We start from the raw sequence: 57,671 nt of genomic DNA on the forward strand, positions 1-57,671 counted from the left end.
CAGGCCGTTCGCCTCATGCGTCTTGTAGGCCTTGGCGTGGACTTTTTCCTTGAAGTCCATGCGGGCGGGCACCGAGGGCATGTCCACGCACTTGCCGTCCACGTCGAACTTCCAGCCGTGATAGACGCAGCGGATGCCGTTCTGCTCGTTGCGGCCGACGAACAGCGAGGCGCAGCGGTGCGGGCAGCGGTGGTCCATGATGCCCACCCGGCCGGAGCTGTCGCGGAAGGCGATCAGCTTTTCGCACAGGATCATCAGGCGCACCGGATCGCCGTCGGCCTTCACCTCGGAGGAGAGGCAGGCAGGCATCCAGTACTGCCGCATGAAGGAACCCATGACGGTTCCGGGGCCAACGCGGGTGAGGTCGGTGCTGTCTTGTGGCTGCATGGTTCAGGCTCTTCCTTGGTCGTCTTCGATCGCCTCGACCGTCCTCCTGAAGCTTGTCCTTCAGGTGAGGAGGCGGCGGTTCTCGTTTGCCCATTCGAGCTAGCCGCAGATTTCCGTCAACCCCAATCGGAATATGGTCTTACCATTCGAAAACCGGGATGAAACTATTGCAAGGCTTGGCGTTTGCCGCTTCTCAGCGTCTCAAGGCGGCAGGGAAGCCGCGATAAAGCCCTTGGGGAGATGCCATCCATGACATTCAAGTATATGACTTCCGCGGCCGTTTGCGCCCTGTCTACTATAACGATTGCACCGGCTTTCGCGCAATCGGAGGCCCCCGCGGGCGCCGCGCCGGCCGAACCCATGGCCGACAATGCCGGTGCCGCTCAGCGCCCTAGCGTCGATTCGCAGGATATCATTGTCACCGCCCAGCGCCGCGCCTCCACCGTGCGCGAGGTTCCCTTCTCCATTGCTGCGTTCGGCGGCGAGCAGCTCCGCACCGATCAGGTGTTCAGCCCCACCGCTCTCACGCAGCAGATGCCGGGCATCACCATCAACACCTCGGACAAGTCGCTTTCGATCGTGGCGATTCGCGGCAACGTCTCCACGTTCCGCACGGCGACGCTGGACACCCCGGTCGCCTATTTCATGGATGACATCTACTATGTGTTCAACAACGACCTGAACGCCAACTTCTACGATATCGAGCGTGTCGAAGTGCTGCGCGGGCCGCAGGGCACTCTGTTCGGCCGCAACGTGGTCGGCGGTGCCATCGCGGTCATCAGCAAGAACCCGGAATTCAAGGACGACTACTTCCTCCAGGGCACCGGCGGCAACGCCGGCTACTTCCGCAGCGAAGGCATGGTGAACACCACGCTCGTAGAGGACAAGATTGCCGCGCGCTTCTCGTTCAGCACCGAGACTTCGGACGGCCAGATCGATACGCCCAACCAGTCGGGCAGCTACGGAAAGACCGACGGCTATGCCATGCGCGGCAAGCTGCTGTTCCAGCCCACCGATACGCTGAAAGTCGTGCTTTCGGGCGATTACAGCTACACCAAGGGCAATGGCGGCGCCATCGGCCTGGGGATCGGCGGCAACCAGGTCGTGCCGGCGACCTTCGGTAACTTCACCAATGACGAGTGGGTGAACAACGACTATGCGGCCTCGCCCTATCGCCAGCGCCTGCGCGGCGGCTATCTGCGCGGCGATCTCGACCTGCTGGGCGGCACGCTGACTTCGATCACGGGCTACCGCATGAACGACAGCCGGGCGACCAACGACGACGTGCCGGTCGGCACCGAAGTGCCCGTTTTCGACCGCCGCCAGGTGGTGCGCAACCGCAGCTTCACGCAGGAAGTGCGCTTCGCTTCGGCGCCGGGCGTGCTGTCCTACGTGGTGGGGGCCTATTACCTCTCGGCCGACGTCTCGACCGAGAATATCTTCAATTACAGCCCGCTGCCCGGCTCGGCCGTGCCCGCCAGCATCCGCCGCAATCCCGGTGTGACCAACATCACCCGCGTACAGGACGGCGACGTGCGCAGCCTGGCGGTGTTCGGGGAGGCGACGCTGAAGGTCACCGACCAGATCTCGGTCGTGGCGGGCGGGCGTTACACTTCAGACCGCAAGAAGATCGACTACCATGCCTTCTCGACCACTGATGCGGGCGCCATCCCGGGCTTCGGATTCCCGGGCGAAGTGATCGCCTCGGGCGGGAAGACCTGGAACGCCTTCACCCCGCGCTTCACGGTCAAGTACGAGCCTTTCGACAAGGTCAATCTCTACGCGACTTACGCCAAGGGCTTCAAATCGGGCGGCTTCGTGGACAACGCCTATCGCGATCCCACCATCCCGCTCGCACCCGAACATGCCGAAAACTACGAAGTCGGCGCCAAGACCCGCCTGTTTGGCGACATGCTGGACTTCAACGTCGCCCTGTTCCACCAGAAGACCAAGGATCTCCAGAACTTCTCCGGCGCAGGCGGCATCGCCCATACCTACAACGGCACGCTCAAGATGAAGGGCTGGGAAATCGAATCCGTGCTGCGGCCGATGGACGGACTGCGCCTGACGGGGAACTATACCCACCTCATCGGCAAATATACTTCGCTGGAAGACCCGCTGGTCGGCCTCGACTACTCCGGCAATCCCGCGAAGTTCGCGCCGCGTGACGCCTTCACCATCGGTGCGAGCTATCAGGCACTTCTCGGCAATGGCGCCAGCCTGACACCGCAGGTGGACTTCAACTATTCCGCGCGCATCTCGACCGACGATGCGAACACGCTGCGCCTGTACCAGAACCTCTACGACGATACCCGCGGCCGCACGCTTAACGCGCGCCTGAACTACGAGTCTTCCGATGGCCGTCTGACCCTGGGCATCTGGGGCAAGAACCTCACCAACAACTACCAGATCGTCAATGCCGACGACATCACCGCCTTCCTCGCGGTGCCGGGCAACGGCACGACCTACTGGAAGATCTTCACCAACACGCCGCGCACTTACGGCATCACTCTCAGCATTCGGCGCTGACGGCCTGGCGGGGAGCGGTGCGCCGTTCCCCGCCTTTTTCAATGAAATTCAGGTATCAAGGAAATCGTGATGACCGTGCCGACCCAGCTTCCTTCCAACGGCAGCTTCTCCTTCTCGGGGCGTACCGCGCTCGTCACCGGCGGGGGGCGCGGGGTGGGCGAGGCCGTTGCGCGCGAGATCCATGCGGGCGGGGGCAGGGTGGCCGTAAGCGACCTCGACCTGGACGCTGCCAAAGCGGTGGCGCGCTCGCTCGATCCTTCGGGCGAGACGGCCATGGCTTTCGCCCTCGACGTTCGCAGCAAGGACGATTTCCTCTCCGCGCGTGACCGGATCGCGGACGCGTGGGCGCGGGTCGATATCGTCGTCAACAACGCCGGTCTCGCGCGCCGCACGCCGACGCAGGATATCAGCCCGGAGGAATTCGACGAGATCGTCGCCATCAACATGCGCAGCGTGTTCCTCAGCTGCCAGATCTTTTCCGAGCACATGAAGGCGAACGGTTATGGCCGCATCGTCAACGTCACTTCGCTGGCGGGCCAGAACGGCGGCACCGTCGCCTCGCCGCATTATGCGGCCTCGAAGGCGGGCGCGATCATGCTCTCGAAGTACTTCGCGCGTTACCTGGCGGGAACCGGCGTGACCGTGAACGCCATCGCGCCCGGCCCGATCGACACCGCCAAGGGGCGCCTTTCGGAAGAACAGATCGCCCGCGTGGAGGCGGAAGTGCCGGTCGGCCGCTTCATGGAAGTGGGCGAGATCGCCGCTGCCGTCGCGCTGGTCGCCTCGGATCGCGGCGGGTTCTTCGTGGGGGCCACGCTCGACATGAACGGCGGCCTCTACCTCCGGTAAGCGCATGGCATGCCGGCGCTCGTCCCGCTTTTCCAATGGCTTTATTCAATTGCGATTGGAGGCGGGATTTCCGCCGGGATAGCTTCTATCCGTAAAGCAATCCGGACGGCGGCAAGACCGATCCGGACAAGGAGAGTCTCATGTTCATTCGCAACACCTGGTACGTCGCCGCCTTTGCTGCCGAGATCGAGCCCGGCAAGACCCTGGCGCGGCGGTTTCTGAATGAACCGGTCGTGCTCTTCCGCACCTCGGACGGCCAGATCGCCGCGCTGGAGGACCGGTGCAGTCACCGCGCCATGCCGCTGAGCGCGGGCCATGTCGAAGGCGATGTCATCCGCTGCTGCTACCACGGCGTCGAATTCAACCGCCTCGGTGCCTGCACGCGCATCCCCAACCAGACCCGCATTCCGCCCTCGGCCAATGTCCGCCACTATCCGGTGCTGGAAAAGGATCACCTGATCTGGATCTGGATGGGAGACGAGGCGCTGGCCGATCCCTCCACCGTGATCGACAGCCCCGAGCACAACGATCCGGCCTGGACCTGGCGCCCCTACAACTTCCATGTGAAGGCCGACTGGCAGCTCATCATCGACAACATCATGGACCTGACGCACGTCCCCTACATCCACGTGCGTACCATCGGCGGCAACCCGGAACAGCATTACGGTGCCGACACCAAGGTGGAGTTCGACGGCAACAAGGTCACGCTGCTGCGCAAGATGCCCAACTCGGTTCCGCCGCGCTCCTACATCGATGCAGGCGGCTTCAAGGGCCGGGTCGATCGCTGGCAGGAAGTGCGCTTCGAACCGCGCGTGGGCATGACCTGCCGCGTCAATGCGGGCGGCTGCGATGTCGGGACCGGAGCCTACGAAGGCAAGCGCGATAACGGCTTCATGCTTGCCAACAATCATTTCATCACGCCTGAGACCGACCGGTCCAGCCACTACCTCTGGACCATCTGCACCACCGCCTCGAAGGAAAGCGGCGTGCCCGAGGTGCTGTTCGACCAGTTCTTCGACACCATTACCGAGGACGAGGAAACGCTGCAGGCCCAGCAGCTGCGCATCGATGATGCACCGCATCGCGGCTTCGTGGGTATCGCCAGCGATGGTGCGGTCAATCAGGCCCGCCGCGTCCTGAGCAATCTGTTCGAGGCGGAGCAGGGCGAACTCGTCGCCGCCGAGTAATGCCTGCCGGTCTGGGTGAGGCCAGTTTGAGCGAGGCCGGAATCGGTGCCCGCGCGAGGGTGCCGATCTGGCTGCTTGGATCGATGACACTGAGCGGAACGCTCGGCATCCATATTTTCGCCCCTGCGCTGGTAGTCGCCGCGCAGGCCTTCGGTGCTCGCAACGCCGAACTGCAACTCGGTATCAGCCTCTACATCTGGGGTCTCGCCTTCGGGCAGCTCGTGCATGGCCCGCTGTCCGACCGCTTCGGCCGGCGGCCTGTCCTGATCGGCGGCAGCGCCGTCTTCACATTGGCAAGCCTCATCGCGGCAACGGCGTTTTCGGCGAGCTTCTTCAACGTGTGTCGGTTCGCGCAGGCGCTGGGCGGCAGCGCGGGAATGGTGATCGCCCGGACCATCGTGCGTGACGTAAGCACGCAGGAAGGCTCGACCGGCAACCTCGCCAAGCTCAACCTGATGATTCTGGTCGGGCCGGGGCTGGGCCCGGTGATCGGTGGGTTCCTGGTCACTCACGCGGGCTGGCAATCCATCCTGATCCTGCTGGGACTGTCGGGCGCGCTCAACACTGCTGCAATTGTCTCGCTCCTGCCGGAGACCGGTACGCCGCGTTCGGCAACGACACGGGGCGTGCTGGGAAACTATGCGCGGCTGGTCACCTCGGGTCATTTCGCGGCCTACGCGATCGGCGGCGGCTGCGTCACTACCGGCTGGTATGCCTTCCTCAGCGCTGCGCCGCTCATCTACCAGCAGCGCTTCGGACTGACGCCCGATGCGAGCGGCATGCACCTTGGGGTGGTGGTGGCCGGGGCCTGGATCGGCAGTTTTACCGCCTCGCGGCAGAGCCAGCGCTGGTCGGCGCCCCGGATGCTGGCACTGGGATGCCGGCTGTCGCTGGGCGCGGCCTTTGGGCTGCTGGCGGCATTCCTTTCCGGCCTTGCCAGTCCGGTCCTCGTGACGGGGCTGATGTTCCTCTTCACCTGCGGCGTCGGTCTTGCCGGACCGGCGGCACTGGCGCTGGCCACGTCCGTCGATCCCGCCGCCTTCGGATCGGCTTCGGGGCTTTATGGAGCGATCCAGATGGCCGTTGGCGCGCTGGCGGCGGCAGGGGCAAGTTTCGGGCGAGACGGCGCGATGACGGCCATCGCGATCCTGATCGGCTGCGAGATCGCCGCGCTGTGCCTGTTCGCAGGCCGGGCGCGCCGCATTGCGAAGGCCCCCGTGCCATGCTCTAAACGTGCCCATGAAGATGCGTGAGCTTGAACAACGCACCGGCGTGCATCGGGAGGTGATCCGCCTCTATTTGCGCAGCGGTGTCATCCCGGAGCCGGACCGGCCCAAGCGCACGGTCGCGATCTACCGCGAGGATCATGTCCAGGCGATCGCCACGGTCCGCAAGCTCCAGCATGAAAGTCGCCTCAGCCTGTCGCAGATCAAGGCGCTGATGGAGGGCGGCGGCCAGCAGCCCCGTGTCGATACGACGGCGCTGGACCAGCTGGAACAACTCGTGGCGCACCGCGCGGGCGAGGACCAGGGGCCGGTCACGGTCGCCTCGCTGCTGGAAACCTATCCTTCCGCCGCCGAGGATACCCGCATCCTCGCGGCCATCGGCGTCCTTGCGGTGATTGAGACGCCCGACGGCGATGCACTATCCATTTCCGATGCTCAGATGGTCCGCATCTGGGGGGACATGCGCAAGGCCGGCTTCGACGCGCATCTGGACTACACCCCCGAGGTGCTGGGTTTCTATGTCGAAGCGGCGGACTTCGTCGGCAAGTGGGAAGCCACGACCTTCCTCGAACGCGTGACCGGGCGGGTGGAAGTGGGCGAGGCGGCCGATCTGGTAGAGCAGGCACTGCCGCTGATGCTCGATTTCTTCGGTGTCCTGCGCCAGCGCGCGTTCTTCCGTCACTTCGACGCGATCAGGGGGCAGGCGGAAGCCTGAGACCGGACAGCCTTCGAGGCCGCCCGGTCCATCGGGTCACATCGTCAGCACGGCCTTGACGCAGCGGCCCGCGTGCTGGTCTGCAACGGCCTCGTTGATCCGGTCGAGCGGATAAGTGCGGATCATCCGGTCGAACGGGAAGTGCCCGGCGGCATGGAGTTCGATCAGTCTGGGCAAGAATTCCTGCGGGTCGGCGTTCCCTTCGGTCACCCCGCAGACCTTCAGGCCGAGCGAGAGCATGTGCAGGAGATTGAGCGAGATTGCGGCGTCCGCGCTGCGCGGTACGCCGACCATGGCGAGGCGCCCCAGCACGGCCATAGCGCCCATTCCGTCCTCGATCACCCCCGGCACGCCCGAGGTGTCGAGCATGGCTTTGGCGCCTGACGGCAGGATGGCACGGACCTGCTCGGCCAGCGGTCCCTCAGCGGGATCGAGGGCATGGGTTGCGCCAAGATCGAGCGCCATCTCACGCCGCGATGCAAGCGGGTCGGAGACGATGATCGCGTGCGCTCCGGCATAGGCAGCGGCCATCACCCCGCTCAGGCCCACCGGCCCGGCGCCCGTCACCAGCAGGCTCTCACCCGGCTTGACATCAAGGGCGTTGAGCACGGCACCCGCCCCGGTCATGATCCCGCAGCCGAGCGGCCCGAGCAGCGCCAGCGGCGCTTCCCTGGGCACTTTCACCAGATTGCGCGCGGCGGCGATGGCGTGAGTGGCGAAAGACGATTGCCCGAAGAAATGGCTGCTGACGTCGTGGTCGCCGTCGTGGATGCAGGTGCTGCCGTCCATCCGGCGCCCACCGAAATTCAGCGCGGCGAAGTCCTGGCAATAGGCGGGTTCGCCGGCGTCGCACTGCGGACATGCCCGGCATGCGGCGAAGCCCAGGATGACGCTGTCACCCACTTTCAGCGTCGTCACTTCTGCTCCCACCTCCTCAACGATTCCCGCACCCTCATGACCCAGAACGGCGGGTAGCGGCACCGGCAGGATCTGGTCGCGCACGACGAGGTCGGTATGGCACAGGCCCGTTGCGACGACTTTCACGAGCACTTCGTCGGGTCGCAGCCCTGAAAGCGTGAGCGTCTCGACGGCGAAGTCCTCGCCCGGGCGGTGAACCACTGCTGCACGAATTTCCATGGCGCATCTCTCTCCTATTCGATCTTCGCCTCGCCATTCGATTAGCGGGATGGTCCTATGGCTGATCGGTGCTTTGGGCACCGGGAAACAGCCATTCTTGGCATTTCATCCCTCGAATGGTCGGACCTATATCTACGATTGACCTCGGGCCCTGTCTACAGTTACGTGTATGTAACACGCAATTGACGGCGGAACCAACCGCCCGAGGGAGAGCCCATGACCGTTTCGCTCGATACCGAGAGCTGCCCCGTCATACCGGAGGAGATCGCGCGCATCGTGATCTCGCCCAAATCCTACACCGACGACGTGCTGATCTACGGCACCTTCCGCTGGCTGCGCGAGAACATGCCGCTGGCCAAGGCGCACGTCCCGGGTTTCGATCCGATCTGGATCGTCACCAAGCACGCGGACATTCGCGAGGCCGAGCGCAATTCGAAGCTGTTCCGCAACGCCGATTTCAACCCGGTGCTGAACGACCGGGCCTCGGATGAATTCACCCGCTCGATCAACGGCGGATCGACGAAAATCATTTCCTCGCTGACCTACATGGATGGCAAGGAACACGCTTCCTATCGCAACCTCACGTCGAACTGGTTCCTGCCGGGCCGGGTCAGCCAGCTTGAGGAACAGGTGCGCCGTCTTGCGCGCCAGTCGGTCGAGAACCTGCTCAGCTTCGATGGCGAGTGCGATTTCGTGCGTGACTTCGCGCTGCACTATCCGCTCCGGGTGATCATGACGCTGTTCGGTGTTCCGCCCGAAGACGAGCCGCGCATGCTCAAGCTGACGCAGGAATTCTTCGGCGTCCACGACCCCGAGGAGCAACGGCCCGAGATGGTCGCCGACCCGGTGGCCGGGGCAAAAATGTGGGCTGCTGCGCTGGAAGACTTCTACGCCTATTTCGACGATCTCAGCGCCAAACGCCGTGCGGAACCGACCGACGACCTGCTTTCGCTGATCGCCAATTCCCGCATCAACGGCGAGCCGATCCCGCGCGCGGAGGCCAATGGATACTACGTCGCCATCGCGACGGCCGGACACGATACGACTTCGTCCTCGACCGCCGGCGGCCTGCACGGCATGATCGTGAACCCGGAGAATTTCGCCAAGGTGAAGGAGGACCCCGGCTTGATCCCGAGCCTGGTGGACGAGGCGATCCGCTGGACCAGTCCGGTCAAGCACTTCATGCGCAATGCGGCGGAGGATACAGTCCTGCGCGGGCAGTCGATCAAGGCGATGGACCGCCTGATGATGTGCTACCCCTCCGGCAACCGTGACACCGATGTGTTCGTCGATCCCGACCGTTTCGACATCACCCGCTCACCCAATCAGCACGTCGCCTTCGGGTTCGGACCGCATATGTGCCTCGGCCAGCACCTCGCCAAGCTGGAGATGCGGGTGCTGTTCCAGGAGCTGCTGCCGCACCTGAAATCCGTGGAACTCGCGGGCGATCCGCGCCTGGTCGAGACCAATTTCGTCGGGGGCTACAAGTCTCTGCCGATCCGCTTCGTCAAAAATTGAGGAGTACCGGCCCGGCATGGGACCGGGCCGAGACAAGAACAGTCCGGCGCAAAAGCGCGGACATACGGGAGAGGTAAGAACCATGAATCGCAACGTCTTGTTGATGGCAGGCGCGTCGTCGCTGGCAATCTCGGCACAAGCTCATGCTCAGGAATCGGCCCCCACCGGGGGCATCCAGGAGATCGTCGTCACGGCGCAGAAGCGCTCCGAGGCGATCAACGACGTGCCGCTTTCCATCACCGCGGCTTCCGGCGAAAAGCTGCGCGATCAGGGCATCACCAATGTCGGCGATCTGGTGAAGATCGTGCCGGGCTTCAACTATACCGAGAGCGCCTACGCCACGCCGGTCTACACGCTGCGCGGCGTGGGCTTTTACGATACCAGCCTGGCCGCGAAGCCCACCGTCAGCATATATCAGGATCAGGTGCCGCTGCCGTTCTCGATCATGACGCGCGGCGCGACGCTGGACCTCGAACGCGTGGAGGTGCTGAAAGGCCCGCAGGGCACGCTGTTCGGATCGAACGCGACGGGCGGCGCGATCAACTACATCGCCGCCAAGCCGACCTCCACATTCAAGGCCGGTGTCGATGCCGGCATCCAGAACTTCGGGGAAATCACCGCAGGCGGTTATGTCAGCGGCCCGATCTCCGACACGCTGAGCGCCCGCGTCGCCGTGCGCACCGAGCAGGGCGGGGCATGGCAGCGCAGCTATACGCGCGACGACAAGCTGGGCGACCGCAACTTCACCACCGGGCGCCTGCTGCTCGATTTCCAGCCCGCCGACAGCGTGCGTTTCGAACTCAACCTCAACGGCTTCATCGACAAGAGCGATGGACAGGCCGCGCAGCTTATCGGCGTGGTGCCGCTCGGCAATCCGGCGCGGCTCGGTGATCTTGCGACTTATCCGATCGCGCCTGCCAACAACCGCGATGCCGACTGGACGCCGGAGCAGGCCCCCAAGCGCGACGACTGGTTCTATCAGGCTTCGCTGCGCGGCGACGTGGACCTCAGCGACGATATCACACTGACCTCGATCACCAGTTTTTCGAAGTATCACAACGACGCCGATATCGACCCTGACGGCGTGGCGCTGCGGGACTACTTCTACAACACCACCGGCAAGATCACCGCGCTGTCTGAGGAACTTCGCCTTCAGGGCAAGACGGGCGGCCTCACCTGGATCATCGGTGCCAATTACGCGCGCGAAAAGACCTATCAGCAAGATGACGCCGGACCTTACGATCAGTCCACATCGGCCTATAACTTCGTGGATGCCGGACTGGGCGTGCCATTCTTCGTCTACAGCCAGTATGCGCGGCAGAAGTTCGTCAACAAGGCCGTCTTCGCCAATCTCGACTACGACATCGGGGACATGGTCACGCTACACGGCGGCATTCGCTACACCGATACCAAGATAGACTTTGCCGGATGCACCGCCGACCGTGGCTTCGCGCTGGGCCAGGGCATCCAGAACCTGCTCAACGCGATACGCGGCGGGGCTGGACTGGACCCGATTTCGATCGCGCCCGGTGCCTGCGTCACCATCGACGCTTCCACACTGACGGCAGTCGAAGTGCAGGATAGCCTGGACGAAGACAACGTGTCCTGGCGCGCGGGCGTGGATTTCAAGCCTTCGAAGGACGCGTTGCTCTACGCCTCGGTCAGCAAGGGCTACAAGTCGGGCAGCTTCCCGTTGCTCTCGGCCAGTGACGCCAACCAGTTCGCGCCGGTCAAGCAGGAATCCGTCACCGCCTATGAAATCGGCGCCAAGCTGACGCTGCTGAACAGGACCGCGCAAGTCAACGGCGCGGTATTCTACTACGATTACAGCAACAAGCAGTTCAAGGGCCGGGTCGTAGCCGATCCGAACATCTTCGGTCCGCTGGAAGCGCTGGTGAACGTGCCTAAGTCCCGCGTCCAGGGCGCCGAGATCCAGCTCGACCTTGCCCCCACGGACGGACTGCGCGTCTCGATCGGGGCGACCTACCTCGATACGAAGATCAAGGGCAGCTTCGTCAACTACGATTCCTATGGCAATCAGGTCGACTTCGGCGGATCGTCGTTCCCCTATACACCGAAGTATCAGATCGTGATCGACGGGCAGTACGATTGGGCATTGGGCGATACCATCGGTGCGTTCGTCGGCAGCAACCTCAGCTTCCAGAGCGATACCAAGGCGGTTCTCGGCGATGCGCGTGAGACGCCTTCGGCAGAACTGACCAGCAGGGGTGGGCTGACCATCGCAGACTATACCCTGATCGACCTGCGCGCCGGCCTCAGTTTCGACGACAAGCGCTACAAAGTGACCGCTTTCGTGCGCAACCTGACCGACAAGTATTACTGGTCCAACGCCACCCGCATCACTGACACGACCGTGCGCTTCGCCGGTCGGCCCCGCACGTATGGCCTGACCGTGTCGGCCAGTTTCTAAAGCTCCTCCCCATGAGCCGCGCCGGGGTCGATCTCGGTGCGGCTCCTTTTTGCGCCTTCACTGGAGACACAAGATGAATGCACCCTCGACTTTCGCAGTGACCCGCCATGGCGAGCCCGGTCACGAAGTGGACCTGCCGGTCACGCAGATGCTGATCGGCGGTTTGCGCTGCGAGGCGGAAAGCGGCGCGCGTATCGAGGTAGAGGACCCCGCCACCGGCACGGTCTTCGCCAGTGTGCCGGCGGGCAGCGCGGCAGATGTCGACCGTGCCGTCACGCGTGCGCGCAAGGCGTTCGAGAGCGCGGAATGGTCGCGCATGCGCCCGCTCGACCGGGGCCGGATCATCGAGGCGATCGCTCGAACGATCGAGGAGAACGCCCACGAACTGGCGCTGCTGGAAAGCTACGACAACGGCAAGACCTACCATCATGCGCTTGCGGTGGACGTGCCCTCGGCAGTCGACGTGTTCCGCTACATGGCGGGCTGGGCATCCAAGATCAGCGGGCAGGTCAACCCGTTCTCGGGCGACGGCCGCCAGTATCATTCCTATACCGTTCGGGAGCCGATCGGGGTCGTGGGTCAGATCGTGCCCTGGAATTATCCCCTGGCGATGGCCGCCTGGAAGATTGCGCCCGCCCTCGCTGCCGGTTGCACGATCGTGCTGAAGCCGTCCGAAGTGACCCCGCTCACTGCCCTGCGCCTGGCCGAACTGGCGCTGGAGGCGGGTCTGCCCGAAGGCGTGCTCAACGTCGTCACGGGCTACGGCCATGAAGCGGGACAGGCGCTGGTCGAGCATCCCGGGATCGACAAGATCGCTTTCACGGGATCGACCCGCGTGGGCAAGCAGATCGTCCAGACCGCCGCGCAGGACCTGAAGCGGGTCACTCTGGAACTCGGCGGCAAGTCGCCCTCGCTGGTCTTTGCCGATGCCGACCTGGACGCGGCAGCCATGGGGGCGGCGCTGGCGGTGTTCTTCAATTCCGGGCAGGTCTGCCTGGCGGCGTCGCGCCTTTATGTGGAGCGTTCGGTGTTCGACCGGGTGGTCGAAGGGGTGGCCGAGGCGGCGGCGGGCTTCAAGTTGGGGAATGGGCGAGATCCCGAGGTCATGCTGGGTCCACTCGTGTCCCGTGCCCAGCAGAGCCGGGTGCTGGACTACATCGCGCAGGGCAAGGAGGCCGGTGCGGAACTGGTCTGCGGCGGCGGTACGGGCGATCGCGAGGGCTACTTTGTCGAGCCGACCATCTTCGCCAACCCCGATCCCGATGCCGCCATCGTGCGCGAGGAAATCTTCGGGCCGGTGCTGGTGGCGACGCCGTTCGACGATGCCGACGAGGTGGTGCGCGCAGCGAATGACACGCGCTACGGCCTTGCCGCCAATATCTGGACGCGGGATATCTCGCGCGCACATCTGACGGCGCGGCGTCTTCAGGCCGGCGTGGTCTGGGTGAACACGCATGGCATGAACGATCCTTCTGCACCGTTCGGCGGCGTCAAGGAGTCCGGATGGGGCCGTGAAGTCGGCGAGGAGGGTGTGATCAATTACACTGAAACGAAAACCGTGACGGTGCTCTTGTAAAAATGGTTGGACGCTGAGATCGGCTGCGAAAAAGCTTTATGGTCAGAAGGTTGGCCGCATCTGGCAATGGCTTTATCTTGTAGGGCTGCCCGACTGGCAAAAGGCGACGAACTGGTTGGCCGCTGGTGACGGCGACCGACCTAGAATTGACCGCGCTGAGCAGTCGGTAGGTACAATTCTGCATCCCGGCTGGGCGACTCCAACTACAGGAGCGCTGGTTGAACTTCGGCGCGAACTGCCGAACGCTACAATGAAATGCTCTACTGTTTGGCCTGACGCGATCAGAACCATCTGGGGATCGGGATATATTCTGAACTGCGATGCCGACTGACCCGCCGGGCGGAAGGTTGCCGCGACGCCTGCCGCATCCTCGAACCGTCCAGACGCTCGCGCTGGTCGTGGCGCTGGTATCGTGCCTGATCACCGCAGCCTTGGGGGGACTGACTTATTGGTACGTTCACGAGGAGGTCGAGCGTCAGATCGATGAACGGATTGCCGTCGATGCTCGAACACTCCTCCAATTCGAGCGTACGCACGGGTTCGAGGCGTTGGTGCAGCTGGTGCGTGCCAAGGATGCCTACACGCCGCCCGTGCCGACCGGGCACCTGGCGGTGGTCGACATCGCTCTGGATCGGACGATGGGCTATATCGTCGCAGATGGCCAAGGGGTGCGCCGGGCGGGAGGGCTAGACGCGGACATGCCGCCGTCTGGATGGAGCGAATTCATCCATTTCAGACATCCGGACGGGCGAGATGCGATTGCCCAGGGCCTGAATTCCCGGCTCGGCGGTGGCGGATATCTGCTCGTTGCAGCGGATAGAACGGCGGTCGACCAGATCGATGCGGTCCTCCTGCGGCTGTTCCTTGCCGCCTTCGGAATCCTGTTCCTCGTCAATCTTGCCCTCATTCTCGGGTTCGGCCGCGCGGTGCGCCGGCGCCTGGACGCCATGGCACGTGGGGCAGAGGCGATCATGGCCGGTGACATGTCTCGCCGAATGCCGGTGGAAGGAACTTCGGACGAGTTCGACGAGCTTGCGACAGTTCTCAACGGCATGCTCGACCGGATCGTCGCGCTGGTGACGCGGTTACGCGAATTGTCGAGCGGCCTGGCCCACGACTTGCGCACACCGCTCAGCCGCATGCAGACCAAGCTGGAGCGGTCGGCCGGCATGGCCAGGGACGTGGAGCAGCAGGAACTGCTGGAGGCAGCGATCGAAGACGGCAACCGACTGGCCGACCTTTTCGCCGGCTTGCTCTCCATCGCGGAAATAGATGGTAGACGGGCCCAGCGACGCTTCGTTCGCCTTGACCTTGGCGAGGCAGTTGAACAGATCGCCGAGGCCCACCGGCCGGCCTTTGAGGATAGCGGACATCGGCTCCTGATCGAAACCGAACAAGCCTTCGTGCTGGGGGATCAGGCGCTGCTTCAGCGAATAGCCGCAAACCTGCTCGACAATGCGCTGGTCCATACGCCGCGCGGTACCACCGTGACTCTCCTTGTCCGCAACCTGGCGGAGGAGATCGCGTTGAGCGTGCGCGACGATGGGCCGGGCGTTGCCGTGGAGGATCGTCAACGCATCTTCGAGCGGATGGTTCGGTTGGAACTCGGCAGGTCCGGGCCGGGGTACGGGCTGGGTCTCAGCATGGTCCAGGCCATTGCTGCCGCTCATGGCGGCACGGCCGCCGCGCTTGCCCCCGATTCCTGCGGGAATGACGGGCTTGCAATCGAGGTCTTGCTTCCTTCTTTCAAAGATCAGAACGCCGGTCTGAAGGCAAAGGCCTTCGCCCGTCATTGAGGGAGCACTGGCTTCGAGTAGGCGGCGCGCGCTACTTGACCGGGCCGGTGCAAACGCCCTGTCCGCCGGGTGTCCCGGTGGATTTAGCGCAAAGAAGGATCGGGTCGATGTCGACCAGCCGCAGCGACCTCACCATCTTTTCCGTCGAAATCTTGTATTTCAGGAACTGCGGCGAGCGAATGTGGCTCTCATAGGCAGCTTTGCTGGCGTAGACTTCAAGCAGCCTGATCTTGGCCGGCGCCTCGGCGATGGCGAAGGAATGGAGCATCAGGACGCCCGGCTCCAGGCGGACCGAGGCTTCCTGCTCCTCCGCCAGGATCGCCTTATAGGCATCGAGCTGTGCGGGATCTATTTCGAGTTCGGCCATGCGAACCATGGCCGTGCCAAGATCCGGCTTCCCTTGGTCCCGGGCAGACGCGGGGGCAATGTTGGTAGCGAGGGACAGGGCACAGAGCGTTGTCAGAATGAGCTTCATGGTTGCCTTCCAGCATGCAGTCGTCGGTTTCAATCGCCGATCGGATTCAATTCGCGGATCAGGTCGATCAGCAGCCGCAGCGGGACGGGCAACTGCCTGCGGCCGGGATAGTAGATGTGCAGCCCATCATCGAGCGAAGCCCATTCGGTAAGGACCAGCTGCAGTTCCCCGCGCGCAACCTCTTCCGCCACGCTTTCTTCCGTGGCGTAAATCAGGGCTGCACCATGCCGGGCGAGAGCCACGGCCGTCTCGCTGTCATTCATCGATATGCGGCCGGGAACTGAGATCGAGAGCGTTTCCTCACCCCGGTCGAATTCCCAGCTGTAAGTTCGGTCGTCGCCTAGCTTGATCTGCACGCAGCGGTGGTCCTGCAGGTCCTCGGGGTGCTGCGGAATGCCGAAGCGCTCCAGATAGGCAGGCGACCCGGCCACTACCCACCGCAAGTCGCGCGTCAGTCGCTGGGCGATCATGTCCGCAGGCACGGTTCCGCCGAAACGGATGCCGGCATCGAACCCGGGTTGACGATGTCGACGATGCTGTTGTTGACGCAGAGATCGATCTCGACGTCAGGATAGCGATCGAGGAACGCCGGCATCACTGGCGCGAGCAGGTGGATCGCAGCCTGGTCTGGCACGTTCAGCCGGATACGGCCGGCTGGCGACCCGCGAAACCGGTTCAGTGTGTCGACGGCCGCATCGATGCGCTCGAAAGGATCGGCGATTTCGGCCAGCAGTGCTTCGCCCGCAGCTGTCAGTGTGACGCTGCGATTTGTCCGGTTGAGCAACCGCACGTCCAGACGTTCCTCAAGACCGCGCAGTGAGTGGCTGAGCGCCGAGGCACTTACGCCGAGTTCGACACCGGCGCGCCGGAAGTTTCTGTGCCTTGCGATGGCCAGGAAGTAGCTGAGATTGGCTATGTCTGATCGGCTGAAGCTCATCGAGGGATAAGATACTCCTGTGGCTGTTCTGCTCATAGGAGTGCTTTCGCGCGATCCCAAGCCGGTTTGTGCTTTCTATCGGAAACCTACCGCCGGTACTGGGCGGCCGTCACCGGTTCGAGCCATTCGACGTTCGCGCCGCCCACCGTTTCCTGGATCGCGATATGCGTGACGCCCTCTTGGGGAGATGCGCCATGCCAGTGCTTCACACCGGGCGGACACCAGACGGCATCGCCGGGCCGCATCTCCACAACTGGCCCGCCTTCGATCTGGGTCCAGCCCAGGCCGGCGGTGACGATGAGGTGCTGGCCCATCGGGTGGCGATGCCAGTTAGATCGGGCGCCCGGCTGAAAGGTTACTTCGCCGGCGGATACCGCGCTGGGCGGCGATGCGGGAAAGACCGGACCCACCGTGACGGAGCCAGTGAAGTTCGAGGCCGGTCCTGGTGTGGCAGTGCGTTCTTCTGCGCGGCTGACCCCGGCCTCCGCCGTCTGCGCCGCGACCGGAGACGCCACGCAAACGGCGACCACCGCCAATATATTCGCCGAACGCCGGATCGTGGCGCCGCTCATTTCGCGGCGCGTTGGGCGAACACGTCTTTGGCGACGGCCAGCGCGGACATGGCATTGGGCCAGCCGGTGTAGAAGGCGAGGTGGGTGATCACCTCGGCTGCCTGTTCCTGGGTGAGGCCCGCATCCATCGCGCGGCCGAGATGGTAGCTGACCTGCTCCGTCTGTCCCGCGGCGATCAGCGCGGCTACCGTCACCAGGCTGCGGTCGCGCGGGGCGAGGTCCGGGCGGAGCCAGAGGTCGCGGAACAGATAGTCGGTGGTGTAGCCCACCAGACCGGGGGCAACGCTGTCATAGAGTTCGCCAACTCGCTGCTTGCGCACGGCCTCCGCTGCCTCATCGAGAGGAAGCGGCGGCGGCGTCTCGGCGGGAAGCTGATCGCTGCCGATGCCGCGCCGGGCAAAGACTTCGCCAACGGGGCCTACCGCCGCCATCGCGTTGCCCCAGCCCGAATAGTAGGCGAGGTGCGTGATCGTCTCGGAAATCTCGCGCGGCTTCACGCCGTTCTCGATCGCCTGATCGGCGTAGTAGGTGAGCGCCGGCGCCTGCCCGCGCGCAATCAAGGCGGCCACGGTGATGAGGCTGCGATCGCGCCGGTCAAGGCCGGGGCGTTTCCAGACGTCGCCGTAGAGACGGTCCTGCGTGTATTTTTCGAGGGCCGGGGCCACCTTGCGCACTTGCTCGGGCGAAAGGCGGCGGCCTTCGACATTGGGCTGCTGGGCCTGTGCTGTGCTGGTCATGAGGATCAGTCCTGTCATGGCTGTAAAGAGAAGGCGCATGGGAACGGCGCCGATCAATGGGCGACGAAGCCGCCGTCGACCGGCAGCGCGACGCCGAGGACGAAGCTGGAACCGGGGCTGCACAGCCAGAGCACGGCCTGCGCGACCTCGTCGGCGTGCCCAAGGCGGCCGATCGGTTGCATCTTCAGGATTTCGGTCATGGCGTCCGATTGGCCGTCGAGCATCTCTGCGACCATCGGCGTGTCGATCGTGCCGGGGCACACGGCGTTGATCCGGATACCGCGCGGCGCATATTCGACCGCAGCGCTCTTGGTAAGACCAATCACGCCGTGCTTCGATGCGTGATAGGCTGCGCGACCGGGCAGGCCGACAAGTCCGCCGAGCGAGGAGCAATTGACGATCGCGCCGCAGCCCTGCGCGCGCATGTGGCGCAGCTCATGTTTCATGGAGGCCCATACGCCGCGCAAGTTGACGGCATTGACCCGATCGAAGTTTTCCGCAGGCTCGTCGGCAGCATCGCTGGGCGGCACCTGGATGCCCGCGTTGTTGAATGCCATGTCGAGACGGCCGTACTCCGCCACCGCGCGGTCGACAGCGTCGGATACTTGCGCCTCGTCGGCCACGTCGCAGGCGATGCCGACGGCGCGATGTCCCGCGTCGCGGAGCTTGGCGGCCTCAATTTCGGCAAGATCGCCGTCGATATCCGCCAACACGATAGCAGCGCCCGCACGGGCGAAGGCCTGCGCGGCGGCGAGGCCCATGCCCTTGCCCGCGCCGGTGACGAAGGCGACCTGGCCGGAGAAGTCATAATGTACGGCCATGTCAGCGCCCCACCATCGCAGCTTGCGCGGCCGAGTAACGGTCCCCGGCGATGCGGACCTGACTGGATGCAGCCTCCAATGTCTCGACGTCATCCGTAGAGAGGGCAAGCGTGTCCGCGCCCAAGTTCTCGATGAGCCTGTCCACTTTCGTGGTGCCAGGAATGGGGATGATCGAAGGATGCTTGGCCAGCAGCCAGGCCAGCGCCACTTGTGCGGGGGTTACGCCCCGATCGGCGGCGAAGCGGCGGATGATGTCCACCAGCGCCTGGTTGGCCTTGATGTTCTCTGCCTGGAAGCGCGGGACCGTGCTGCGGAAATCATCGCCGCCGAAGGCCGCATCGGCACCCAGAGCGCCGGTCAGGAAGCCCTTGCCCAGCGGGCTGAACGGGACAAGCGAGATGCCCAGTTCCAGCAGCGCCGGAATGACCTCATCCTCCGGTTCGCGCCACCACAGCGAATATTCGCTTTGCAATGCGGCCACCGGCTGCACGGCGTGCGCGCGGCGTATCGTGCCGACGCCAGCTTCGGACAGGCCGAAATGCTTGACTTTGCCTTCCTCGATCAGCGTCCTCACCGCACCCGCGACATCCTCGATCGGCACATCGGGATCGACGCGGTGCTGATAATAGAGGTCGATCGCCTCGACCCGCAGGCGGGCGAGCGATTCCTCCACCACTCTACGGATGTGCTCAGGCCGACTGTTGAGCTTGCTCCAGCGATCCGTGTCGCCGGGGGCTGCTTCGAAGCCGAACTTGGTGGCGATGAAGACCTGCCCCTTGAAGGGTGCGAGGGCCTCACCGACCAATTCCTCGTTGAGGCGCGGCCCGTAGACTTCGGCAGTGTCGAAGAAGGTCACGCCGCGTTCCACGGCCTCGCGAATGAGGGCGATCATCTCCTGTCGATCCTTGGGCGGGCCGTAGGACCAGCTCATGCCCATGCAGCCCAGACCGATGGCGGACACGTTTGGACCGTTAGCGCCCAGTTCACGCTGTTGCATGTTGAATTCCTCTGCTTACGGGTCAGGCGCCGGGCGGGAGCGGTGCCTCCTTGTCGGTAATAACAACACGATCGGACCCGTGGCGTGTCATGAGATCGCCGCCATGCAACGTTGAGATAATCTCATGTCTCGTTGTGGATTCGGTGGCACTATGCTCGGGAGCGCGTGATGGGAGGGAGTTGACAGGCCAAGCCGCCGCTACAGCCTGATCCCTGAAGTAAATCGGGCCGTTCAAGTCCTCCCGGAGCTTCCGGCAATCATTCGGCAGGGGGACCTGACGATGGACCAGTGCGCATGAACCATCTTCGTTCCAGTATCCGTGCGGACTTCGCAATTACATTTATTCAAAATTGCCTTGACCGCCCGTGTCACCATTATACTTCTTGCAGTATAGATTGGGAGAGGGGCGAATGAAGACGTTGGGGCGTTGTATAGCCACATGCGCCATTTTTATGACGGCCGCGGCTCAGGCGCCTTGGCAGCCACCCTCTACCAGCCTGTCTTCATCAGTTGCCGTGGAGAGCAAAACCGCGACGAGTGCTACGTTTCGGCGTAGCGGAACCTCTTTCACCATTACCTTCTGGAACGACCGAACCGTGCACATCACGAGCGGTACGTCTGCTTCAAAATCAGCAGGGCGCGAACTTGCGATCGTAGGTGTTCCGAAGTTGATCCGCTGGTCCATGTCGGAAAATGATTCCCGGTTTCTGCTGACGACATCGGCGATGCAAATAGCCGTCGACAAGAAGGCAGGCGCAGTCGCGATGCTAGGCGAAGATGGCGCGCCGATCATCGCCGAGAGCGATCCACTGACCCAGAAAATGGGCTCTACGCCAGTTCTCGACGGTGCCGTGCAACAGCGCTTCCGGCTGGAAGGCTCGCAAGGCATTTACGGTCTCGGCCAGCATCAGACCGGGGTTCTGGACCTTATCGGCACGACCACGCGGCTCCAGCAGGCCAATACCGATGTCGGCGTTCCCGTGCTGGTATCGACGCGCGGCTATGGTCTCTTCTGGAACAATCCGGCCGTCACCGATGTCGACGTCGATGTCCCGCAGGCCCGCGAGCAAATCGTGTTCCGCTCCCAAGCGGGGAAAGGGATCGATTACTTCCTCTTCGCCGGTCCTGACGTGGACGATATCATCGGGGCCTATCGCGATCTGACCGGGCAGGCTCCGCTCATGGCGCGCTGGACCTGGGGGCTTTGGCAGTCGAAGGAACGTTACAAGTCGCAGGCCGAATTGCTCGGTGTGGCGGCGGAGTATCGGCGGCTTGGCATACCGCTGGATGCCGTGGTTCAGGACTGGCAATATTGGAAGCCTGGCGCGTGGGGCAGCCAATTGATGGACCCCGCCCGCTATCCTGATCCCAAGAATATGCTGGCTTCGCTACACGACCAGCATGTGCACAGCATCGTCTCGGTATGGCCCCGGTTCGATCTCGACCTCGACACCACGAAAGAACTGGATAGGGCCGGCGCGCTCTATCCGGAGACCTACAACAACGTCTATCCCGCCGGACGGGGACGCTGGTACGACGCCTTCTCGAAGAACGGACGCAGCCTCTACTGGAAGCAGATCTCCGCCCGGTTGGGCGTCAACGGCTTCGATGGCTACTGGCTGGACGGAAGCGAGGCCGAACTGGGCGGCGCCTGGGGGCAGATGCGCGATGTCACCACGGCGGCCGGCCCCGGCGCCGAGGTATACAATGCCTATCCGCTCATGCACACGGCTGCCGTCCATGACGGGATGCGCGCAGACTATCCGGCGAAGAGGCCGATCATCCTCACGCGGTCGGCATGGGCCGGACAGCAACGCAATGCCGCGATCACCTGGTCGGGCGATGTGGCAGGCAGTTGGCCCGTGTTCAGGAAGCAGATCCCCGCCGGCGTGAATTTCTCGATGAGCGGCATTCCTTATTGGTCGGTCGACATCGGTGGCTTCTTCGGCGGCAACCCGGCGGACATCGGTTACCAGGAACTGTTCACGCGTTGGCTTCAGTCGGCGGTGTTCAATCCGATGTTTCGCATCCACGGCACGGGTGCCGGCAAGGAAGTATACAGCTTCCCGGAGGCAGCGCGCGCGCCCCTGCTTTCTGCAATCGCCTTGCGTTACCGACTGCTGCCCTATCTCTACGCACAGTCATGGCAGGTCACCGATCGGGGCGCCTCCTTCCTTTATCCGGTCGGGATGCGTTTCCGGGATGACATGGAGGCGCGCGACCTCCCGGACGAATATATGTTTGGCCGGTCCATCCTGATCAGTCCCGTGGTGCGGAAAGCCGCGACGTCACGCGAAGTCTACCTGCCGACCGGCACCGACTGGTATGATTTCTGGACGGGCGAGCGCATCCGGGGCGGCAAGCGCATTTCCGTCGCGGCGCCGATCGACCGTCTGCCGGTCCATGTTGCTGCCGGGACTATTCTGCCCTTGGGGTCACCGGTCCAATATGCGGATGCTTCGCCGAACCTCCCGGTCGAACTGCGCATCTATCGCGGGGCAGACGGACGGTTCACCCTTTACGATGATGCGGGAGATGGTCAGGGCTGGCGGCGCGGCGAGCGGGCAACGATCGATTTGAGCCTGGACGACAAGGCCGGCACATTGACCATCGGACCGCGACGAGGGCGATACCCAGGGATGGCCCAGAGCCGCATCTTCAGAGTTGTGGTCGTAGCTCTGAAGTCCGGCACTGGGTTGAACGAGGCGGAAGGACAGGAAGTGCGCTATCACGGAAGGTCGCTGCGGGTAGAACTCGATCGGAAACTTTAGCTGACGCCGTTTCCGCCGGCGCCAACTTTCACGCGCGCGAGACGTTTTCGACAAAGGATAGCAGCCGGGCAACTTTCCGGAAAATTGCCCGGTGTCGGCCACGCTCATGTTCGGCCGCCGGGATCAGATGCGCCTGTTGGGTGGGTTTGGCAGACATTCCCGCCCGCCATGCCGATCAGTTTGTGCTGATCGGGTAACGGTCCAGGATTGCGCTTGCCACGCCGTTGGTCCAGCCAAAGCCGTCCTGGAGCGGATACTCACCGCCGCCGCCGGGCAGACGCTCCTCGACATCGTACTTTTCGAGCATTTTGCCGGTTTCATGGTACGTGACTTCGACAGTCTTGATCCAGCGGGTCGCGATGTTCTGCGCCAAGTCTTTGTGGCCGTAGCGCTCCAGACCCTCTATGGCGACCCATTGAAGAGGAGCCCAGCCGTTTGGAGCGTCCCACTGTTGGCCCGTGCGGAGGTTTGTCGTGCGCAGGCCGCCTGGCGCGATCAGCTTGTCCCCGGTCGTATTCGCAACCGCTCTGGCTTGTCCGGTGGAGGCCATGCCGACGAACAGAGGATAGAGAGTTGCGCTCGAAAGGACGGGCGTTGCCTTGCGATCATACCAGACCCAATCGGAGTAGCGGGCTTCCTTGCCCAGCCACAGATACCGATCGACGGAGGCTTTGCGTAGATCGGCCCGCTTGACGAATTCTTTAGCGCAGGGCCTGTCGCCCGCTTGTGCACATTGCTTGGCAATGTGCCGCTCTATCGCCCAGAGCAAGGCATTGAGGTCGATGGGCACGATCGATGTCGTCTCGATCGTGGAGAGATCCTTTGGATCGGTAAGCCAGCGTGAGCTGAAGTCCCATCCGCTTTCCGCGCCGGCGCGCAGGTTTCGGTACATCTGCTCGGGTGGACGGCCGGATGCTTTTGCCGCGGTTGCGCGATCTTCGGCGAAGGACTCGTCGCGCGGCGTGTCGCGATCGTCCCAGTAGCGATTGAGCAGGCTACCATCCGGCATCGGCATCACGCGGTCACAGGGTTTCTTGGATTTCTGCGCGCAACCTTCGCCGGCCATCCAATAGGCGTATTCCTTGCGCAGTGCCGCAAGGCGGCGGGCGCGCACTGCGGTATCAGTTTGCTTCGACAGGTCGAGCATGAGCGCAAAGAACGGCGGCTGTGAACGGCTCAGATAGTAAGTGCGCGTTCCGTTGGGAATATGGCCGAAGCGTTCGATCAGACTGGTGAAGTTGTCGATCATGCTTTCGACAAGATCGTCACGTTTGTCTGCAACGAGGCCGAGCATGGTAAAATAAGAGTCCCAGTAGTACATCTCGCGGAAACGGCCGCCTGGAACGACGTAGGGCTGTTCGAGATGGATCGCGGAATCTCCCGCGTGCGGGGCTTGTGCGTCTCGGCGGACGAGTTGCGGCCAGAGTGCCTTGATGTGGGCGCGCATCGCGGTCGGCGCGGTGTCGTTTATGCCGGGGACGATGAACTCGGCCAGGACGAAGGCGCGCAGTTCCTGAGGCGTCGTGGGCTTCGCTGCCTCGAACTTGCGCATGATCGTTGCGGGATCAGTGCGGGGCACGGCATCGACGAACGTCTTGCCGTCCTCGAAGATCTTGTTCTCCTGTACGTCCGAGAACAGGGCGCCATACTGGTCCGCAGGCGAAGGCACCGGCGCCGTGTTGGCGCAGAGAGCGACGCAGATACTGGTCACGACAAGCGCGGAAGCCAATCGAAGGCGCAGCACGGTGCCGCGAGGTGTTGTCTTGTTGCTCATGCCCGGTCCCATCCAGCCTTGCCTGCATTCAGCAGGCTCAACCGATATACCGAGCCAAAGTGCCCGGTATGTGGCGGAAAAACCGGTTTTTCCCGCACTGGATTTCTATTCGAGGAGGGTCCGGAGCAAGCTCAGGCGGCGACGTCAGTGTCGATATCGGGCGCCGCGACGATAGGGGAGCGGCGCAAGGGGGCGTCCTTCGACCGGCGGATAGCACAGAGCCGGGTCTCGCCGTCCCATAGCTCGGCGTCGCGGGTGGCGGCCTCTCGGTGGGCTAGCATGAGGGCCTCGGGCAAATCGAACGCTTCAAAATGGATGGTTTCGCCAGCCCCGTGTGGCTGTGCGAACTTCAGGGTGTAGATCTTCATTTGCATCCTCCGGGCGCCGGGAACCGTTGCGGTCCTCACTGGCGCCGCGCCTTGTCTGCCCTGTCATTGCCGGCTTGAGAATGCGGGACAATCCGGAAAAGTTCCCAGGGCCAGGAAGTTAACGCCAATTGTCATCCGGGCGAGGGACGGGAAGCTGCGCCCCAGGCAAAGCGCGCCACTGCGGCGAAGCAGAACAGCGGCAGCGCCATCGCCACCTGAAGATCCGCGCGCTCGCTGAGGAGGCCCATCAGCGGCGGGAACACGGCGCCGCCGATCACGGCCATGACGATCAGCGAAGACCCCATCGTGGTGCCCGCACCCAGATCGCGAATGCCCAGCGCAAAGATCGTGGGAAACATGATCGACATGAAGAAGCTGGTAAGCGCCAGGCAGGCAATGGCGGCCACGCCGCTCAGCGACATGGCCATTGCGACCATGACGATGTTGGCGAGCGCGAAACCCAGCAGCAACTTTGCCGCCGGCACGCGGTGCATCAGGGCGGCGCCCACGAAGCGGCCCGCCATGAACAGCACGAGGCTGCCGGAGAGCAGGAATGCAGCGGTCCGCTCGGGCGTCTGCGGGGCGAGGTGCTTGGTGAAGTCCACGAAGAAACTCCAGATCCCGACTTGCGCGCCGACGTAGAAGAACTGGGCGATCACGGCGCCGAGCAGGAGGCGATTGGCCAGCACGGTGCGCAAGCTGCCGGTGGAGGCACCGGTCAGGGCGTCGTTCGGCGCGCTCTCGATTCGCGGCAAACGAACCCGCGCGAGCCCGGCGGCGAGGATCACGACGAAGCCGGCAAGGCACAAGTAAGGGATCTTGACCATGTCCGCCTCGGTGCCGCGCCAGGCTTCGAGTTGGGCATGAGTCATGGCCGAGAGGTCGGCCGCGCTGTGCTCTACGCCCGAGAAGATGAAGAGCCCGCCCAGGATCGGGGCGACCACGGCGCCAAGCCCGTTGAAGCCCTGTGCCAGGGTAAGCCGCTGCGAGGCGCGCGAGGGGTCGCCGAAGCGAGCGACATAGGGGTTTGCCGAAGTCTCTAGAAATGCTGCGCCCGAGGCGATTACGAACAAGGCGAGCAGGAAGGCCCAGTAGCGATGCACTTCTGCCGCGGGAAAGAACAGTAGCGCACCCAGCGCGTAGAGGCCAAGCCCTGTCAGCAGTCCCGCCCGGTAGCCGAAGCGCTTGAGAAGGAAGCCGGCAGGGAGCGCCCAGACGAAATAGGCGAGGTAGAACACGAACTGGATGAAACCGGCCTCTCCGCGCGAGAGGGCGAGGGCCTTCTGGAACTGGCGGATGAGGATGTCGTTCAGGTTGTTTGCCAGCGCCCAGGCGAAGAACACGCTCGTTACCAGCACGAAGCCGGGCCAGAACCCCGGAAATACGAAGCGCGAAGGGGTGCCGGGTTCTTCCGGTGCAAGTTGCCCCGTCGGTGGAACCGCCGGCAAGTCTGCCGCCAGGATCGTCTCCATTTCCATCCTCTCCGTCCCGTCCTCAGGACTTGTGCTTCGCCGGTCTTTCGCGCGCAACCGTCTTCCCAAAAAGATTGACGCTTGCGCTATGCCCGATCGCTCGCTAAATTTTCACATATAGAAGATGCTGTCAAATACGGCAGTGAGAGAGAGGAGCGCCGATCGATGATGTCGGGCCATATCGATGCGCACCAGCATTTCTGGGCCTATGATCCGGGGGAATACCCGTGGATCGAGGCGGGCTCCGGCATCGATCGGGATTTCACTCCCGACCTTATTGCAAACGATCTCACCGCTTGCGGAATCGCGGGCTCCATTGCCGTCCAGGCGCGCCAGAGCGAAGGCGAGACTCGCTGGTTGCTGGACCTGGCCGCGAACCATGCCGCTATCGTGGGCGTGGTGGGCTGGGTTGACCTGACCGCTCCCGATCTGTCCGAACGTCTTGCCGTGCTGGCAGACGAGCCACGCCTGATCGGTTTTCGCCACCATGTGCAGGACGAGCCCGATCCGGACTTCCTGGAGCGCCCGGATTTCCGGCGCGGCGTGCGGCAGGTTCTGGAAGCCGGTTACGCCTACGACCTTCTCATTCACGCGCCGCAGCTTGAGGGCGTTCCTGCCTTTCTCGATGCCGTGGGGCCGGGCCGCATCGTCATCGATCACGGTGCCAAGCCGGGAATTGCGACGGGCGAATGGGAGCCCTGGGCAAGCCGGATCGCCCATGTCGCGCAGGCCTATCCGATGTTCTGCAAGCTGTCCGGCCTCGTGACCCAGGCGCGCGGACGGGACTGGAGCGAGCTGCAGATGCTGCGCTACATGGAGCATCTGCTGGACTGCTTCGGACCCGGTCGGCTCATCTATGGCTCCGACTGGCCGGTCTGCGAACTGGCCGCCAGTTACCGCGAGGTTCACGCGCTCGCGCTGAAACTCCTGGCGCCGCTCGGCGCTGGGGACCGCGACGCCATCATGGGCGGCAATGCCCGCCGTGCCTATTTCCAGCTTGCCGGCGACGGCGATCTGGCTGCCTGCCGTGAAACGGCCATGGGAACCGGCGGTTGACGTCACGCTCAGCCGGATCGCCCGACACTCCATTCGAACGAGGTACTTGATGAGACTTGCCGGTAAGAGCGCGGTCGTGACCGCTGCGGCAGCAGGGATTGGCCGCGCGATCGCGGAAAGGTTCGTGGCGGAAGGCGCGGCGGTTCATGCCGTCGACCGGGACCGCGAAGGGCTGGCGGACCTGGCGGGCGTGGAGACCCATGTGCTCGACCTCACCGATGCCGGGGCCATCCGGGAACTGGCGCGCGCGACGGGCAGCTGCGACATTCTGGTGAACTGCGCCGGGATCGTCCATCCCGGTACGTTGCTGGACTGCACCGACGAACAATGGACGCAGGCGCTCGATCTCAACGTCACGGCCGCTTTCCGCGTGATCCGCGAGTATCTCCCGGCCATGGTGGACAAGCGAACGGGATCCATCGTCAACATCTCCTCGGTCGCCTCTTCGATCATCGGGGTGCGCAATCGCTTCGCCTACGGCGCCAGCAAGGCGGCGGTGATCGGGCTGACCAAGTCCATCGCGGCCGATTACGTGGAGATGGGAATCCGCTGCAACGCGATCTGTCCCGGCACGGTGGAAAGCCCGTCGCTGGTAGGGCGCATGAAGGCGCAGGCCGAGGCGACCGGCAACTCCTTCGAGGAGACGCGCAGCGCCTTCGCCGCGCGTCAGCCGGTGGGCCGGCTTGGCCGGCCGGAAGAGATTGCCGCGCTGGCGACCTACCTCGCTTCGGACGAAAGCGCGTTCACGACCGGCACCACGGCAGTGATCGACGGCGGATGGACCGTCGAATGAGCCGCATTACCGCCCTGCGCACCGCCGACATTCGCTTCCCGACCAGCCTGGCGCTGGACGGATCGGACGCCATGAACCCCGACCCCGATTATTCGGCGGCCTATGTCATCCTGGAAACCGACGATCTCGATATCGAGGGGCACGGTCTCACGTTCACTATCGGCCGCGGAAACGAGATCTGCGTCGCCGCGATCGAAGCCCTGCGGCCGCTGGTGGTGGGGCTGGAGCTGGACTGGATCAGGGACGATCCGGGCCGGTTCTGGCGTCATGTCACCGGCGACAGCCAGTTGCGCTGGATCGGCCCCGACAAGGGCGCCATGCACATGGCCGCCGGGGCTGTCGTCAATGCGGTGTGGGACTGGTGGGCGAAGGTCGAGGGCAAACCGCTCTGGCGGCTGATCGGCGAGATGAGCCCCGAGCAGATCGTGCGCGCCATCGACTTCCGCTACATGACCGATTGCATCGGCCCGGAGGAAGCGCTCGAACTGCTGACGCGCAAGGCGCAAGGCAAGGCCAAGCGGGTGGAGCGGCTGCTGGAGAGCGGCTTCCCGTGCTACACCACTTCGGCAGGCTGGCTCGGCTATCCCGACGACAAGCTGCGCCGCCTGGCGCAGGAGGCCGTCGATGCAGGCTTCCGGCAGATCAAGCTGAAAGTCGGTCGCGATCTCGAGGACGATATCCGCCGCGTGCGCATCGCGCGTGAGGTGATCGGGCCGGATTGCCGCCTGCTGATCGATGCCAACCAGATATGGGAACGGCAGCAGGCCATCGACTGGGTCAATGCGCTGGCCTTCGCGAAGCCCTGGTTCATCGAGGAGCCGACCAGTCCTGACGATGTCGAGGCGCACCGGGCCATCCGCGAGGCGATCCACCCGGTTCGTGTCGCGACGGGCGAGATGTGCCAGAACCGCATGCTGTTCAAGCAGTTCATGATGCGCGAGGCCATCGACGTCGTGCAGATCGACAGCTGCCGCATCGGCGGGGTGAACGAGATCCTGGGCGTGCTGCTCATGGCCGCGAAGTACGACCTGCCGGTCTGGCCCCATGCCGGCGGGGTGGGCCTCTGCGAGTATGTCCAGCATCTGTCGATGATCGATTACCTCTGCTTCTCGGGCACGATGGAGGACCGCGTGATCGAATATGTCGACCATCTGCACGAGCACTTCGTGGACCCCTGCGTGATCCGGGATGCTGCCTATATGCCGCCGGAGCGTCCGGGCTTCTCCATCGAGATGAAGGCGGAATCGATCGCCCAGTACCGGGTGGACTGATGGACCTGGAACTGAAGGACAAGGTCGTCGTGGTCAGCGGCGGCGGGGCGGGTATCGGCGGCGCGGTGTCGCTGGCCCTCGCGCGCGAAGGTGCCATTCCGGCGATCCTGGGGCGCAGTCCCCTGGCCGCCGACTTCGAAGCCGAGCTGCGCGAACTGCAAGGCGATGCGCTGTTCCTGCAAGTCGATGTCACTGACGACGATGCCTGCCGGGACGCGATCGCCGAGATCGCCGCCGCCGGCCACGGGATCCACGGTCTGGTCAACAATGCCGGGGCGAACGACGGGGTGGGGTTGGAGGCCGGAACGCAGGCCTTCATGGCCTCCGTCCACGCCAACCTTGCGCATTACTATGGGCTCGCCCATCACTGCCTGCCGCACTTGCGCGAAAGCCGGGGTGCCATCGTCAACATCTCGTCCAAGACGGCGGTGACCGGGCAGGGCCAGACCAGTGGCTACGTCGCGGCCAAGGCGGCGCAGCTCGGCCTCACGCGCGAATGGGCGGCGGCGTTGCTGGCGGACGGCATTCGCGTGAACGCGGTGCTGCCCGCCGAAGTGATGACGCCGCTCTATGCCCGGTGGATCGAGAGTTTCGAGGATCCCGGCGCCAAGCTGGCGGAGATTTCGGAGCGGGTACCTCTGGGGCGGCGCATGACCATGGCCGGCGAAGTGGCGGACACCGTGGTCTTTCTGCTCTCCGCGCGGGCCAGCCACACGACGGGACAATGGATATTTCCGGACGGCGGCTATACGCACCTCGACCGGCTGTTGACGTGATTATCTTTCGAAGGAGTATGCTGTGAAGCTAGTGCGGTTCGGTGAGAAGGGGCAGGAACGCCCGGGAATCCTCGATGGTGAAGGCCGCATCAGGGACATATCGCAGATCGTCCCGGATATCGCCGGTGACGTGCTGACGCCGGAGGGGCTGGCTGCACTGCGCGGGCTGGACCTGGCAAGCCTGCCGCTCGCGCCCGAGGGCGCGCGGATCGGGCCTTGTGTGGGCGGTGTCGGCAAGTTCGTGTGCATCGGCCTCAACTACCGCGACCACGCCCGCGAAAGCGGCATGGCGATCCCGTCGGAACCGGTGGTGTTCAACAAGTGGACCAGCGCGATCTGCGGGCCGGACGACGATATCGTCAAGCCGCGCGGCTCGGACCGGATGGACTGGGAAGTCGAACTCGGCGTGGTGATCGGCAAGGGCGGGGTCTACATTTCCGAAGCCGAAGCCCTGGACCACGTTGCCGGCTACTGCGTGGTTCACGACGTGTCGGAACGCAGCTTCCAGTTCGATCGCGGCGGCACCTGGGACAAGGGCAAGGGCTGCGATACGTTCGGCCCGATCGGCCCCTGGCTGGTCACTCCCGACGAGGCTCCGGCGCTGGACGACATGCGCCTCTGGCTGGAAGTGGACGGCGAGCGCGTGCAGGACGGCACCACGGCCGAAATGATCTTCCCCGTCGCGGCGATCATTTCGCATCTCAGCCAGTTCATGAGCCTTCAGCCCGGCGACGTGATATCGACGGGTACGCCCGCCGGCGTCGGACTGGGCTTCGATCCGCCTCGCTTCCTCTCGGCAGGCCAGGCCGTGCGCCTGGGCATCGAGGGTCTGGGTGAGCAGAACCAGCGCGTGGTCGCAGCCGGCTGATAGCGAACGGCCATCAAGGATGATCGCGGCGGGGACGGTCCCCGCCGCGTGGCTCGCGGGGGGCGGGCAGGAGCAAGGAAGGGCAAAGACTTTGGGCAACGTCCGCTCCGCAGGAGCATCAGGGGCAAAGCGCGGATCCGACACCGAAAGCGGTGAGACGGACGGCAAGCGTGCCTATTCCGCGCCCGCGCTGGAAAAAGGGATCGAGATCCTCGAACTTTTCGCGCGCGATCCCAGCGGCCTTACGATCAGCGAGATCGCTCAGCGGCTGGAGCGTTCGATCAGCGAAGTGTTCCGCATCATCATCGTGATGGAGCGGCGCGGCTGGCTGCGCAAGGATCCCGCCAACGACCGCTACAGCGTGTCCTACCGCGTGCTGGACGTCGCCTTTCGGGCCACGCCCGCGCATACCTTGAGCAATGTCGCGGCGCCGGTCATGCACCAGTTGTCGATCGATACCAATCAGTCGTGCCATCTGGTGGTCCGCACAGGCGCTGCCGCCACGGTGATCCATCGCCAGGAGAACGCCGGGCCGGTAGGCTTCGGCATTCGGCTGGGCACGGTGGTGGACATGATGACGAGCTGTTCGGGGCACGTCCTCCTGGCCTTCACCTCGCCGGAGCGCCGGGCGGCCGCGATCGCCGATTTGCCGGACGCCAGCCAGGCAGCGCTGCGGCGGCTTGAAAAGCGCCTCGATACGGTCCGCGAGCAGGGCTATGAAATGCAGCCGAGTGCGCGGGCGTCCGGCGTGACCGACATCAGCTTCCCGGTCTTCGGCTTCGATGGGCAGGTCAGCGCCGCGCTCACCTTGCCGTTTCTCCTGACCATCGACGGCTCCCAGCGAACCGATCTCAACGAAACGCGCCGGATGCTGGGCGAAGCGGCGCGGCATATCTCCGCCGGGCTCGGCTGGCTGCCGCCGCGGGAAGAAGACTGAGCCCATCGCCGCGGTATCCCCGGCCGGACAGGACCGGCCGGGGGCGCGATAGTCAGACCAGCTTGTTGCTGCGGATCAGTTCGCGGTACCAGTCGGCGCTGAGCTTCGGGGTGCGCTTCTGGGTCTTGAAGTCGACGTGGTGGATCCCGAACAGCTTGGTATAGCCGTCCTCCCACTCGAAGTTGTCCATCAGGCTCCAGAGGAAGTAGCCGTCCACGGGATAGCCTTCCCTCACTGCCCGCTGGAGGTGGGTCAGGTAATTGCGCAAGTACATCACGCGGTCGGCATCGTAGACTTTGCCGTCCTGGGCCACGGGATCGTCGGCCGAGCAGCCGTTCTCCGAAATATAGAGCTTCTTCGGCTTCCACAGTTCGCTGACGGTGCGGATCGACCAGTAGAGCGCTTCCGGGGTCACATAGAGCCAGGGTGAGGCCATACGCGGTGAATTGGCGAGATGCGGCAGGATCTCGTAGCCGCTCGCCGTAGCGGCAGCCCGCACGGTGTTCGCGGTGTAGACGTTGAGCGAGAGGAAATCGAGCGGGCTGCCGATCGCCTTCATGTCGCCTGCCTGCACCTTCGGCGCGTCCTTGCCCTGCGCGGCAAGGTAGCTGTCGATATAGCGCCCTTCCATGATCGCGGTGAGGAACATGGCGTTCTCCTCGCGCATGGCCTTCTTGGTCGCTTCGATGTGTTCAGGCGTTTCGATGGCGGGGACGAAGATGGTGGCGTTGTCGGCCAGGCCGACCTGGGTTCCGGCCCTGGCATGGGCGCGGATCGCCTGGACGCCGAGCCCGTGCGCGAGCACGCCGTGGTGCCGCACCTGGTTGACCTGATCCATCGGCAGCCGCAGCGCGGGGGCCTTGTTGCCGTTCCAGTAGGCAAGGTCGGTGAAGCAGCGCAGTTCGTTCACCGTCATGAAGTGCTTCACGCGGTCGGACGTCTTGCTGGCCATGAAGCCGGCATAGTCCGCGAAGGCAAGGGCGGTATCGCGCGATTGCCAGCCGCCCTGGAGGCCGGTGGGCAGGTCCCAGTGGAACAGCGTCATGTGCGGCTCGATGCCCGCGGCGAGCAGGCCATCGACAAGGCGGTTGTAGTAGTCGAGCCCCTTCTGGTTGGGCTTGCCCTTGCCGCTCGGGAAAATGCGCGACCAGGCCACCGAGAAACGGTAGGCCTTCACGCCCAGCGCCTTCAGCAGCGCGATATCCTCGGCATAGCGGTGATAGCTGTCGCAGGCGACATCGCCCGTGCCGCCGTCCGTCGTCTTGCCGGGGGTGTGCGCATACGTGTCCCAGACGGTCTCGCCGCGCCCGTCTTCCTTGACGCCGCCTTCGATCTGGTAGGCCGCGGTGGCGCAGCCCCAGGTGAAGTCGGCAGGAAAGCCCAGCGGGTCCTGAGCCCCGCGATCCGTGCGCGGCCCCGTGCCGGGGGCGGAAGGTTGCGCGGAGGCGGGCCAGGCGCCCAGTGCCGTGCCGAGGCCTGCTGCTGCCAGCCCCAGCCCGAGTTCCCTGCGATTGATACCCGTCATTGTCCTGCTTCCTGTCCTGCCGTACCCGCCCCGATCACGCGCACCAGGCCGGAAACGGACTGGCCGGTGGGGAGCTTGCTTTTGCTCGTGAGCGTTCCGGCCGCCTGGTTCCACACCAGTTCGGCCTTGCGCCCGTCGCTCTTGCGATAGGCGTTCGTGGTACCGTCATCGTCGTAGAGCGTGAAGTGGCTGTCTGCGCCCGGATAGACCCGGATGCTTTCGACCGCCTGCTGCTCCGCCGTGCTCTTCACGGCCGCGCCCATCGGCACGATCGAGCCCGCTTTCACGAACAGCGGAATGCGGGAGATCGAGGCATCGACGTCCACGCTCTGTCCGCCTTCGAAGCGCTGGTTGGTCCAGTAATCGTACCAGGCGGTGCCGGCGGGAAGGTAGACCGACTTGCGGGTCTGCCCCTGCTCGGTGACCGGCGCCACCAGGAAGGCCGGGCCGAACATATATTCGTCGCCCAGCGTCGCGGCCTTGGGATCGTTCGGGAAGTCCATGAACAGCGCGCGCATGAAGGGCGCGCCGGTCTCGTAAGTGTGCCGTCCCAGGGAATAGATATAGGGCATGAGTGTGTAGCGTAGGCGCAGGTAGTCCGCGAGGATCGGCTCGGCGGCGGTGCCGTATTCCCAGATCGCCGTGGCTGGGCGCTGGCCGTGGATGCGCAAGGTGGGGGTGAAGACGCTGTACTGGAACCAGCGCACGAAGAGTTCCGGATAGTCCGGATAGTCGGGCGCCATGGCGGTCGCTCCGGCGGGATCGACCAGAACGGGATGTTCGGCTTTCGGACCGCTCGGCCACTGCCAGCCGCCGATGTCACTGCCCCAATAGGCCAGGCCCGAGGCGGTGAAGTTCAGACCGGTGGGGATCTGCCGGTGCAGGGCTTCCCAGGTGGACTTCACGTCCGAGGACCAGAACAGGCTGCCGGTGCGCTGCGAGCCGAGGTAGGCGGCGCGCGACAGGATCATGTTGCGCATGCCGGGCCGGTCGCGCGCAGAGCCTTCCGCCGCGCCCGAGGTGTGCACCAGCGGGAACAGGTTGTGGTAGCGATCGCCCGATCCGATGGAGTAGGAATAGCCGTCCGGAATGAGATCGGGCTCGGTTTCATCCAGCCAGAGCCAGTCGAAGCCCTGGCTGAGGATATTGTCGCGCACTTTGCCCCAGAACCACGCGCGGGCCTCGGGATTGGTGCTGTCGATCAGCGCACCGGCCCGGTCGAAGCGCATGGGCAATCCGTCCACGGGCTTGCCGTCCTTGTCCTTCAGGAACCAGCCCTTGCCCGCCAGCATGTCGAAGTAACGCGATTCCCGCTCGAAACGGGGCCAGACGCTGATGATGGAGCGCATGCCCATCGATTTCAGGGTGTCGTTCATGCCCTTCGGATCGGGGTAGTACGTCCGGTCGATGTCGAGCTGGCCCATGCGGGTCCAGTAGAACCAGTCCAGCACCATGACGTCGAGCGGATAGCCGCGCTGGCGATAGCCATTGGCGATGCCGAGCAGTTCCTGCTGGCTTTCGTAGCGCGCCTTGCTCTGGATCAGGCCGAAGCCGGCCTTGGGCGGCAGCGGCGTGGCTCCGGTCAGCTTGGCGTAACCGGCATAAAGCTCGTCGCTGGTCTTGCCGGTGATGACGAAGAACGAGACGCGCTCACCCACTTGCGACTGGAAGCGGGTGGTCGAATGAAGGCCCGGCCAGACCAGGGTGCGCGCCGGGTTGTCCCAGACGATGCCCCAGAGCTTGCCGTTGGCTTTGGTGGTGACGAGGAACGGCACGCAGACGGTTTCGCCCGCCGGCGCGTCATAGCTGTGCGAGCAGTCGATCTGGCGGCCCTTGAGATCGAGCGCGCCTTCCTGGTTCTGGCCGAGGCCGTAATAATGCTCGCCCGATACCGCCTCGAACGTCGCGCCGACCTTGAAGGTCTTCTCGCCGTTGACGGTGACGGGGGCCATGTCCCAACCCGTCATCTTCGTCAGCAACTCCCCTTGGCCGTCGCGGATCGACAGGCTGACCGGCGGCAGCGAAGGCGCAAAATAGCGCTCCATCTGGCTCGGCGCCTTGGGCCAGGGCTTGGCATCGACCGTGAGGCTGAGCGCGGAGGATGCGAAGATGTCGCCGTCGGTGCCGGCGCTATGGTTCCACCCTGCGGCGTCCGGCGCGGCATTGGGGCCTTCGCCCGGCGCAGCTTCGGCCAGTTCGGGATCGAGAGCGATGGTCACGCGCACGATGTTGGGCGCATAGGGCTCCACGGCGACGCGCGTGCCGTTGCGGTCCAGCAATGCCATCGGCGCTGCCAGCGCGGGCATGGCCAGGCCGAGGCAGGCCGCGCCCGCAACGCTCGCCAGCGCGCCGGCTTTCATCGATCTGGCTTTCATCGATCTGGCCATTGTCGTTTGAGCCTTCATTCGGGCTTTTAGGCTTCCTGCGATCATTCCTCTTGTCCCCTGTTCGCCTGCAATGTCGTTTTGCAATTCAGATCAATCCACGCCCGTCGATACGGACGACCGGTACGAAGCCGCGGTGGCCGCGCGGCATTTCAAGATGGAGCCCTTGCCCGTCGCGGCGGTGAACCAGCGGTCCGCCGCCAAGCAGGGTCACCTTTTCGACCACCCCCGGTTCGCGGCCGGCAGCGAGCGTCGCGATCGTGACGTCGCCCTCCGGCTTGCCGAGCACCAGCGCGTAAAGCGCGCCCTTGTTGGTGGTGAAGCGAATATCGCGCGCAGTGAAGGGTTTCGCTTTGTCCTCGCTCTGCATGCCCAGCACCGGACGGTTCGGGCCTTCGCCGTAATGGCGCCAGGGACGGGAGCCGAAGATCGCCTCTCCCCCCGTTTCCATCCACTCCGACATCTGGTCGAGTATCCGGTCTTCCTCGCTGTCGATGGAGCCGTCACCCGGCTGCGGAATCGACAGCAGCAGGTTGCCGTTTTTCGAGACTACATCCGCCAGCCGCTGGATCACTTCCTCGGCGGTCTTGTAGCTTTTGTCGTTGAGGCGGGCGACGTTGTAGAACCAGTCGCCGATGCAGGTGTCGGTCTGCCAGGGTTCGTCCCAGATATGGTCGGTATAGCCGCGTTCGACGTCCTGGACCACACCGAAGCGGGCCTCGGGCGAGAGCTGCTTGGCGGTCAGGACGACGTCGATCTTGCCGTGCCACTGGATCGAGCGGTTGTAGTAGTCCGCTGCCGCTTCCAGCCCGACGGGGCCGAACGGCAGTCCGTAATCGTCGAAATAGACCAGGTCGGGCCGGTACTTGTCGATGAGGTCGGTCTGGCGCAGCAGCCAGCGGGTGACGTAGGCCGGGTCGTCCTTGGGCCCGGTCTCGATCCATTGGCCGTCGTTCGCCTCGTGCCAGGCGTTCATCGCGGCGATGCTGTCGATCCCGTCGGGCATGACGGCGTGACCGCCGGTATAGAGTTCCTGCGGGTCGAGCCCGTCCCACCACTGGCCCTTGCCATCGGCCTTGCGCAGGCTGAAGGCATCGTAGCGGCGGCCCTTATCCGGTCCGGTCGGGTCGTAGCCATAGGCGGTCTGGTACCAGTGCCAGGCGTGGGCGGCGTGGTTGGAGACGCCGAAGCGCAGCCCGGCCCGGCGCGCGGCCTTCTCCCAGATGCCCACCACGTCCTTGCGCGGGCCGACGCGCAGGCTGTTCCAGGCGTGGTAGCGGCTGTCGTAGCAATCCAGGTTGTCATGGTGGCAGGCGAGGGCGACGAAATACTTGGCGCCGGCCTTCTTGTAGCGCTCCACCAGCGCTTCCGGCTGCCAGCGTTCTGCCGTCCAGCGGTTCTGGATGTCCTTCATCCCCTCGACCGAGGGATGGCCGTAAGTCTTGAGGTGATGTTCGTACATCGGGTGGCCCTGCATGTACATGAAGCGCCCGTACCAGTCGCCCTGCTGCGGAACCGACTGCGGCCCCCAGTGCGCCCAGAGGCCCAGCTTCGCGTCCCGGAACCAGTCCGGATAGCGGTAGTTCGCCACCAGCGAGGGCCAGTTGGCCTGCACCGGCCCGGGCGTCGTGCCCATGGCGCTGGCGGCACGCGCGGTGCGGGCGAGGCCCAGCGCCGCGGCGCCGGCCAGGAAGGAGCGTCGCTTGAGGTCCATCATTTGGGGGCTCCCGAAGTTCCGGTAATGGCGGCGGCAATGGCGGCAAGGGCCAGCGGGCGCATGACGGCATAGCCTTCCGGCGTGGGGTGAACGCCGTCGCTGGCAAGGCCCGGCTTCATGGCGCCGTCCGGCTGGGCCATGGCCCGGTGGTAGTCGACATAGCCGAAGTGGTTGATGCGGGCATAGGCGGAGAGCCGCCTGTTCATCTCGTCCACCTGAGGCGCAGGCAGCTTGCCCGGGCTCCAGGGGAAGGCGGCGGCGGGGGGAACGGAGGCGATGATCACCTTGATCCCGTGCGCGCGGGCCAGTTCCGCCATGCTCTGGATATTGCCCATGACCGTGTCGATCGTCGCCGCGCCGGTATTGCCTGCGATGTCGTTGGTGCCGGCCATGATGTGCACGGTCTCGGGCTTCAGGTCGACGACGTCCTGGCGGAAGCGCACCAGCATCTGCGCGGTGGTCTGGCCGCTGATCCCGCGATCGACGATGCCGCCGGTGAAGAATTGCGGATCGGCGTTGATCCAGTTGTCAGTGATGGAATCGCCCATGAAGACGACCCGGACCTTCTGCCCCGCCAGCGCCCGGTTCGCCTCTGCATAGCGGCAGAGCTGTCCGAAATCGCGGGTCAGCATGTGGAGGTTCCAGAGTTGCCAGCCGGCGGCATCCGCAGGTGCGGGATGGACCGGGCAGGGATCGGCGACGATGCCGACCGGATCCTCGGCGTGGGGATCTCCCGGCACGCGCGTTTCCGCGGCGGCAGGGTGGGCAAGGCAGAAGCCCAGTGCCAGCGCGGCGATCGGGAGCAGGCGGCTCGTTTTCATTTCTTGCCTTTCAGGGCCTGTTCGATGGCGCGCTGGGCGACCGGCGCCATCACTGCATAGCCGTTGTCGAGCGGATGGACGCCGTCTTCGGTGAAGCGCGCCGCCATCAGGCCGTCACGGTCGGCCATCGGGGTGTGGTAGTCTGCGAAGCCGTATCCCCGCCTGGCGCAGAAGGCGCGAAGCCAGGCATTGAGCGCCAGAATTTCCTTCGGATCGCGCTCCTTGACGACGTCTTTCGCTGCCGGGGTATAGTTGTTCACCGGGAGCAGGGCGCCGAACACGACCTTGATCCCGTGGCGATCCGCCAGGTCGGCCAGGGCCTCCCAATTCGTCTCGATCTGTTCGGGCGTCTCGTGCTGGAGGAAGCCCTGGATGTCGTTGATCCCCGCCAGAATGACGACCGCAGAAGGCTTCAGCGCGACCACGTCCTGATGGAAGCGCAGGACCATCTGCGCGGTCACCTGGCTGCCGATGCCGCGATTGACGTAAGGCTTGCCGGGGAAGCTGGCCGTCAGGTTCCAGCGATCGGTGATGGAATCGCCCAGGAAAACCACGCGCCTTTCGCCGGGGCGCGGTGCGGGAAGGGCTGCGTTGGCGGGGGCATAGAGATAGCGCTCGCCGAAGTCCTGCATCAGGCTGGGCACGAGCTTCGCGCGGAACGGCCCGAGCCACTGGCCCCAGTCCTTTTCCTCCACGGTCCTGCGCTCGGGAGAGCTTTGGTATTGCTGCGCCGCCGCCTGGACAGAAGCGAGGCCCGCAACCAGCGCCAGGGCGGCCATGCCTGCCCTCACGACGCGGTCACTCCGTGCGTGGCGGCGAAACTGGCGAAAAGCGAAGGCCAGGCGGCTGCCTGCATGGTTGCGGGCAGGCGAACGCCGAAGCCATGGCCGCCGTTCTCGAAGATGTGCAGGGCGCTCGCCCGTTTGGCTTCCTGCAGGGCCTGGAACAGGGCGATGCTGTTGGCGGGCGGCACCAGGCCGTCGTCGGCCGCATGGACCAGGAACGTCGGGCAGGTCGCGCCGTCGACGCGCTCTTCCACCGAACGGGCTTTCTGCATGGCGGGGGTGGAACCCGGTCCGAGCAGGTTGTCCCGCGAACCGACATGCGTGAAGGGCGCGAGCAGGCTGACGACGGGATAGACCAGACCGGCCACTTGCGGCGCGGCGCTCTGGCTGTCGGCCTGATCGACCGGCTGGTAGACGCGCTCGGAATGGCGGGTGGCGAGCGATCCGGCCAGGTGGCCGCCCGCGGAAAAGCCGAGCACGCCCACTTTGCCGGCATCGATGCCGAACCGGCTCGCGCCGGCGCGGATCAGGCGCATGGCGCGCTGGGCATCCTGCAAGGGAACGTCCTCGCGTTTGCTCCAGCCTTCGCCGGGGAGCCTGTAGAGCAGGATGAAGGCCGTCACGCCCCTGGCATTGAGCCAGGCCGCCTGGCTCGTGCCTTCGTTGTCGTAGGACAGAAAGCCATAGCCGCCGCCCGGCACGATCAGCATGGCGCTGCCGTTGGGCCGGGCCGGACGCTTCACCACCAGAACGGGCCGGTCGATCCCCGTCACCCAGCGATCGGGCTTTGCGGAGTCCCTGGACTGGTCCGCCACCTTGCGGTGGATCGGCGTGGCAGGCGCACCGGGCGCTGCGCCGGGCCACAGCGGCACGACTTCGTCCTGGGCGCTGGTCTGCGCACGCGCCAGGCGCGGCAGGATGGTCAGCGCGGCCGCGGCGGCCAGCGTGGTGCGGCGGGTGAACTGGGTCACGGGGTCTGCTCCTGAAGCTCCGGGGATGTCCATTGGCGGATCGGGGACATGGCATTGCCGATCGCGGCCGCTGCCTGGCGCACGCTGGCGCTGCATTCCTCGATCGTGGTCTTGCTGGCAGGCCCGGCGACGAACGGCACGGTGAGCGCGGCGCGCGCGATCCCGCCGAACAGGATGGGGGCCGAAAGGTCGGTGATCCCGGTCAGCATCGGGCTGGGCTCGCTGGCGCCGCCGGCAGCGGCCACCTTTTCGAGCCTGGCGATCAGCTCGCCTTCATCGAAGGCCGGGTTTGCGCTGCGGATGTCGCCCAGCATGGCGGCGCGCGACTCGGCCGACTGGAAGGCGAGCAGGATGCGGCCGGAGTTCGAGAGGTGCAGCGGACGGCGATAGCCGACCCTGACGGCGAACCCCGAAAGTCCCGGCGCTTCGATCGCGATGATGACGATCATCTCGGCACCCGATGCGACGGCGAGGTGGCAGCTCTGGCCCACGCCGCGGGCCAGCTCCTGCATGACCGGAAGCGCGGTGGAGGCCAGGTCGCGGATCGGCGGTTGGCTCATGCCCAGCGCGAACAGCCGGTTGGTCAGCCGGTAGCCGTCCTCGGCCCGCGCGATGTAGCCGTGCTCTTCCAGCACCTGCAACATTCGAAATATTTCACTGACCGACCGGCCGAGCGCCGCCGATATGTCCGACATGATCAGTGGCTCGCTCGAACCTGCCAGAAGTTCGAGGATTTCCAGCCCCTTTTTCAGCGCGGGCGCCTGGTAGCGCGTCTTGCCGTCCATCGATCCTCTCCGATCCCTTGCCCGCCCCTTATTCGCCGAGGGAGCGCGGAATTTCCATGTGCCATCGACCACAATCCACATATGAAATCAATTTTTATATTTCACAATGTGTCAATTGCGAGTAATGAGTCGCTCGTCGTCACCGCGCTCGTGCGGACAAGGCGAAGCAGGATCGGGAACGGGCAAGGTCGGTAACGGGCCAAGGCCGCCCGGCGATGCGACTTTTGAGGATGTGCTCCGCCGAGGAGCCAGGGAGAGGGAAGTCCATGAGGACGATTGATCAGGCATCGCGCCGTGCGCGTCTGCTTACGGGTATTTCGGTTGCAACCGTCGCTCTGGGCGTGATGTCGCCTGCCAGCGCTCAGGACGCTTCGGGCGTGGAAGCCGCCGCGCCGCAGGATGCGGAAGGCCAGGCCGGAGACATCGTCGTGACCGGCGTGCGCGCAAGCCTCAGCAACGCGCAGTCGATCAAGCGCAACTCGGACGTGATCGTCGATTCCATCGTGGCGGAAGACATCGGCAAGCTGCCTGATCGCAACGTGGCCGAAGCGCTCCAGCGCATCACCGGCATCCAGATCCAGCGCAGCTTCGGCGAAGGCAGCTCGGTTTCCATCCGCGGCCTCAGCCAGGTCCGCACCGAAGTGAACGGCCGCGACGTGTTCACGGCCAACGGCGGCCGCAACCTCAGCCTCGAAGACGTGCCTTCCGAGCTTCTGGCCGGCGTGGACGTCTACAAGAACCCCTCGGCCGACCAGATCGAAGGCGGCATCGGCGGCCTGATCAACTTGCGCACGCGCAAGCCCTTCGACTTCGACGGGTTCAAGGCCTCGGCCAGCGCCAGCATCAACTATTACGATCTCTACGGAAAATCGACGCCGCAGGCCAACCTGCTGCTCTCCGACCGCTGGAATACCGGCATCGGCGAAATCGGCGTCATGGTGGACTTCGCCTACCAGAAGACCGCGTTCCGCCAGGACCAGATCTCCAGCCAGCCGTTCTACGAACTGGACCAGTCACTGGATGCGAACGGCAATCCGAACAACGCCACCGACTATGCCGTGGCATCTGGTCTCGGCCGCCTGGGCAAGGACACCTACCTGCCGCACGGCGTGGGCATCGGCCAGTACCTGGGCGACCGCCGCCGCCTGGGCGTGGACGCGGCGATCCAGTGGAAGCCGACCGACACCCTGCTCGTCACGGGCGAATATGTGCGCTCGGACTACAAGTTCCAGTACGGCGACTACAGCTTCTTCGCCTATACCGGCAACAATCCGATCACGCCGGACTATACCCAGCCGTTCACCTTTGATGACGACGGCAATTTCCGCAGCGGCACTTTCGCCAGCGTTCCCATCGATTCCAACACCAGCCTCGAGCGCCGCAAGTCGGTCACCAACGACTTCTCGCTCAACCTGAAGTGGACGCCGACCAACAACCTGTCGGTCAACGGCGACTTCCAGTACATTCGCGGCACCACGGACGGCCAGCGCTCGATCGTCATCCTGCACTCCAATGCGGAGCGGCTCTATCAGGTGGTCGGCAGCGGCGTGCCGACGATGGACATCCTGCCCGACAACGATCCCAGCAATGGCAACGGCTCCGTCACCGACGTGGCGAACTACGCCCCGCTGGGCGGCGGGTACCTGGACCACATCGATCACTCGGTGGGCAAGGAATACGCCGGGCGCCTCGATGCGGAATACCGCTTCGACAACAGCATCCTGCGCTCGTTTTCGGCAGGCCTGCGCTATACCGACCGTTCCGCCGTCACCGATTCCAGCACTTACGCCTATTACGGCACGAGCGCGCTGGCCGATAACCTCTATGAGGTCCACCCGTTCCGCGGCGATCTCTATCGCGGCTATCAGGGCGTGCCGGACGGCGGCGTGTTCTTCAGCCGCGGGATCGTGCTCGACTACGACGCCACCCGCCAGGCGCTGGCGCCTTATGTCAGCGATTCCCAGCGCCAGTCGCTGCTCGATGGCGTGAGCTACGTCCCCAGCGACCGCAACACCCAGGGCGAGAAGACCTATACCGCCTATGGCCTGGCCAAGTTCGACTTCGCCGACGCCGGCTTCCCGCTGGACGGCAATATCGGCGTCCGCGTGATCAAGACCAAGGTCTCGACCGACGGCTTCATCGTCCAGACCCCCCAGGTCATCATCGACGGCCAGCCGGGCAACGGCCCGATCTCCTACGTGGCGCTGGGGGTGAATTCCAACTACACCAAGGCGCTGCCGAGCCTGAACCTGCGCTATCACTTCAATGACAAGTTGCAGCTCCGCCTGGCCGCGTCGAAGGGCCTGACGCGCCCTGACTTCTCGCAGCTGAACCCCAACATCAATATCGTCGAGTTCAATTCCGGCAGCGGCCTGCGCACCGCCTCCAGCGGCAATCCTTTCCTGAAGCCGCTGGAAGCCAAGCAGTTCGACGCCTCGCTCGAATGGTACTTCTCGCAGACCGGCTCGCTCTACGGCGCGGCGTTCTACAAGAAGGTGGACGGCTTCATCGCCAACATCACCAGCACCGAGACGTATGACTTCGGCAATGGTCCCTTCACCGTCGACGTCACGCGCCCGCTCAATGGCGACAACGGCAAGATCAAGGGCTTCGAGATCGGTGGCAACACCTTCTTCGACTTCCTGCCCGGCATATGGTCCGGCTTCGGTGTCCAGGCGAACTTCACTTACGTGGACAGCAAGGCGCCGAGCCCCGACGCGGCCGACAACGAAGGCAACAAGCTGTCAGTGCCGCTCGAACTGCTCTCGAAGTACAGCTACAACCTGATCGGCTTCTACGATCGGGGGCCGCTCTCGGCCCGCGTGGCCTACAACTGGCGCAGCAAGTACGTGGTGACCACGCGTGGCAACGGCAGCGGCAATCTGCCGATCTTCAACGACGCGCGCGGTCAGCTTGACGCCTCGATCACCTACACCGTGACGCCGAACTTCGCGTTGACGGTGGACGGCGTGAACCTGACCAATACGGAGAACCGCACTTACTACGGTATCGCCAGCAGGCCGCAGTCGAACGTTCTGAACGATCGCCGCGTCAGCCTGACGGCACGCCTGACCTACTGATCCGGCTTGCTGCGGCCGCCTCGCTTGCTATCCCGCAGGTGAGGCGGCCGCTCATGACGCCGGACGCCGGCGATGCCACGGAAAAGGGGAAGGCGATGCGACAGGTCCTGCTGATAGATCTTGCGGACGAAGCCGAAGCCATCGCGCGCTACGAGGCCTGGCATGCGGCGGGCGCGGTGCCGGAGGCGGTCGTGCAGAGCATTCGCACCGCGCGGATCCGCGACATGGAGATCTACCGCACCGGGAACCGGCTGGTCATGGTCATGGAGACCGAGCCCGGCTTCGATCCGGCCGAGAAGGCGGCCGCCGATGCTGCGGACCCGGCCGTGCAGGCCTGGGAGCAATTGATGGACCAGTTCCAGCGTCCGCTTGCCTGGGCCGCCGCCGACAGCAAATGGACAGCGGCCAGCCGCATCTTTTCCCTTCAAGAACAGCCCTGAGGACGACCCGCACGATGCGATCTTCTGCAATCCTGCTGGCCAGCGCCATGCTCTCTGTCGTGGCTGCCCCGGCACTGGCCCAGGGCGAGGTCCCGCATATCGAGACGCGCCAGGGGCGCCATGCCCTGATCGTCGACGGGGCGCCGTTCCTGATGCTGGCGGGGCAGGTCAACAACAGCTCCAATTATCCCAAGCCGCTGCAGACCGCCTGGCCGGTGCTGGACCGGATCGGCGCGAACACGGTGGAAGTTCCCGTCGCCTGGCAGCAACTGGAGCCGCGCGAGGGGCAGTTCGATTTCAGCTTCGTCCAGGCCCTGCTCGACCAGGCGCGCAGCCATGACAAGCGCGTGGTCCTGCTGTGGTTCGGTGCCTGGAAGAACACGGGCCTCGCCTATACGCCCGACTGGGTAAAGGTGGACAATCGGCGCTTCCCGCGGATGAAGAAGCCGGATGGCAGCGACCACGATGTCCTGACGCCGCACAGCGCGGAAACGCTGCGCGCGGACAAGCGGGCCTTCCTGGCGCTCATGACTTATGTGCGGGACCACGATCCGCAGAACACCATCGTCATGGTCCAGCCCGAGAACGAGGTCGGAAGCTACCGCAATCCCCGCGATTACGGGGCAGCGGCGCAGAAGCTGTTTGCAGGCGCCGTGCCGCAGGCACTGACGCGGCGGCTCAGCGGCCGCTCGGGCACCTGGAGCCAGGTCTTCGGCGACAAGGCGGACCGGGCCTTCAACACCTGGTTCACGGCGCGCTATATCGAGGAACTGGCGGCGGCGGGCAAGGCGATCAAGCCGCTGCCGATGTACGTCAACGCCGCACTGGCCGATCCGTTCAAGGAGCCGGACCCGCAAAGCGTCGCCAGCGGCGGGCCGCAGGGCGATGTTCTCGACATCTGGAAAGCGGCGGCGCCTTCGCTCGATTTCGCGGCGCCGGACATCTATGACCGCAAGAGCCGCAATGTCCTGAAGCACCTCGATCTCTACACCCGGCCGGACAACGCGCTGATGGTGCCGGAAATCGGCAATGCGCGCGAATATGCCCGGTACTTCTGGCCGGCGCTGGGGCGCGGTGCGATCGGGTTCTCGCCGTTCGGCATGGACGGCAGCGACTATTTCAACTTCCCGCTCGGCGCCAAGAGCTTCGACGAGGCCACGCTGGACGCCTATGCCGCGAAGTACCGCGTGCTGTCGGAGGCGATGCGGCCCTGGGCGAAGATCGCCTTCGAGCATCCGACCTGGGGTGCCGCCAAGCCCGATGACGGCGCGGCGCAGGAGACGACCATGGGCAACTGGCAGATCACGGCCAGCTTCGGCCAGTGGCAGTTCGGCCAGCGCGAATGGTTCCCCGATGCCGACCTTCCGGCCTGGGCCTCGGAGCCGGTTGGCGGCATCGCCGTCGCGCAGCTTTCGGCCGATACGTTCCTGCTGACGGGCGATCACGCCCGAGTGTCGTTTGCACCGGCAACGGGCAGCCCGCCGAACGGCATGGTCCTCAGGATCGAGGAAGGGCACTTCGCCAAGGACGAATGGGTCACGGACCGGGTGTGGAACGGGGACCAGACCGATTACGGCATCAATCTCACTGCGCGGCCCGTGTGGCTGAAGGTCACGATGGGGCGCTACAGGTAAGAAGGCGCCTGCGCTAAACCCTGGGTAAGAGCGGGGACTTCGCGTCCCCGCGGAAGCGCGTTCTCAGCGTTGCTGGCCCAGCCCGGTGGCGGCCCAGTAGATCCCGCCCATCAGGTGCGCGAGGTATTGCGGCTCGCGGTAGGCCTCCCCGTTATGGCCCAGCGTGGTGACGAAGACGCGGCCCTTTTCGTAACGGTGATACCAGGCGACAGGGTGGTCCCCCATCGGTTTCGCGACTTGTCCCGGCCAGATGCGGGTGGGGTCGTAGCTCGTTTCGTCGACACGCAGCACCGGCTCGATCCTGATCCCGTGCGGATTGGTCAGCACATAGTATTCATCGCTCCATATCCAGCGCGAAGGCAGGCCGAAGGTTGCCGGGAATCCGGGATCGGCGGCGGTGACAACGCCCGTCTGCAGCATCGGATGATTGACGAAGCTGCGGCCGACCAGTTTCTCATACCAGGGCCAGTTCCCCGGCGGCATGATGAGCGCGCGGTGGACGATGATGGCGTTGCCGCCGCCGCGCATGTAGCTTTCGAAGTTCAGGCGCTGGGCCGGGTTCAGTTCCTCGCCCGGGGTGTTGAGGAACATGACCGCGGCATAGCGCTGCAGGTCGCCTTCGAAGACTTTGGGATCGTTGGTGTACGTCAGGTCGAAATCGTGAAGCCGGGCAAGATGCTCCAGGCTATCACGCGCGATCGGGATATACTCGTAATGGTACTTGTTCGGGATCGCGAGGACGAGCAGCCGGTACTGCGCTTCTGCCCATGCGCTCGCCGGGCAGGCGAGCGCGAGCAGGAGCAGCAGCGCCCGGATCAGGCGCGTCACCGGCCGGTCCGCGCGGCATAGAGGGCGTGGTGCGTCAGGATGTAGAGCGTCTTGCCGTCCTCGCCGCCGAACACCAGTTGCAGCGGCCGCTCGGGCACGTCGATCCGTCCAACCTCCTGCCCCTCTGGCGAGTAGACGAAGACTTGCCCATTGGCCACGTAGACCCGGCCCTGCGCATCGCTGGCAACGCCTTCTCCGCCGCGCTCGGCAAAGGGCTTGAGGCCGGTGACGGCGCCTTCCGCGCCGACCACGCCGCTATACGTGCGGTTTTCCGAGGCGTTGGTCAGGAACACGCGCGCGCCGGGCTTGCCCTGGATGAAGCCGTAGCTGTCCAGCGAGTCCGAGAAGCGCAGGCCGCGGTGATCGGCCGGCCCCTGGGCGAACACGCGCGAGGCGGGAAGGACCACGCTGCCATCGGGCGAGGCATATTCCTCGGCCTTGGGCAGCGCCATGTTGCGCGTGAACATCTCGGCAAGCGTGGTGAAAGCGTAAGTCTTCGGGTTGATCTGATCCTTGAACTCGCCGTTGATCCACCAGTTGACCGGCAGCACCGTTGCAGCATTGCCCGACTTGCCCGCCGGTCGGGGCGCGATCACTGTCAGCTCGGTGTCGGGCGAACCCGGCTTGAGGCTGTAGACGGTGCCGTTGCGCCCGAACGAGGACAGCACAAGCAGGTTGCCCGAACGGTCAACCGTCAGGTTCACCGGATCGAGCGCGGCATCGCGCACGATTTCCAGCTTGCCGCTGTCCGACCAGCTCCAGATCCGCTGGAACTGGCGGTCGATGAAGTAGAGCTTGCCTTGCGCGTCCACGGCGCCTCCGCCGACGGAGTGGAATCCGTCTGCCAGTTTCTCGATGCGGGCGCCTTCGAACGTGACGGGTGCGACGGGCTGGGGGGCGGCCTTGACGTCCAGCACCGCGAATTCTCGTTCGCGCACGTCCAGCCCATGCGTCACGTCGCGCAAGGCATTCTCGAAGGGGAACTTGGTGAGGCGAAGGAACGTGGCGCAGCCGTTCTCGTCGCAAGTCCCGACGCCGCTCTCGGCATTGACGTGGACGTTGCGGAAACGGATGTCCTGCGAATTGTAGAGCGTGATGGCGGCCGGCGCCGCCTTGCGCGTGCGGGTGACGCGGTAGGCATGGAGATTGGCGACCAGGATATTGCTGGAGTTGCGGATTTCCAGCGCCACTGCATCGCCGCTTTCGCCGGCCTCGCCTTCGGTCTGCGGAGCCAGCAGTTCCCAGTTCGAGACGCGGTTGAGGCCGATCTCGGTGCGGACGTGGTGCTCCACCGAGGCCTGGATCAGGCGGCCGGGCGTGGTCGTGTCGGAAATCAGGATGCCGGGGTGCGCGAAAGTGCTGGGGCTCCAGATATTGGCGAAAGTACCGCCTCCGCCCTGGGTCACCCAGAGGCTGGCGTACTGGCCGTCCCAGCGGCGCGCGGCATCGGGATCGGCCGTCGCGTTGTTGTTGTAGGGATCCATTCGCGTGCCGTCGAAGCGGTTGGTGCCGTGGCCGCCCTGGAACTTCACGTCGTTCACCATCGAGCGTGCCCCCGCCTTCCACAGCAGGGCGGCGGCGCGCGGGTTGTTGCCATTGGCATTGAGGCCGATGCCGGCGACGATGGCGTCTCCGCCCGAGGCGCTCTCCACCAGCGCCTTCGGCGCGCCGACGCCCGCGTAGCCGGGAGATCCGTCCGGCAGGACGATCTGCGTCAGGCTGGGATGAAGGCCCAGCAGCACGGTATCGGGCCGCAGCCGCAGGGTGTCGCTAACCTTGTAGAAGCCGGAAGGCAGGTAGACCACGCGGTGCGTGTCGATGGCCTTCTGAAGCGCGGCGGTGTCGTCGCTCTGATTGTCTCCCTTCGCACCGAGACTGCGGGCGTTCACCCAGTCGGAGACCGGCGGCAGGGCGCGGATGGCGGGGGCGGACGGCGCGGGCAGGGCGGAGAGCGGCTCGGCATCGACTTGGGTGCGATAGGCGCCCATCTGCCCGAACGCCGGCAGCGTCAGCCCGTGAGTGAATGAGGAAACCTTGTAGGTCTCTCCCTTGCCCGCGACCGTCTTTCCGCTTTCGCGGAAGCGCGCGAAGACCGGGGTATGCGTGGCCACCGCGTTCTGGAAGCCGATCTGGGTATAGACGTTGTTCTCGTTGGAAATGAGCACGCCGGCCTTGGAGACATTCTCGAAGCGGACATCCTGGCCCCAGAGCCAGTCGCCGTAGCCGCGGTCGATCTCGATGCCCACCGGCGTGTCGCGGATGGAGACGTTGAGCAGGGTCAGCCCTGCTTCGTGCTCGCGGATCGCCGCATCGCGCTGGCCTTCGAAGGTGGCGTCCACCAGGGCGAAGGGCCAGGCGGGGGAGGGCTTCTCCGCCAGGATGCCGTAGCGGCCGCCGCGGAAGTGCAGGTCTTCGGCCTCGTTGGCGACGTGATAGAGCCCCGCGAGGCCGGAGCCGATGTCGAAATCGACATGGCTGACGAAGCTGTGCTGGGCGGAGTGGAAGCGGATGGCGGTGGCGGCCGGATTGCCGTCCATGATGCGGAAGTCGATATTGCCGAGCGCGGAGTAGAACGTGCCGGGGTTGGCGTCCGGGATGTCCTTGTTGAAGGGCACGCTGCCGGGCGGCGCGAAGGCGACGGGGCGAGCATCCTTGGGGTCCCGCTCGCGGCGTCCTCCAGCAAACATCACCATGTGGCCGACGCCCTTCTGGAAGCCGGGCGTGCGCGGACCGAGCACGATCGTCGGCCGCTTTTCGCCGATGCCGAAGATGCGCACGCCGGGCCAGAGGAAGATGGTGCGGCTGATGCGGTAGGTGCCGGCGGGCAAGAACACGATGCCGCCGCCGCCCTTCTCGGCGGCGGCGTCGATGGCCTGCTGGATTGCGGCCGTATCATCGGCGCGGCCATCGGCCTTGCCGGATACGGTGAAGGCACCGGGTTCATCGGGAGCAGCGGTGTAGACCGAGGGCGAGGCGTAGGCGGGCTGGATCGCTACAAGGGAGGACAGCAGGGCCGTCGAGGCGCCGATCGGTCCACGTTTCATGTCAATTCTCTCCGGGTTTCAAGGCACGTGTATCCTGTCGTCGTCCCGGGGGCGACCCGGGACGACGAAAGCTTCAGAAATTGAAGCGGATGCCGGCGCGGTAGATCCGCCCCAGGGTGTCGTAGAGGGCCGGGTTCACGTCGAGCCCGGTGTTGGTCTGCGGCGAGGCGACGGGGTCCTTGTCGAACAGGTTGTCGATCTTGCCGTAGAGTTGCAGGTTGTCGCCGAACTTGATCGTCGCGCCGACGTCCACGTAGAAGGCGCCCTTCATGGTGTTGTAGTCGATGGTCGGATGGTTGCCGGTCGAAACCGGGCAGGACGACTGGCACACGACGTACTGGTTGCCGAACGTGCCGTCGCTGATCCAGCGTTCCTGCAGGGTCAGGCTGAAGCGGTCGCTGTCGTAGGTCTGCACCGCCAGCCACTTCCAGTCGGGCGTGGCACCTGCGTTGTTGCCCGCCTGGTCGACCGGATCGACCCCGGCGATGCCGGCGCTGACGATGAACTTCTGGATATGCGTGGCCAGCGCGCGGACGGTGAAGCTGCCGGGCAGGCCCAGCGGCTGCTGCCACTGGTAGCTGGCCTCGATATCGAAACCGCTGGTCTTCCAGGAGGCGAGGTTGAACGGCTGGACGTTGACGAAGTTGGTGCCCTGCGGCCCATCCAGCTGGAAGCCGCCGCAGAAGGCCTGATTACCCTCGAAGCAGAAGCGCACGATCTGGTCGGCCGACAGGGTGGAGACCACGCCGTCGAGCTTGATGCGGTAGTAGTCGAACGAGAGGCTGAGGCCCGGCAGCCACGAGGGGCGCGACAGCACGATGCCCAGTTCGGTGTTGCGCGCCACTTCCGGCTTCAGGTTGGGATTGCCGATGGTGTTCTGGAAGATCTGTACCGCCTGGTTGCGGAACGGGTCGTTGAAGTTCGGTACCGTGGTGACCGTCGGCGCGGCGAAAAGTTCGGAGAGGTTCGGCGCGCGCACGTCGCGCGAGGTGACCGCGCGCAGGCGGATGCCGTCGAGCGGGGTGTCCCAGGTGCCGCCGACTTTCCAGGTCCAGACGGTGCCGGAAGTGCTGTAATGCGTGGCACGCGCTGCGCCGTTGAGGTTGGCGCGGCCGATCGATTCGCTGTTGAGCAGGGGCAGGTCGACTTCGACGTAGCCTTCGTAGACGTCGTACTTGCCGCTGCCGTTCTTGTAGTTGCCTGCCGCCCAGTTGCTGCCGAGCGTGGAGTTGAGCAGCGGATCGGCCGGATAGTCGGCGCTGTTGGGGCTGATGTCGGAGACGCCCGCGCCATAGGGGTCGGCATTCACGCGGTAGAACTCGCGTCGGTATTCGCCGCCGAAGGCCACCGAGACCGGGCCTGCCCAGGAATCGAAGGGATTGCCGGAAAAGTTCGCGCTGAGGACGTCCTGGGTCAGCTTGGTGTGCTGGAACGGCCCGTTCTCGTGCGGGGCGACATAGGCGAGCGCGGCGTCGGAAGGCGCGAAGTTGCCGAAGATGTTGATCGGCTGGCACCCGTTGGCGCGCGCCACCGGATCGGCGCAGACGATGGCGCCGTTCAGCGTGGTCGCATTGGTCGCCGCCACGTAGCGGTTCTGCAGCACGATGTCGCGAACCCTGATGTCCGAGATGGTGATGCCGTGCTCATAGTAGGCGTCATAGTTCCACGAGGTTCCCACCGCGTCGAACGCGCCCTTGAGACCGCCGACGAAGCGGTACTGCTTGCGGTTGGTATCGACGCGCGGATCGGGGAACGAGCCGTTGCTGGTGCCAAATCCGAAGCTCGTGATACCCGCGGCGGTGCAGCGATCGCGCACCAGCTGCGGCAGGAACGGATTGGCGCATTGCACCGTCAGCGAAGGACGGTTGTAGCCGGGGCTGGGCTGATTGTGGGTCTTCACCTGGGCGATGTTGACGGTGACGTAGGCCTCGTTGTTCTCGGCGAAGTCATAGCCGATGCGGCCATAGCCGTTGATGCGCTCCAGCGCGGACTTGAGCGAGGCGCCCGAGCCCGGTGCCCCGGAAAGATCGCCGCCTTCGCAGAAGCTGTTGCCGCGATAGCAGTTGCTGACCTGGCCATTGCCGAGCGGCTGGCCGTTCGATCCGTAGTTGAAGTTGTAGGGCGTGCCGTTGGCATCGAAGGCGATGCCCTGGAGAGGGCCGTTGTTGATGAGGCCGTAGCGGGCATATTGGTAGGGCTGCGCAAAGTCGCGATAGTTGAACTGCGGCAGGCCGTTGTTGGTCTGGCCGGTGTTCATCAGCGTGGTCGCGCGATACCAGTCGCGGCTGCCCGCAAGGTCGGTGCCGAAGTCTCCGGCGCCGACGCCGCCTTCGTGGTCGTACTCGCCGCTGACCACCACATGGAGGCGGTCGTCGAGGAACGACTTGCCCCATGCCGCCTGGACGAGCGCGGTCTCATCGTCGCCGTACTTGGTGATGCTGCCAAGGATGTTGCCCTTGAAGCCTTCGAACCGGGTGTCGGTGATGAAGTTGACGACGCCGCCGACCGCGTCGGAGCCATAGGAAGCGGAGGCGCCGCCTGTCACCACGTCCACGCGCTTGACGAGAAGCTGAGGGAACATGCTGATATCGGGCACGCCGGTCACGTTCGCGCCGACGACGCGCTGCCCGTCAAGCAGGGTCAGCGTGCGGATCGGCTGCAGGCCGCGCAGCGAGAACGAGCTGAGGCCCTGCTGGCCGCTCGACGTGCTGAAGGTGCCCGTAGACGCGCCGGTTGAACCCTGGAGCGAGGGCAACTGCGCGATCGTGGTAAAGATGTTCGGCTGGGCGTTGGCGGTGATCTGTTCTTCGCCGATGACGGTCGTGGGCGTCGGCGCGTTGAACCCGCTGGTGGTGATGCGCGAGCCGGTGACGACGATCTCCGCGGCCTGACGGTCCGGCGTTGCGGCGCCTGTGGGCGTGGTCTGAGCAGGAGCCTGTGCGGCCGTTTCCGGCGCGTCCTGCGTCTGTTCCTGGGCCTGCGCCGTGCCGGCGAGGGCTACGGCGACGAGCGCAACGAGGCTGGCCCCGGCGCGCTGTCGATGGATTGCTGTCCTCATTTTCATCGTCCTTCCCCTTTTACTTCCGGGCCGTCTCTCCCAAGACGACCCTCCCTTTTTCTGATGACGCATTTTGCAGACCATGTTCGGGCCGATCGGCTTTCATGCCTGTTCCGTTCATGCCTGTTCCGTTCATGGCCGCCTCGTTCATGGCCGTGCGGCGTAAAGTGCGTGGTGTGTCAGGATGAACAGCGTGCCGCCGTCCGCTCCGCCGAACAGGATCTGGAGCGGCCGGTCCGGCACGTCGATGCGCGCCTGTTCCTTGCCATCCGGCGTATAGATGTAGACTTGCCCGTTCGCGACGAAGACGCGGCCCTGCCGGTCTACCGCCACGCTCTCGCCGCCGCGACCGGCGAAGGGCTTGAGGCCCTGCAGAGCGCCGCCGCTGCCGATCGTGGCGCTGTAAGTCATGTTCTGCGAACCGTTGGTGACGAAGACGCGCTCGCCCGGCTTACCGCCGATCAGGCCGTTGGCATCGAGGCTGTGCGACCAACGCCAGCCGACGTGGTCTTCCGGCCCCTGCTGCCACACGCGGAAGGCCGGCAGCGCCAGGCTGCCGTCGGGCGAGACATATTCCATGGCCTTGGCGGACCCGGCATCCTGCGCGAACATCTCGGCCAGGGTGGTGAACTGGTAGGTCTTCGGATCGATCTGGTCGCGGAATTCGCCATTGATCCACCAGTTGACGGGGAGCAACGTGCGGGCCGCGGATTTTCCGCGTACCGGCGTAGGCGCGATCACGGTCATCGCGTCTTTCGGGCCATCGGGATCGAAGGCGTAGACGCCCCCCTTCGGGCCGAGCGAGGACAGGACCAGCAACTGGCCCGAGGCATCGACAGCCAGGTTTACGGGGTCGAGCGCGTTGTCGCGCACCACTTCGAGGCCTTTGTTCGCAGTCCAGCGATGGATGCGCTGGAAGCGGCGGTCGATGAAATAGAGCGAACCCCTGGCATCCGCGGCCGCGCCCGAGATCGACCAGAACCCTTCCGCCAGCTTTTCCACGGGGATCGCGGAAGGCTGCGCGGGCGTACCGGCAGCCTTGCCCGGCGCGCCGATGTCGAGGCTGGCGAATTCGCGCTCGCGCACCAGGCTTCCGCTGGACACATCTTCGATCGCATTGTCGAAGGGATACTTGCTGGCGCGCAGGAAGGTGCCGCAGCCTTCGTCGTCGCAGGTCGCGTAGCCGCTTTCGGCATTGACGTGGACGTTGCGGAAACGGATCTCGCCCGAGTTGAACAGCTTGGCGGCGCTGCGGGCCGGGTGGTAGCTGCGCGTCACGCGGTAGGCGTGGTAGTTGGCGAAGAGGAGATTGCGCGAGTTGCGGATTTCCAGCGAGACGGCGTTCGGCCCGTCGCCCACTTCCTGCTCGGTCTGGGGCGCCAGGAACTCCCAGTTCTCCACTTTGTCGAGCACGATCTCGTTGCGGGCGTGATGCTCGACCGACATCTCGTAGACGTGGCCGGGGGTGCTGGTGTTCGTCACCATGAAGCCCGCCTGCGCGAACGTATTCGGGCTCCACACGTCAGCGAAAGTGCCGCCGCCGCCGTCCGTCACCCAGATGCTGGGGTACTGAGCATCCCAGCGTCCATCGGCAACCGGATCGCCGCTGCGTGCGACGAGCGAGCCAAGGGGCTTGCCATCGGCCGTGGGCGTGCCGCCGCCGCCCATGATCTTCACGTCCTCGACAAGGCTGTTCTCGCCTGAGCGCCAGAGCAGGGCGCTCGCGCGCGGGTTGATACGGCCGGTGAACAGGCCGATCCCGGAGAGCACGTTGTCTCCGCCGCGCGGGCTTTCGAGGATCGGGAGGACTGCGCCGAGCCCGGCATGGGCCGGATTGCCGTCCGGAATGTAGAGCTGGGTCAGCGCCGGATGAAGCCCGATGAGCACGCTGTCCGGCCGCAGGGTCAGGCGGTTGGTGACCTTGTAGAACCCGGCCGGAAGGTAGAGCACACGATTGGTGTCGATGGCGCGCTGGAGGGCGGCAGTATCGTCGGTGCGGCCATCGCCCATGACGCCCAGGCTGTGCACGTCGACCCATTCCGACATCGGGGGCAAGTCGCGGATCGCAGGCTTGCGCGCGGCGGGCAGGGCGGGGAGGGCCTCCATATCCGCCTTCGTCGCGTAATCGCCGTCGCTTCCGAGCGAGGGCACGGCGAGGCCATAGGAAAAGTCGGAGACCTTGTAGGCCTTGCCCTTGCCGGCGACCGACCGGCCGCTGTCCCGGAAACGGGCGAAGACCGGCGTGCCGCTGGCAAGGGCATTCTCGAAGCCGATCTGGGTGAAGACGTTGTTCTCGTTTGAGATGACCACGCCCGCGCGGCTGACATTCTCGAACCGGACGTCCTTGCCCCAGAGCGAATCGCCGTAGCCGCGGTCGACCTCGATTCCCACCGGCGTGTTGCGGATCAGAACATTGACCATGGTGAGGCCAACTTCGTGTTCGCGGATGGCGGCATCGCGCTGGCCGTCGAAGCTGGAATCGATCAGCGTGAATTGCCAGGCAGGAGAGGTCTTCTCGGTAACGATGCCGTAGCGGCCGCCGTGGAAGCGCACGTTCTCGATCACGTTGCCGGCTTGGTAGACGCCCGCGAAGGCCGACCCGAGGCGGAAGTCCATGTGGCTGAGGAAGGCGTGCTGCGCCATGCGGAAGCGCACCCCGGCGGCGGCCTGGTTGCCTTCGCCGATCTCGATATCAAGATTGCTCATGGCCGAATAGAACGTGCCGGAATTGGCGTCGCGCACGGTCTTGTCGCGCGGAACCACGGTGGGCACGGGGACGGGCACCTGGCCGACCGCGTATTGATCGTCTCCGGCGAAGACGATCATGGTCGATACGCCTTTCTGGAAGCCGGGGGTGCGCGGGGCCAGGAAGATGGTGGGGCGCTCCTGCCCGACGCCGTAGACCCGCACTCCTGCCGGAACCACCAGCGTGCGGGTGATCCGGTAGCGGCCGGAAGGCAGGAAAACGATGCCGTGTCCGCTGGCGTCGCGCGCCTTGTCGAAGGCCTGCTGGATGGCGGCCGTGTCATCGGTGCGGCCGTCTCCGGCGGCTTTCACGGTCACCGCGCGCGGTTCGGCCGGGGCGACAGGAAATACGGAAGGCCCGCTCTCAGGAACGGCAGCGGCCGCGCCGCCCGCGGGAACGAGCGCGCTGGCCGCCAGCAAGGCTGCCGTTATTCCGCCGCGTCCGATCATTTCCCGCCTCCCTGTCGGTTTATCTTCGCCTGTTGCTAATGCGGAAGGGCGGACTTGGCACTTGCGACAAAGGTCGTAGTTCCCAGGTCGGTCGCCGCGCTTCTATAGGTCGCCCATCATCGCGGTGCGCTTTGCGGCATCGCCCGGGCTGCAAGGACCCCGTTTTGCCAAAATCCTCAGGAAGCGCCTTTCCTCGCGGCGCGATCATCGTCATGGGCGTCAGCGGTTGTGGCAAGTCCACGCTCGGCGCATTGCTGGCCGAGGCGCTCGATTGCGCCTTTCTGGAAGGCGATGCCTATCACTCGCCCGAAGCGGTGGCGAAGATGCGCGCCGGACATGCCCTGACCGACGAAGACCGCTGGCCCTGGCTCGATCGCCTGGGCCGGGCGGCGGACGAGGCGGTTTGCGAGAATGGCCGGGTGATCGTCGCATGCTCGGCCTTGCGTCTGGTCTACCGCGACCGCTTGCGTGCGGCCATCGAGGCGGGCGCCCGCTTCGTGCTGCTGGAAGCGAGCCGCGACGATCTCTTCACGCGGCTGGAGAACCGGCCGGGGCATTACATGCCTGCCAGCCTGCTGGACAGCCAGCTCGCCACGCTCGAAGCGCCGCTGGACCGCGAGCAGGCCGTGGTGCTTCCCAGCGAACAGCCGCCGGAAATCCTGCGCGATTCCGTGCTTCGCATGCTTCGCGGCGGCTGAACCTCCCGGCCTTCGGCGCAAGCCTCCACGCCGCCTGGCGGCACACGGCCCCACGCCGACTGGCAAGGCCTGCGGGGCCTTTCTCAGGTTCAGGGCATCAGGCGGCGGCGCCCCTCCCAGAGGTGCCAGCGCATCGCCAGGGCGGCCCCTTCGGCGTCCTGCGCGCGAATGGCCTCGACGATGACTTCGTGTTCGCGCAGCATGGTGGCGATCACTTCGGGCGGGCGCGAACGGGAGATGTCCACGCCGGCGCGCATGATCTTCTCGACATCGGACCAGAGCGCATCGAAAGCAACCAGAAACGCCGGGTTCCCGGTGGCGGCGGCGATGCGGCGGTGCAGTTCCATGTCTTCGGCATGGGCGGGCGCGTTGGACAGCAGGGCGCTGCGCAGCAATTCCATGCCGTCCTCGACGTGGACCATTTCCACCGATGTACGCCGGGTCGCGGCCAGGCGGGCGGCCTCCGCTTCCAGAACGAACCGTACTTCGTAGCTGCCCAGGGTGGCGGGAAGCTCTGCCATCGGCATGAAGGCGGCGAGGCGCTCGGAAGGGCGGCTCTTGACGAAAGAGCCTGCCCCGCGCCGCGCCTCGGTGATGCCGTCCGAGGCCAGCCGCACCAGCGCCTCGCGCACGATGGCGCGCGATACGCCGAACATCTCTGCCAGGCCCGCCTCGGACGGCAGGCGTGAGCCGACCCCGAGGTTCCTGGACTTGATGATCTCGACGATGC

The 57,671-nt window shown here is 65.0% G+C and carries 42 protein-coding genes and 1 pseudogene (2 of these 43 only partly in view); 20 read left to right on the top strand and 23 right to left on the bottom strand.

Annotation, left to right across the window (positions count from 1 at the left end):
* Window positions 1-387 carry the beginning of a Rieske 2Fe-2S domain-containing protein gene (locus AC1VV3_RS16990; protein WP_243654191.1) on the bottom strand. It extends 927 nt beyond the left edge of the window, so only the first 387 of its 1,314 coding nucleotides appear in the window; it begins with the start codon at window positions 385-387; its stop codon lies off the left edge, out of view.
* Between the two features lie 249 nt (window positions 388-636).
* On the opposite strand from AC1VV3_RS16990, the gene AC1VV3_RS16995 reads away from it, so the two are divergent.
* From AC1VV3_RS16995 to AC1VV3_RS17015, 5 genes are all read left to right on the top strand, one after another.
* The gene (locus AC1VV3_RS16995) at window positions 637-2,916 is read left to right on the top strand and encodes a TonB-dependent receptor (RefSeq protein WP_482963002.1); all 2,280 of its coding nucleotides are present in this window, start codon (window positions 637-639) and stop codon (window positions 2,914-2,916) included.
* Window positions 2,917-2,985: 69 nt separating this feature from the next.
* Window positions 2,986-3,765 carry an SDR family NAD(P)-dependent oxidoreductase gene (locus tag AC1VV3_RS17000; protein ID WP_482963003.1) on the top strand — a complete coding sequence of 260 codons (780 nt, stop codon included), beginning with the start codon at window positions 2,986-2,988 and terminating at the stop codon, window positions 3,763-3,765.
* 140 nt (window positions 3,766-3,905) lie between these two features.
* Window positions 3,906-4,952, top strand: a complete 1,047-nt coding sequence (locus tag AC1VV3_RS17005) for a Rieske 2Fe-2S domain-containing protein (RefSeq protein ID WP_482963004.1) — start codon at window positions 3,906-3,908, stop codon at window positions 4,950-4,952.
* Window positions 4,953-4,978: 26 nt separating this feature from the next.
* A complete protein-coding gene (locus AC1VV3_RS17010; RefSeq protein WP_482963005.1) occupies window positions 4,979-6,205 on the top strand; it encodes a Bcr/CflA family efflux MFS transporter in 1,227 nt (408 codons plus the stop codon).
* Complete coding sequence (locus AC1VV3_RS17015) at window positions 6,192-6,893, top strand: MerR family transcriptional regulator (RefSeq protein WP_314466127.1); 702 nt, start codon at window positions 6,192-6,194, stop codon at window positions 6,891-6,893. Before AC1VV3_RS17010 ends, AC1VV3_RS17015 begins: the two co-directional genes overlap by 14 nt.
* Before the next feature lie 36 nt (window positions 6,894-6,929).
* Here AC1VV3_RS17015 and AC1VV3_RS17020 read toward each other — a convergent pair whose 3' ends face one another.
* On the bottom strand, window positions 6,930-8,030 hold the full coding sequence (locus AC1VV3_RS17020; RefSeq protein ID WP_482963006.1) for an NAD(P)-dependent alcohol dehydrogenase: 1,101 nt from the start codon (window positions 8,028-8,030) through the stop codon (window positions 6,930-6,932).
* 216 nt (window positions 8,031-8,246) lie between these two features.
* Between AC1VV3_RS17020 and AC1VV3_RS17025 the strand changes: the two genes are divergently transcribed.
* The 4 genes from AC1VV3_RS17025 (at window position 8,247) to AC1VV3_RS17040 (ending at window position 15,351) form a co-directional block, all read left to right on the top strand.
* Window positions 8,247-9,548 carry a cytochrome P450 gene (locus AC1VV3_RS17025; RefSeq protein ID WP_482963007.1) on the top strand — a complete coding sequence of 434 codons (1,302 nt, stop codon included), beginning with the start codon at window positions 8,247-8,249 and terminating at the stop codon, window positions 9,546-9,548.
* An 82-nt stretch (window positions 9,549-9,630) separates the two neighbouring features.
* Complete coding sequence (locus tag AC1VV3_RS17030) at window positions 9,631-11,979, top strand: TonB-dependent receptor (RefSeq protein WP_482963008.1); 2,349 nt, start codon at window positions 9,631-9,633, stop codon at window positions 11,977-11,979.
* A 73-nt stretch (window positions 11,980-12,052) separates the two neighbouring features.
* Complete coding sequence (locus AC1VV3_RS17035; protein ID WP_482963009.1) at window positions 12,053-13,555, top strand: aldehyde dehydrogenase family protein; 1,503 nt, start codon at window positions 12,053-12,055, stop codon at window positions 13,553-13,555.
* A 320-nt stretch (window positions 13,556-13,875) separates the two neighbouring features.
* The gene (locus AC1VV3_RS17040) at window positions 13,876-15,351 is read left to right on the top strand and encodes a sensor histidine kinase (protein WP_482963010.1); all 1,476 of its coding nucleotides are present in this window, start codon (window positions 13,876-13,878) and stop codon (window positions 15,349-15,351) included.
* A gap of 31 nt (window positions 15,352-15,382) precedes the next feature.
* Here the strand turns inward: AC1VV3_RS17040 and AC1VV3_RS17045 are convergent, their stop codons facing one another.
* From AC1VV3_RS17045 to AC1VV3_RS17070, 6 genes and pseudogenes are all read right to left on the bottom strand, one after another.
* On the bottom strand, window positions 15,383-15,718 hold the full coding sequence (locus tag AC1VV3_RS17045; protein ID WP_482963011.1) for a putative quinol monooxygenase: 336 nt from the start codon (window positions 15,716-15,718) through the stop codon (window positions 15,383-15,385).
* 137 nt (window positions 15,719-15,855) lie between these two features.
* Window positions 15,856-16,799, bottom strand: a pseudogene (locus tag AC1VV3_RS17050) (LysR family transcriptional regulator).
* 50 nt (window positions 16,800-16,849) lie between these two features.
* The gene (locus AC1VV3_RS17055; protein WP_482963012.1) at window positions 16,850-17,335 is read right to left on the bottom strand and encodes a (R)-mandelonitrile lyase; all 486 of its coding nucleotides are present in this window, start codon (window positions 17,333-17,335) and stop codon (window positions 16,850-16,852) included.
* Window positions 17,332-18,072 (bottom strand): carboxymuconolactone decarboxylase family protein, encoded by a 741-nt coding sequence (locus AC1VV3_RS17060; protein ID WP_482963013.1) that lies wholly within the window; start codon window positions 18,070-18,072, stop codon window positions 17,332-17,334. Before AC1VV3_RS17060 ends, AC1VV3_RS17055 begins: the two co-directional genes overlap by 4 nt.
* Window positions 18,073-18,125: 53 nt before the next feature.
* Window positions 18,126-18,893: a glucose 1-dehydrogenase gene (locus tag AC1VV3_RS17065; protein WP_482963014.1), complete on the bottom strand. Its 768-nt coding sequence runs from the start codon at window positions 18,891-18,893 to the stop codon at window positions 18,126-18,128.
* 1 nt (window position 18,894) lies between these two features.
* Window positions 18,895-19,890 (bottom strand): aldo/keto reductase, encoded by a 996-nt coding sequence (locus AC1VV3_RS17070; protein WP_482963015.1) that lies wholly within the window; start codon window positions 19,888-19,890, stop codon window positions 18,895-18,897.
* Between the two features lie 410 nt (window positions 19,891-20,300).
* Here AC1VV3_RS17070 and AC1VV3_RS17075 point away from each other — a divergent pair, with 410 nt between their 5' ends.
* Window positions 20,301-22,661, top strand: a complete 2,361-nt coding sequence (locus AC1VV3_RS17075; protein ID WP_482963016.1) for a glycoside hydrolase family 31 protein — start codon at window positions 20,301-20,303, stop codon at window positions 22,659-22,661.
* Between the two features lie 175 nt (window positions 22,662-22,836).
* Here the strand turns inward: AC1VV3_RS17075 and treF are convergent, their stop codons facing one another.
* The 3 genes from treF to fucP form a co-directional block, all read right to left on the bottom strand.
* Window positions 22,837-24,435: an alpha,alpha-trehalase TreF gene (gene treF / locus AC1VV3_RS17080; protein WP_482963017.1), complete on the bottom strand. Its 1,599-nt coding sequence runs from the start codon at window positions 24,433-24,435 to the stop codon at window positions 22,837-22,839.
* 131 nt (window positions 24,436-24,566) lie between these two features.
* Window positions 24,567-24,803, bottom strand: coding sequence for a hypothetical protein (locus tag AC1VV3_RS17085; protein ID WP_314466139.1), 237 nt, complete (start codon window positions 24,801-24,803; stop codon window positions 24,567-24,569).
* Between the two features lie 131 nt (window positions 24,804-24,934).
* Window positions 24,935-26,275, bottom strand: coding sequence for an L-fucose:H+ symporter permease (gene fucP / locus AC1VV3_RS17090; protein WP_482963018.1), 1,341 nt, complete (start codon window positions 26,273-26,275; stop codon window positions 24,935-24,937).
* A gap of 165 nt (window positions 26,276-26,440) precedes the next feature.
* On the opposite strand from fucP, the gene AC1VV3_RS17095 reads away from it, so the two are divergent.
* From AC1VV3_RS17095 to AC1VV3_RS17120, 6 genes are all read left to right on the top strand, one after another.
* Window positions 26,441-27,331 (top strand): amidohydrolase family protein, encoded by an 891-nt coding sequence (locus tag AC1VV3_RS17095; RefSeq protein WP_482963019.1) that lies wholly within the window; start codon window positions 26,441-26,443, stop codon window positions 27,329-27,331.
* Window positions 27,332-27,380: 49 nt separating this feature from the next.
* Window positions 27,381-28,124, top strand: a complete 744-nt coding sequence (locus AC1VV3_RS17100) for an SDR family oxidoreductase (RefSeq protein WP_482963020.1) — start codon at window positions 27,381-27,383, stop codon at window positions 28,122-28,124.
* Complete coding sequence (locus AC1VV3_RS17105) at window positions 28,121-29,395, top strand: L-fuconate dehydratase (protein WP_134096051.1); 1,275 nt, start codon at window positions 28,121-28,123, stop codon at window positions 29,393-29,395. The genes AC1VV3_RS17100 and AC1VV3_RS17105 overlap by 4 nt, the downstream gene beginning before the upstream one ends.
* Window positions 29,395-30,171: an L-fucose dehydrogenase gene (locus AC1VV3_RS17110; RefSeq protein ID WP_482963021.1), complete on the top strand. Its 777-nt coding sequence runs from the start codon at window positions 29,395-29,397 to the stop codon at window positions 30,169-30,171. The genes AC1VV3_RS17105 and AC1VV3_RS17110 overlap by 1 nt, the downstream gene beginning before the upstream one ends.
* A gap of 22 nt (window positions 30,172-30,193) precedes the next feature.
* Window positions 30,194-31,039: a fumarylacetoacetate hydrolase family protein gene (locus tag AC1VV3_RS17115; RefSeq protein ID WP_132265474.1), complete on the top strand. Its 846-nt coding sequence runs from the start codon at window positions 30,194-30,196 to the stop codon at window positions 31,037-31,039.
* A 91-nt stretch (window positions 31,040-31,130) separates the two neighbouring features.
* Window positions 31,131-31,976, top strand: a complete 846-nt coding sequence (locus tag AC1VV3_RS17120) for an IclR family transcriptional regulator (protein WP_431569077.1) — start codon at window positions 31,131-31,133, stop codon at window positions 31,974-31,976.
* A 52-nt stretch (window positions 31,977-32,028) separates the two neighbouring features.
* Here AC1VV3_RS17120 and AC1VV3_RS17125 read toward each other — a convergent pair whose 3' ends face one another.
* From AC1VV3_RS17125 to AC1VV3_RS17155, 7 genes are all read right to left on the bottom strand, one after another.
* Window positions 32,029-33,501 (bottom strand): GH1 family beta-glucosidase, encoded by a 1,473-nt coding sequence (locus tag AC1VV3_RS17125; protein ID WP_482963022.1) that lies wholly within the window; start codon window positions 33,499-33,501, stop codon window positions 32,029-32,031.
* Window positions 33,498-35,861: a glycoside hydrolase family 31 protein gene (locus tag AC1VV3_RS17130; protein WP_482963152.1), complete on the bottom strand. Its 2,364-nt coding sequence runs from the start codon at window positions 35,859-35,861 to the stop codon at window positions 33,498-33,500. The genes AC1VV3_RS17125 and AC1VV3_RS17130 overlap by 4 nt, the downstream gene beginning before the upstream one ends.
* 112 nt (window positions 35,862-35,973) lie before the next feature.
* Window positions 35,974-37,602: an alpha-L-fucosidase gene (locus tag AC1VV3_RS17135; protein ID WP_314466157.1), complete on the bottom strand. Its 1,629-nt coding sequence runs from the start codon at window positions 37,600-37,602 to the stop codon at window positions 35,974-35,976.
* Complete coding sequence (locus tag AC1VV3_RS17140; RefSeq protein ID WP_482963023.1) at window positions 37,599-38,423, bottom strand: SGNH/GDSL hydrolase family protein; 825 nt, start codon at window positions 38,421-38,423, stop codon at window positions 37,599-37,601. Before AC1VV3_RS17140 ends, AC1VV3_RS17135 begins: the two co-directional genes overlap by 4 nt.
* Complete coding sequence (locus tag AC1VV3_RS17145) at window positions 38,420-39,214, bottom strand: GDSL-type esterase/lipase family protein (RefSeq protein WP_482963024.1); 795 nt, start codon at window positions 39,212-39,214, stop codon at window positions 38,420-38,422. The genes AC1VV3_RS17140 and AC1VV3_RS17145 overlap by 4 nt, the downstream gene beginning before the upstream one ends.
* Window positions 39,211-40,179 (bottom strand): alpha/beta hydrolase, encoded by a 969-nt coding sequence (locus AC1VV3_RS17150; protein ID WP_482963025.1) that lies wholly within the window; start codon window positions 40,177-40,179, stop codon window positions 39,211-39,213. Before AC1VV3_RS17150 ends, AC1VV3_RS17145 begins: the two co-directional genes overlap by 4 nt.
* Window positions 40,176-40,964, bottom strand: coding sequence for an IclR family transcriptional regulator (locus tag AC1VV3_RS17155; protein WP_314466164.1), 789 nt, complete (start codon window positions 40,962-40,964; stop codon window positions 40,176-40,178). Before AC1VV3_RS17155 ends, AC1VV3_RS17150 begins: the two co-directional genes overlap by 4 nt.
* A 266-nt stretch (window positions 40,965-41,230) precedes the next feature.
* Here AC1VV3_RS17155 and AC1VV3_RS17160 point away from each other — a divergent pair, with 266 nt between their 5' ends.
* Genes AC1VV3_RS17160 through AC1VV3_RS17170 form a run of 3 tightly spaced genes read left to right on the top strand, consistent with a single transcriptional unit; the run spans window position 41,231 to window position 46,118 of the window.
* Window positions 41,231-44,044 carry a TonB-dependent receptor gene (locus AC1VV3_RS17160; protein WP_482963026.1) on the top strand — a complete coding sequence of 938 codons (2,814 nt, stop codon included), beginning with the start codon at window positions 41,231-41,233 and terminating at the stop codon, window positions 44,042-44,044.
* 53 nt (window positions 44,045-44,097) lie between these two features.
* Window positions 44,098-44,484 carry an L-rhamnose mutarotase gene (locus tag AC1VV3_RS17165; protein ID WP_482963027.1) on the top strand — a complete coding sequence of 129 codons (387 nt, stop codon included), beginning with the start codon at window positions 44,098-44,100 and terminating at the stop codon, window positions 44,482-44,484.
* Window positions 44,485-44,498: 14 nt separating this feature from the next.
* Window positions 44,499-46,118: a DUF5597 domain-containing protein gene (locus AC1VV3_RS17170; RefSeq protein WP_482963028.1), complete on the top strand. Its 1,620-nt coding sequence runs from the start codon at window positions 44,499-44,501 to the stop codon at window positions 46,116-46,118.
* 63 nt (window positions 46,119-46,181) lie between these two features.
* Here AC1VV3_RS17170 and AC1VV3_RS17175 read toward each other — a convergent pair whose 3' ends face one another.
* From AC1VV3_RS17175 to AC1VV3_RS17190, 4 genes are all read right to left on the bottom strand, one after another.
* Window positions 46,182-46,946, bottom strand: a complete 765-nt coding sequence (locus AC1VV3_RS17175; RefSeq protein WP_482963030.1) for a ThuA domain-containing protein — start codon at window positions 46,944-46,946, stop codon at window positions 46,182-46,184.
* Window positions 46,943-49,990: a glycosyl hydrolase family 28-related protein gene (locus AC1VV3_RS17180; RefSeq protein WP_482963031.1), complete on the bottom strand. Its 3,048-nt coding sequence runs from the start codon at window positions 49,988-49,990 to the stop codon at window positions 46,943-46,945. Before AC1VV3_RS17180 ends, AC1VV3_RS17175 begins: the two co-directional genes overlap by 4 nt.
* Before the next feature lie 73 nt (window positions 49,991-50,063).
* Window positions 50,064-53,054: a TonB-dependent receptor plug domain-containing protein gene (locus tag AC1VV3_RS17185; RefSeq protein ID WP_482963032.1), complete on the bottom strand. Its 2,991-nt coding sequence runs from the start codon at window positions 53,052-53,054 to the stop codon at window positions 50,064-50,066.
* A 141-nt stretch (window positions 53,055-53,195) separates the two neighbouring features.
* Window positions 53,196-56,243 carry a glycosyl hydrolase family 28-related protein gene (locus AC1VV3_RS17190; protein ID WP_482963033.1) on the bottom strand — a complete coding sequence of 1,016 codons (3,048 nt, stop codon included), beginning with the start codon at window positions 56,241-56,243 and terminating at the stop codon, window positions 53,196-53,198.
* Between the two features lie 212 nt (window positions 56,244-56,455).
* Here AC1VV3_RS17190 and AC1VV3_RS17195 point away from each other — a divergent pair, with 212 nt between their 5' ends.
* Complete coding sequence (locus AC1VV3_RS17195) at window positions 56,456-56,941, top strand: gluconokinase (protein WP_314466179.1); 486 nt, start codon at window positions 56,456-56,458, stop codon at window positions 56,939-56,941.
* An 89-nt stretch (window positions 56,942-57,030) separates the two neighbouring features.
* Here AC1VV3_RS17195 and AC1VV3_RS17200 read toward each other — a convergent pair whose 3' ends face one another.
* Window positions 57,031-57,671: the 3' portion of a FadR/GntR family transcriptional regulator gene (locus tag AC1VV3_RS17200; protein WP_132265500.1), read on the bottom strand. 37 nt of this gene lie beyond the right edge of the window; 641 of the gene's 678 nt are visible here — the last part of the coding sequence; its start codon lies beyond the right edge, outside the window; it ends in the stop codon at window positions 57,031-57,033.

This window comes from Novosphingobium sp. BL-S-34, from assembly GCF_056857015.1.

Coding starts and splice junctions, on each gene's coding strand:
- AC1VV3_RS16995 (WP_482963002.1), top strand. CDS start 637: ATGACATTCAAGTATATGACTTCCGCGGCCGTTTGCGCCCTGTCTACT.
- AC1VV3_RS17000 (WP_482963003.1), top strand. CDS start 2,986: ATGACCGTGCCGACCCAGCTTCCTTCCAACGGCAGCTTCTCCTTCTCG.
- AC1VV3_RS17005 (WP_482963004.1), top strand. CDS start 3,906: ATGTTCATTCGCAACACCTGGTACGTCGCCGCCTTTGCTGCCGAGATC.
- AC1VV3_RS17015 (WP_314466127.1), top strand. CDS start 6,192: ATGAAGATGCGTGAGCTTGAACAACGCACCGGCGTGCATCGGGAGGTG.
- AC1VV3_RS17020 (WP_482963006.1), bottom strand. CDS start 8,030: ATGGAAATTCGTGCAGCAGTGGTTCACCGCCCGGGCGAGGACTTCGCC.
- AC1VV3_RS17025 (WP_482963007.1), top strand. CDS start 8,247: ATGACCGTTTCGCTCGATACCGAGAGCTGCCCCGTCATACCGGAGGAG.
- AC1VV3_RS17030 (WP_482963008.1), top strand. CDS start 9,631: ATGAATCGCAACGTCTTGTTGATGGCAGGCGCGTCGTCGCTGGCAATC.
- AC1VV3_RS17035 (WP_482963009.1), top strand. CDS start 12,053: ATGAATGCACCCTCGACTTTCGCAGTGACCCGCCATGGCGAGCCCGGT.
- AC1VV3_RS17040 (WP_482963010.1), top strand. CDS start 13,876: ATGCCGACTGACCCGCCGGGCGGAAGGTTGCCGCGACGCCTGCCGCAT.
- AC1VV3_RS17045 (WP_482963011.1), bottom strand. CDS start 15,718: ATGGCCGAACTCGAAATAGATCCCGCACAGCTCGATGCCTATAAGGCG.
- AC1VV3_RS17055 (WP_482963012.1), bottom strand. CDS start 17,335: ATGAGCGGCGCCACGATCCGGCGTTCGGCGAATATATTGGCGGTGGTC.
- AC1VV3_RS17060 (WP_482963013.1), bottom strand. CDS start 18,072: ATGACCAGCACAGCACAGGCCCAGCAGCCCAATGTCGAAGGCCGCCGC.
- AC1VV3_RS17065 (WP_482963014.1), bottom strand. CDS start 18,893: ATGGCCGTACATTATGACTTCTCCGGCCAGGTCGCCTTCGTCACCGGC.
- AC1VV3_RS17070 (WP_482963015.1), bottom strand. CDS start 19,890: ATGCAACAGCGTGAACTGGGCGCTAACGGTCCAAACGTGTCCGCCATC.
- AC1VV3_RS17075 (WP_482963016.1), top strand. CDS start 20,301: ATGAAGACGTTGGGGCGTTGTATAGCCACATGCGCCATTTTTATGACG.
- treF (WP_482963017.1), bottom strand. CDS start 24,435: ATGAGCAACAAGACAACACCTCGCGGCACCGTGCTGCGCCTTCGATTG.
- AC1VV3_RS17085 (WP_314466139.1), bottom strand. CDS start 24,803: ATGAAGATCTACACCCTGAAGTTCGCACAGCCACACGGGGCTGGCGAA.
- fucP (WP_482963018.1), bottom strand. CDS start 26,275: ATGGAGACGATCCTGGCGGCAGACTTGCCGGCGGTTCCACCGACGGGG.
- AC1VV3_RS17095 (WP_482963019.1), top strand. CDS start 26,441: ATGATGTCGGGCCATATCGATGCGCACCAGCATTTCTGGGCCTATGAT.
- AC1VV3_RS17100 (WP_482963020.1), top strand. CDS start 27,381: ATGAGACTTGCCGGTAAGAGCGCGGTCGTGACCGCTGCGGCAGCAGGG.
- AC1VV3_RS17105 (WP_134096051.1), top strand. CDS start 28,121: ATGAGCCGCATTACCGCCCTGCGCACCGCCGACATTCGCTTCCCGACC.
- AC1VV3_RS17110 (WP_482963021.1), top strand. CDS start 29,395: ATGGACCTGGAACTGAAGGACAAGGTCGTCGTGGTCAGCGGCGGCGGG.
- AC1VV3_RS17125 (WP_482963022.1), bottom strand. CDS start 33,501: ATGACGGGTATCAATCGCAGGGAACTCGGGCTGGGGCTGGCAGCAGCA.
- AC1VV3_RS17130 (WP_482963152.1), bottom strand. CDS start 35,861: ATGAAAGCCGGCGCGCTGGCGAGCGTTGCGGGCGCGGCCTGCCTCGGC.
- AC1VV3_RS17135 (WP_314466157.1), bottom strand. CDS start 37,602: ATGATGGACCTCAAGCGACGCTCCTTCCTGGCCGGCGCCGCGGCGCTG.
- AC1VV3_RS17140 (WP_482963023.1), bottom strand. CDS start 38,423: ATGAAAACGAGCCGCCTGCTCCCGATCGCCGCGCTGGCACTGGGCTTC.
- AC1VV3_RS17155 (WP_314466164.1), bottom strand. CDS start 40,964: ATGGACGGCAAGACGCGCTACCAGGCGCCCGCGCTGAAAAAGGGGCTG.
- AC1VV3_RS17160 (WP_482963026.1), top strand. CDS start 41,231: ATGAGGACGATTGATCAGGCATCGCGCCGTGCGCGTCTGCTTACGGGT.
- AC1VV3_RS17165 (WP_482963027.1), top strand. CDS start 44,098: ATGACGCCGGACGCCGGCGATGCCACGGAAAAGGGGAAGGCGATGCGA.
- AC1VV3_RS17170 (WP_482963028.1), top strand. CDS start 44,499: ATGCGATCTTCTGCAATCCTGCTGGCCAGCGCCATGCTCTCTGTCGTG.
- AC1VV3_RS17180 (WP_482963031.1), bottom strand. CDS start 49,990: ATGAAACGTGGACCGATCGGCGCCTCGACGGCCCTGCTGTCCTCCCTT.
- AC1VV3_RS17185 (WP_482963032.1), bottom strand. CDS start 53,054: ATGAAAATGAGGACAGCAATCCATCGACAGCGCGCCGGGGCCAGCCTC.
- AC1VV3_RS17190 (WP_482963033.1), bottom strand. CDS start 56,243: ATGATCGGACGCGGCGGAATAACGGCAGCCTTGCTGGCGGCCAGCGCG.
- AC1VV3_RS17195 (WP_314466179.1), top strand. CDS start 56,456: ATGGGCGTCAGCGGTTGTGGCAAGTCCACGCTCGGCGCATTGCTGGCC.